The organism is Blautia sp. AF34-10, assembly GCF_003477865.1.
Taxonomy (GTDB): Bacteria; Bacillota; Clostridia; order Lachnospirales; family Lachnospiraceae; genus Fusicatenibacter; species Fusicatenibacter saccharivorans.
In genome coordinates this window covers 1-55,193 of the sequence record NZ_QUED01000025.1, presented here as the reverse complement: position 1 = coordinate 55,193, position 55,193 = coordinate 1, and the positions used below count along the sequence as shown (strand labels likewise).

Sequence of the window (55,193 nt, the reverse complement as noted above, 5' to 3'; positions counted from 1 at the left end):
CGATAAACAGACGGAAAATCAAACGGACAACCTCGGCGGCTTCCTCGTCGATTATCCAAAAATCCTTGTTGTCCGGGTCTTTGACATAGCCGTAAGGGGCTTCGGTGACAATCGGCTTTCCACTCATGCCTTTGGTCTTAATGCCTGTTTTCACTTTCTTGCTGATGTCCTTTGCGTACCACTCCGACATGATGTTGATAAAGGGCGCAAACTCCAATGTATCGGGCTTCTCGCTGTCAATGCCGTTGTTGACCGCGATAAAGCGCACATTGTTCCGTCTGAATATCTCCATCGCGTTGCCGACTTGGAGATAGTCGCGCCCCCAGCGGGTGAGGTCTTTCATAATGCAGACACCGATTTTCCCGTTTTCCACATCGTCCATCATGCGGGAGTAGGCGGAACGGTCAAAAAACCTGCCGCTTTCGTCGTCGTCAATGTAGTGCCGGATATTGGTTAGGTGCTGCCCTCTGGCATAGTTCTCCAAAAATATTTTTTGGTTCTGTATGCTGTTGCTCTCGCCGCCGTCCCTGTCCTCGTCGCCTACGGAAAGGCGGGAGTAAAGGGCTGTAATTTTGCTATAATCAGTCATGTGCATAACCTCCTGTGCGTCCATGTATGTGTCATTTACACTTAAAATTATGCACTCCAGCGGGCACTGCCGTATTCTATGCCGTGGCGATATTTCTTCGCGTTCTTACCCTTCATGTGGACCGCCACGCGGAGGATCAACGCACCGGCGATACCCACAAGGAGGTCAACGGGGTTGAAGTTCAACCCCAGGGAGGAAAACGCTGCTGTGAAACCGTCCCCGATGGAGAATATCTTTGCGGAAAGGTCCGCGCCGGGCGCCAGCCGGACCGCCTGGGACAGCTTATCGAAGGGATACACGAACAGGAGGTACGGGAGGTCCAAGAGGATCAGCTTCTTCAGGTTCATAACTCCACGCCCCTTTCCTTTACCTTGACCTTCTCCCGGTCAAGTGCTCTGTGTTCCACCTTCTGCGCCGCCTGTTCCTTTGCCTGGGCCAGCCGCTCCCGGATGGAGGGTTTTTCATCCTGGCCCATCTTCCGGCTTGCGAACTCCTGGAAGGCCGCCGTGATGGCATCGGCATCCCGGCTTTTGAAAAAGACCAGGTAGCGGGGCTGCTCGGCGGTGGTGTCCTTCTTCAAGGCGAAATCCACATGGTATTTTTTCGCCACATGGGTAAAAGCCTTGATATTCTTGTCGCTGATCTCAATATTGGCAAGCCCGGCGTTCTGCCGGCAAGTTGCTTTAGGGTCTGTTTGCCCCGGTGCATTTTCGGGGCCTTGTTTTTCTGCGCCTCCAGGAACTTTTGCAGGGCTTTTTCAAGCACCTGCTCGCTCATTTTTGCGCCGTCGATGATAAGGCAACAGATTTGCCGGTCACTTCTTCCTGCATTTAGCCTCGCCCCCTTTGCCCGTCCCCGTACATATCATGCTGCACCAGGGAAGAATAATAATTGCCGATGGTGACAGGGGCGTTATACAGAGCCGCCAGGAGATACTTCTTGATGTTGCGGACATAGGTGGTGTTGTCTCTCATGCAATCCATGACATACTGCACATGGGAACTGTCCAGCTTCATAAAGCGGGATTTTACAACCTCCGCCGGATAATCGTCACCGGCTACACGGATCGTCTTTCTGGCAGAACAGACGGTATCCACGATCAGCTCCGCGATCTCGTCAAGCTGCTCACGGTCGATATGACTGTCCTGGATCAGATACTCATACCCGATGTTCTCAAAAATGACCTCCCTGTATGCTTCTCTGGCTCCCATCCCATCCATTCCCATCCTTGCTCCTGCTGGGGGTAAGCCCGTAAGGGGCTGGGGATTTGATTGGATAGGATTTGATATCTCTGTACTTGATAAATCTTTTTTTGATATCTGGTTACTTGATATATCTATATTTAATTGTGCGGGATTTTCCTGTTCAGGTTTTCCCAAGACAGGGTTATCCAAGACTGGATTTGCCTGAACTGGATTTTCCCGTTCAGGTTTTTCCCGTTTAGGTTCGGGTGGTCTGGCTGCTCCAAGATGGTGTACTCAATGGCCCCAAGCTGTCCGTTTGCGTTGCGAACACGCTCCCGGACCACATACCCGTGATCCTCCAGCTCCCGCACCCCGGCACAAATGCTGTCCACGCCATCCTTGCAGATACGGGCGAGGCCTTTTGTGGTGTAGTCCCATTCCTCCGGCAGCGACAGCATAAGGGAGAGCAGGCCCTTCGCTTTTAGGGAAAGGTCTGTGTTACGTAGATGGTGGTTTGACATAACCGTGTAATCACGGGTCTTTTCTATGCGGAAAACCGCCATACCTGATACCTCCTTCCTCATGGTTTGAAAAGTGTTGATTTTCGGCGTTTCGTCCGTCTGTATTCCTCCGATATCCTCCGCATGGGAAAACATCCATGCCCCTTGCGGCGCGTAGCTCACAGGGGAAAGAACAGAGGATTTTCCACTCTTTTTGATAAAGTTTTCGGGATACCTCTACAACTCACGGTCTTTTTGGTCATACCGAAGGTTTCCGGCTATGACCTTCGCATGGTTCTTGATCTTGATAAACCCTTTATCCTGGTTCTCCAAGGCCTTGCCGTACCCGGCTTCGGTCAGGAACAGTCTCATTTTGTCTCCCTTATAGCCCATAGGGGACTCATGGGAAAGAACATCAAAGACGATCATGTGTCGGGTATCGGGATCGAACCGCTCCAGGGCCATGATATCGTGACCGGCCATCTTCTGAGCGCCGGATTGCTGTCTGGCTTCTGCCAGCATTTCCCCAATCGTTCTTGCCTTGCCGGGGAGACGGTAATTCTGCTGAACCTCCCGGATCACATCCATGCACTCCTTGTCGGAGAGAGGGCGGAGCTTTTTCAAAAGGCTTTCCGCCGTATCCTTCATGGCCTGGTTTGGTGCATAGCGCCAGGTCATATAAATCTCATTCAGAGCAGCCACCTGATTGGTACTTTCAATCTGATAGACCATTCTCTTTTCATCTTCATTCAAATTCATTATCCTGCTCCTTTCAAAATAGGTATAAAAAAAGCCACAGGATCACCCATGGCGTGTATATGGAAAAAGGGATGCTGTATCATCAAAAAACAGCATCCCTTTTGCTTTCTATGTTAAGTTTTTCTCTATCGCGTGGAGGCAAATAACTCAAATTTCAAAAGTAGTAAACTGGTAGTAAATTCTTGCTTCATTTTCACGAAAACCCTGTAAAATCAATGCTTTTGGAGTTTAGACGATATCCTGCCGTGGCAAATGAAATACACAGTTATCATACTCCTAAAATTCCTTCCTTTTGCGCATTATCCCAGCAGATTTGTTCTGTCCGGTCTTACATCATCTTCATCCCGGAAGAAAAACTCGCTGTAATTGTCCGTGTCAAAAATCTCCAGCAGTTCTCTCATATTCCAGATCAGATTGGCAGTCGGAACATCTTTCCGGTCGAGCCAGAAGACGCGGCCTTCCTCGGATGATTTTAATTCTCCTTCGAACTGATCTGTTTTGTACAGCAGAACAAGATATCTCGTGCCGTCCTTCTCGATCCAGTCCTTTACGCCGCACAGCTTTGGATTCTTTATGGTCAGCCCTGTCTCTTCTTTCATTTCACGAATGACCGAATCCTGCAGCGATTCATTTTTCTCTACATGGCCGCCTGGGAAAACCAGGCCGCCCGAATAAGATGTGCCGCACTTTTCCTCCACCAGAATTCGTGTTTCATCGCAGATGAGGCACATGCTTGTCAATTCTACTTGTGATTTACGATTCAAAATGATTTCCTCCTATGTCATATACAGGCTTCATTATAACAAAGGAATCCCATTTTTGACATAGCTTTTTATATAAAATCTCACACTCTCCACTCAATCACATCTTCTGTTCTCTTCCGCAGTCTGGCCTCGGGTGCTTCATCCGCATAGCCGACGGCAAGAACTGCGTACAGCTCACCGCCCGCCCAGTCGCTCAGTTCTTTCTGGGCAAAAAAGGAATTGCAGATCCACAGACTGCCAAGGCCCTGTGCGGCAGCCTCCAGCGTCATATTCTCAATCGCTGCGCCGATAGACTGGGAATTGCAGATTTCGGATACACGCTCGTCCATGGAAAGTGCTTTTCTAAAAGAACTTGCTTCCTGAAATATTTTCCTGATGCTGAGATTCCGGTGACGCAGGTAAAATCTGACCGGAGTGCCTGTCTCAGAATCGGAGCATTCATTGTTGTGAACTTCCAGTTCCTTAACAATAAATTGTTTAATCCTCTTAATGTCCATGTATAGCAGATTTGTTTGTACAGTTTTTCAAATTTGCTCATTTATAGCTATACATTTAAAAGTTTTGCACTTGTTTTTTATCTCACCAAGAAAATTGTAAGAGGGTCAGACCCCAATGTCTCTCACACGATTTCTTTTATACTCTGCGGGATGCTTTTAATCCTCGATTGCTGCCTTACGGGCATTGATTGCCTTTATCACATCCATATCAAACTTTGGTTTACGTTCATAGGTATACAGACCGTTTAACTCCTGCTCCACATCATACAGCTGGGTATAGCAGAAGGCAAACATATGGGGATTGTCCAAAAGGGCATCGGTCAGTCCCTTATATCGGTTCAGGAATTCCTCCTTGGTAGCAGGACCTGCACCATAGCCCCAGCCATCCTTTTCAACACCTTCCTCGTCCCACTTGATACCGCCATACTCACTGATGAAGGTAGGGATACCCTTTACAGGTGTCTGCCTGTAGCCATGATTATCTTCCAAATCACCTCCCTGTTTAAAGGACTCGTAGGTTGCTGCAAACTTTGCCGGATCCTGCTCATAATTGTGTAAGTCATAGATGTCCGTCACCACATGATAATTTCCGCTGGTATCAATGCAGGGTCTGGTGGTATCATACAGCTTTGTCATCTTATACACATTGGCCAGTAAGCTGTCATCCTGCCTTCTTCCCTCATAATCCCATGTCTCATTAAACGGACACCAGCCGATGATGGCGGGATGGTTGAAGTCTCTCTCCAAGGCTTCCATCCACTCAGGCAGGAAATATTTTAATGCTGCTGGATTGCTGTAATCCAGTCCCCAACAGCCCTGCTCGCCCCATACCAGATAGCCTGCTTTATCGCAGTGATACAAGAACAGAGGCTCAAATACCTTCTGATGGAGTCTTGCGCCGTTGAAGCCTGCAGCCATGGACAGTTCCACATCCTTGACAAGTGCTTCCTCTGTAGGCGCTGTGTAAATGCCATCCGGATAGAAGCCCTGATCCAGCACCAGTCTTTGGAACACGCTCTTATCGTTGATGAGGAATTTCTCTCCATCCAGTCTTACCTCACGCATACCAAAGTAGCTTTCTACCTTATCTTCTCCATAGGTTAATGTAAGGTCATACAGTCTGCCATGACCCGGCTCCCACTTTTCCAGACGGGACAAAGGAAGTGTCATGGTAACGGTGCCGCCCTCTGACTTTGCGCTTACGCTGCCACAGGGCTCTCCCCCATAAAAGGCCTTTGCTTCCAGTGTACCCTGCCCCTTTACTACCGCCTTAATTCCCAGAGTTGCCTCTGCCAGGTTTGGATAATATTGCACTTTTTCAATGTAGCTTTCCGGTACCCACTCAAGCCATACCGTCTGCCAGATACCTGTCGTTCTGGTATAATCACAACCTCTGGAGTAGAAGAAATGACTCTGCTTTCCCTTGGGCTGCTTTCCGCCTCTCACATCATCTGCTGCAAAAAGCGTAATGTCATTTTCTCCTTCCTTTACAAGCTTTGTAATATCAAACGTAAAGGAAACATAACCGCCCTGGTGTCTGCCTGCCTCTACTCCATTGATCCATACTCTTGCATCATAGTCCACTGCGCCGAAGTGTAAGAGAAGATCTCCCTTCAGCTCCTCCCCTGTCAATGTGATGGTGCGGTGATACCATACGCTGGGGATAAAGTCCTTATAGCCGATTCCGCTCAGATCACTTTCCGGGCAGAAGGGCACCAGGATCTTCTTCTCCCAATCTGTCTTTCCTTCCTGCCATTTCTGATCTATGCCGCTGCATCCAAAGTCAAAGGAAAAATCCCATTCTCCATTCAGGTTTTTCCAATGCTCCCTCTTCATCTGGGGCTGGGGATGCTCCGGTCTGGGTATTTGTGTCATAATTTTGTCCTCCTGTGATCATTTATTTGGGTTGATTTCATTTTTATTTTATATGGTGAAAGCCATAGTTGACAGGCTTACTCCTTTTTACTACAATGCTGTTATTACATTATTGCAATTTGCTTTCAAAAAATGGAGGAACCACCATGCCTCAGGAAATTACACGCACACAGATTGAAAAATACACTGTCTACACCGGCCCTACCGCGGAAAGCTTTTCTCCCATCATGGCCGGTATCACTTACCCGGATCCTGCCTATGAGATCCTGGTTTATCGCAGACCCCTGTGTGTGTTTGAATACGTTTTAAGCGGCCGTGGACATATCGAGCGAAACGGCAGTATCCTCACTGTAAATGCCGGAGATGCCTATATCCTTACTGCCGGCACCTACCACCACTACTATTCAGACAAAGTTGATCCCTGGACCAAGATCTGGTTCAATGTCAGCGGCAGTCTGGTACAGCATCTTCTCTCCGATTACGGCTTAGACGGTGTCACCCTGATCCCCCGCTTCCATAACGAAACACCTCTGACCCGGATCCTTGATGCCTTTACCGCCGACCCTGTACACTCTGCTGACAAGCTGGCTGTACTGCTCCATCAATATATTCAGGAGCTTGCGGATTTTCTGGCAAACAAAGTTCCCATCAATCCTACTGCACTGGCGATCCGCAATTATATCGATATGCACTTAACAGAAAGTCTGTCCTTGGATCATCTGGCAGATACCGTTTCCCTATCCCGCTCCAGGCTCATCCACCTGTTCCAGGAGGTATATCATGTTGCTCCCTACCAGTATTACCTGTCCCAGAAGTGCAAGCTGGCCCAGTCCATGCTAAGCCGCACCACTCTTCCTGTTTCTGCCATCTCCACACAGCTTGGGTTCTTAGACCCTCACCACTTTTCTTCCTTTTTCAAGAAACAGTGCGGTCTGTCCCCGGCTTCTTACAGAAAACTCCACACAGCGCCTGGGAATTTTCCCACCTAAGTATTATTCTTTCTAAAAATGGAACCAAGGCAACGAAACTACTTTTTTAAGTACTTTCATTGCCTTGGATTATAGTGCATTTTCTTTCTGTTTACGATACAAAATACAGCTAAAAAGGTATGAATTATTGCTACTACATATTCGGTTTACGTTTACCATTTGGGCTTCGATTTGATTTGCAATCTCACCCACCTAATCGCCTGATCAAGTTTCTGTTCGTAGGCTCAAGAACTTTGCTACACCACTTCCTCCATCCATACCGTTACTGATACCGACTTGTGATTCGCTACACTTGGCGGTAAATACCCGTGACTGGACTTGCACCAGCAAGATTAGTGCCATGCTCGGCACACAAAATGACTGCCCCGCCTGCTCAAATGCAGCAGAACAGTCATCTGATCTTTTTATTCACTTTTTATGAAACAAATTTTCCAACGATCAGGCAGATTACAATCGTAATCACCATATCCGGCAGAGTGTTTCCCAGCGGCATGTCGATGTTCATCAGAATTCGGTATACCACAAATCCAATCACCCAGATGATCAGATTCGGAATATGTACGGCCAGGCTGCTCTTGTCCCGTTTCAGCAGGAAAAAGTCGGCAATCTGGATTGCGATCATCGGTGCAAAGACAGAGCCGATCAGATAGAGGAAATCTGTGATGTTATCCATCGGATATACAATCGCTGCGATGGTTCCAATGACGGTGACAACGATGGCCACATGCTTTCCATTCCATTTGCTTACGACGGTCTCGCTGGAAATTCCTGCGGAGTAGGCATCCAGAAATGTCGTTGTTACTGTTGAAAATACAATAATCAGAAGGCCCGCAATGCCAAGGCCTACCTTCAGCATGATCTGCGCGATGTCATATTCTCCGGTGATGATCGCTGCTCCCATTCCAATCACATACATCCAGCAGCTGACGATTCCATAGACAACCGCGCTGATGGCCGTTGCTTTGACCGGTTCTTTTGCTTCTCTTGTGTAATCGCTGATCAGCGGCAGCCAGGATAACGGCATCGCAACCGCAAGTTCTACTGCTGCACCGAATGTCATACTGTCATCCGATGGTGCTCCTGCTCCGCCTCCGGCAAAGATGACCTTGCTCAGGATCAGGCTAAGCAGAAATAATGCTGCCATGGCAACCGTGTTGATTTTACCAAGATTCGTGATTCCGATCACAATCCAGAGAATAATCAAAACTCCGATCACAAGGCACCAGATCCATCTGCCCGTATGCATTACGCCGTCTGCGGCGAGCGCTCCGTCATAGATCATGATGGCGGTCCAGCCAACGAGCTGCAATACATTCAGGACAGCAAAAAGGATGCTTCCCTTCTGTCCAAAACTCATTTTTACGGTTTCCATGGCACTTTTTCTGACCCTTCCGCCGATCACGCCCGCCAGAAACAGCATCAGGCATCCGATGATATGGCCGATAAGAATCGCTGCCAGACCTTTTCCCATGCCGAGCGGTGCAAGGTATGTTCCGGTCAGGATTTCGGCAATCGAGACACCTGCCCCAAACCAGATCAGGCCATTCTCGAACAGGCCGGTACGTTTTTCGTTCATTTTCATGTTCCTCTCTTTGCTTAAATTTTCATACCGGAAACCATTTTAGCACAGAAGGGAAAATGCGGCAATGAATTTACTCTATCCGTTCATCTGACTCCCAATCTTTCTCCAATCATCCCAGCTTTTCAGACCATTCTGCTTCCTTAAAGCCGATCAGCACGGTATCACCATCGATCAGCAGCGGGCGTTTCACCAGCATACCATTCGTGGCAAGAAGCTGCAGCTGTTCCTCTTCGCTCATGGCAGGAAGTTTGTCCTTCAGTTTCATTTCTTTATAAAGAAGGCCGCTGGTATTAAAGAACTTTTTAAGTGGAAAGCCGCTCTTAGAATACCATTCCTTTAACTCACCGCAGGTTGGATTCACATCCACGATGTTGCGCTCGGTATATTCTATTTTCTGTGCATCTAACCATTTTTTCGCTTTCTGGCAGGTTGAGCATTTTGGGTAACATATAAATAACATTTCTCCATCTCCAATCAAATATAATTTATCCATAATCCTGTATCTTTTGCCGGAATCATTTCAGCACAGGAACGGAGGATCGGCAATTATTTTCCTTCTTCCAAGATCAATTCCAGCACCTTCATCAGCTTCGGAATCCAGCCCATCTATCTTATATAGACGAGCTGTTTGAGCTCTTTTGGTCTTTCCTTTTTCACAATTATGCAATAATAATCTATAACTTTGCACATACCAAATCATACAAAGCACTCATAAGTTCTTCCCCGTTCCGGCATTCTGCGACCATCGAAATAACCGCATTCTTGTCCGGAAGGATCATGGAAATCTGAGAATATTTTCCATCCGCCCGGTAGGAATTATATTCTCCTCTCCAGAAAAGATAACCATAATTGTCTGTATCGGATGCTTCTGTACTTTCTTCTATCCATTTTTCGGATAAAATCTGTTTTCCATTCCATTTTCCCTTATTCAGGTAAAACAATCCGAATTTATGAAGTTCAGAAAGTGTAAGGAACAATCCACCTGCGCCAAAGCTGTTTCCAAGAGGATCCGTCTCCCATGTCGGCCGCTTGATTCCAAGATGTTTAAAAAGCCTTGGTGTAAGATAAGAGACCAGATCGCATCCGGAACGTCTCTGTACAAGAATGCCTGCCAGGTAGGGACCAACATTATTATATACAAAATGTGTACCTGGCTTATATTGAAACGGAATCGCCAAAGACATTTTTACCCAGTCATCCTCCTGGTATAATGGCCGCTGTTCTCCCATAAGGCTGCCCTGTTCCTGTCCTAAACACATCGTAAGCAGGTCTCGAACCGTTGCCATTTTCAGATTATCATCGATCACATCGGGTAAATCTTCGGGAAAGGCATCCGTCAGTTTTTCATCTAAAGACAGTAATCCTTCCTGGACAGCAAAACCAACTGCACAGGATGTGAAGCTCTTCGTTGCAGAATAGATATTTCTACGGCATTCGGGTTCGCTGTACCATTCATTTATGAGGTCGCCATCTTTTGTGACCTTTATTCCAAGGACGTGAAAGGTTTTTGCAGCTCCTATAAAATCAGATATGTCCATAGCTAGGTTCCTCCTTTATTTTTACTATAATAATTTGTAGTATCTTTGCCATGTTGTCTTTCTGAAATTTTTATAAACCTATGTATATTTCCTCCTCATCAACCACTTCTGATCAATGCATTTCACCTCACCATCAAACCGAATATGAAGATGAACTCCGCCAGATCTCAGATTAATCTTTTCTATGATTCCATCTCCGAATTTCGGATGTGTGATATTGTCTCCAATTTTATATTGAACAACTTCATCCTTCTGCTTCTGTGCTTTCTGCTGGCGCTGATACGTATCTCGAATCGGCACTGTCTTATCATGAATCCGGCTTTTTAATACTTTATCATAGTTATGATCCAACAGCGCCTCTCCTGCCTTATAATAAGGTGTCGGTGCTGCACCTATAAGAGAACAACAATATTTCCACGCACTTCCATGTGTTCCAGCCTGCCATTTATACTTCTCAGGTATCCGCATATTGTACTGCATGTAATGCGCATATTCATGCTTGAATAAATCGATACGGTCCTCTTTTGACAACGGATTGTTGACTCCGTACGCAACAAAGAGCAGGGAAAAATGAAAATGTTCCTTTTCATGAGCACTCTGCCTTGTATAGGATCCCAGAGAATCGGTCTCAAATCCAAATGTTACCGGTATTTTTGCTCCATTCAAATGAAATTTCCGGTCCAGTTCCTGATATAAATTCTGAATTAATGCTGTCAAAATTGGGATTTCTTTCTGCAGCCGCTGGCGTAAAAACTGGTTTTCTTGATCATAATAAGTCATTCTTTCATGTTTCCTCCCAGCTTTTCTATTGCCACTTCTTCCATATCTCCGGCTGATAACCGAGCGTAGAAAGTTTTCCATTTCTGACCACTGGTGTCTTAATTACAGATGGATTTTCCATCACTTTCTGAAGCTTATCCTCATCAGCAATGTATTTAATCAAAGCTAATAAATCCTTGTCTTTGCCATCCCAATTAATCATATTTTCCAGTCCACCATTTGCCTGAGCTACAGAATTAAATTCCCCTTTACTCATGCCTTTTTCCTTCATGTCTACGAACTGGTACTTGATGCCGCGCTCTTTGAAAAAACGCTCGGCTTTCTTTGTATCGTTGCATTTCTTTGTTCCAAATATTTGTATATTCATTGTAATATTCCCTTCTGGAGCCAAAATTGCCGTATGCCATAATCTTGCGTATTATCTTACATACTTTCTTCCTTGATTATACAAGATTTCAGTTCTTACTTTTTAATTCCGACCTTTTGAACCTTTATCTGCCTAGAATCAGCTTTACTGCATCAATCAGATCCTCACTAAATCCTTCGAGCTCATCCATCGTAATAACTCCATCTCCGACTAAATATGCAATATCCCAAATTGCCGTAGATTTCCGAAGTTCAATCAGAACTCCTGGATTTTTCTTGTCCTGCCTAATGCGCTTCTCAAGTGTCCAAAAATGATCTGATGCATTTCCCGTGTTCGCGGGGTCAGGTACCTGTTGCAGATGTCGTCTTGTATAGGATCCCAGAGAATCCGTGTCAAATCCAAAAGTTATCGGGATTTTTGCTCCGTTTAAATGAAACTTCCGGTCCAGTTCCTGATACAAATTCTGGATTAATGCCCTCAAAATCGGGATTTCTTTCTGCAATCGCTAGCGTAAAAACTGGTCTTCTCGATTATCATAAATCATTATTTTATGTTTCCTCCTGATGTAAGGTGCTGACCCCAATGCTATGAATCTTCTATGTTCTCGGTCACTTAATTATATATTTTGTTCCTCTGCCTTTTCCTTCAACTGCAACCACACCCTTTTCTCCCATGGTTTTAAGTAAATGTGTTGTTTTTGATTTTCCAAATGGGACATATGGTGCAATTTCACTTATTGATTTTAACATCGTCTTACTTAATAATTTGTAAATTACTTTTTCATCCTCAGTCAAATTAACATTCGTTTCAAATAGCGGCAGCACAATTTTTATAGCATTTTCTGATACCTCAAAATCTGGTTTTATCAGACTCTCTGCATACAGTTGTTTTATTCGTGTAATTCCCGTTCCAAATATCTCTACAAATCCCAATCTGTAAAACACATTTGCAAGATTTCTATTCCTTAAAACAGAAAGTTTACCTGATAAATATTCTTCGGCTGTTATTCCAGCTGGCAATCCACCAGGAGATACAACCTCTATTCTATCATCAAACATAGAAACTCTGATGTGTGAATCAATATCCCATACCCTATGAATTAAAGCATTTGCAATTGCTTCTCTGAAAGCTGCTTGTGGTATTTTCTCCATCGTTTTTCTATCAGCGCCCTGTATGACTTCATATTGGTAATAGTCTTTAAATACAGCAAGTGTTTTTTCATATACATCTAAAACTGATACATTTTCAAAGGTTACTCTTTTTTGAATAATACTGATGTTCTCACCGAACTTAACAAGATCAATTCCGGAAAAATGATTTTTATCTGCCAAAAGTCCTGCTGCATTATTAAAACCATTTGCATTGTCATACAGATTCAGTGTCTTTAAAGTATCCTGATTGAAACTTTCAATCTGAATATTTTCTTTTAGTTTATGCTGTAAAAAATCAAAAGATAGCTCCTGATCTTTACACTGTAATTCTTCAAAGCTAATATTTTTTTCCTTCTAATACAAGCCTTGAAAATTCAAGTGTGTCTACCTCTATCGTTGCTGTATCATTTCGTTTGTATGCTTTCGATTTATATAAATATGGCTTCTGAAGACCACTTTTTACAGTAAGTTTTATCGTTTGATCATTATTCTGTAGTTCAAGCATATAATTTGGCTGAGGCGAAATACTGTCATTGATTTTATTTTCGATATCCAGGCAAGCCTGCTTTACATCTGGCAAGCCTTTTACATTTCCATCATCATCTACGCCAAAAAGAATCATTCCGCCATTATAATTCGAAAAGGCACTGACTGTTTTCAAAAAAATATTCGTAATCGTTTCCTTGAATTCCAATATTCTTGTTTCACGCATAGCAATCATTTCCTTTCCCAGTCTTAATGGTTATATTATATGTTTAAATACGCGAAAAATCAATCGTAAATTTTTACGATTGATTTTTCAATTGATTTTGAGTGTGTTTTTCTGTTATTCTTCTTCATTTCAATTCACGTCTTCACGGGAGACGACCAATGCCGCTTCACTTTATAGTAAGTGTTCTACCGGTTGCGATTTTTCTGGGCTGGTATAATTTATTTATGTTTTTTTAGATTTTTTTATTTTCTCTTTCGAGTCCCAGACATCCTGACAAATGCTTTCATCATTATTTTTATTTTTTTCTTTCCTGAAACCTGGAACTTTAAATATGCTTTATAAGTTTTTTCCAATATTTTCAAGTTCTTTTATAGAATCCTTATTTTTTGCAAGTTCATCACTGGCTGTTGCATAATATGATTTTTGGAAAATCATATCCCATGAAAGATATTTCGCCATGCAGTCGAACTGTTTGTCAATTAACTCATACTGGATACTGTCCACCGGGGATCCTCCCACAACGATTGTTCCAACTTTTTTATTTTTCAGCTGCAAACCGCGGCAGTAGCACTTATCAATGATAAGTTTCAACTGCGCAGACATTCCCCACCAATATACCGGAGTAGCAAAAAGAATCACATCTGCAGCAGTAATTTTATCAATCGTGGGATTTGTATCATCCTGATCAATACATCCTTTATAACATTGACAGACCCCACATCCCTTACAAGGTGCTATATGAAGTCTGTCTGGTTGGATGATTTCAATCTCATTCTTTTCTGATGCCCCTTTTATAAATGCGTCAATCGCCGTCAGCGTGTTTCCCCTTCTGGCACTTCCGTTAATAATCACAATTTTCATGTATGTTTCCTCCAGCTTCTGATTTCATGAAATCATTATACCTTTTTTCGCTTATCCTGTCATCACATTTCATCAGATCAGAACCTGTCAAAACCTTTCTCCTTCGCGATTGTCGCACGTGTGCGGCGCTTTGGACGATATGGGCGATACAGGTCTTCTACTGCCACAAGCGTTTCCGCTGCCAGAATCTGTTTCTTTAATTCTTCTGTCAGTCTCTGATTAATATCCATTCTTTTTAGTTCTTTCCACTTTCATAGGCGTTCTGCACCCGTTCGGTCAGCACTTTTCCACCGTTTGCATACCATTCTATCACAAAAGTATCAAAGTAATCCACTGGTTTCTCCCCACTAATGATCTGAAGAAATGCTTCCTGTTCCAGTTCCTGTAATTCTTGCGGAATTTCTGCATTTACATTTTCCAGAGGCAATGTCGATGTACTTGTTATTCCTGCCTTCTGCAGTTCCCCCACAGCCTGAATTCTTGACGCATACGCCGCCCATCCATTCGCGGTTGTCAGCTGTCCATTCAAGTAAGATTTACATGTATTAAAATAAGACTTTTCCAAACCGCTAAGCTCTGATACATCAAGCGTCTTATCCAGTGCTGCCTGAATATGTTCTGTCGTACGGTAAAGTGCATCCTCATAATCCACATTAATATTCAGTGGCCGGGCCGTCGGATCTACATTAATAGAAAAATAATCATTCACTTCTCTTGCCGCACTATCATTTGCATATCTAGACTGATCAAAAATCGCACTCACATACTTTGCTACAATTTCCGGATGCTCATATCCTTTACGCACCACCACATACATCCACTGGTCATACGATTCAAAAACTGATATCTTCTGCGTCTCATTTACCTGTTCTTTGTCTAAAAGATACGGTTTCCACTCTGCATTTGAATCGACATTATATGCTGCACTCAACGGGTTATTCGGAGCCCACCAGCGTCCATAGATAGCACCGCAATGTCCGGTTTTTAACAGATCATCTATGTTTTCCGTCTTTCGTAGCAGGAATCTCTGGTCGAGTATCTCATCCTCATATAGATTGTGAAGTTTCAAAAGCGCTTCTTTTGTTTCCTGTGTTACTGACCCATAAACTACATTTCCATTTTTATCCAGGATCCAGTGACATGGCATTGCACCGGCATGTATAAAAGTTGCATCCACTCCATAAGTCTGATCCGCACCGGCAACCACGTCTGTACTACAGGCAAGGCCGATTGTCTGACCGTCTCCTGCTGCATCCTGTTCTACAAATGCCCGGATCACTTCCAACGCTTCTCCTACTGTTTCCGGTTCCTTTAATCCCAACTTCTCAATCCAGTCTTTCCGCAGCCAAAGAAGCGGAGTTCCATCGTCAATCACCGTATTCGGAAATGCATATAGCTTTCCATCCACGGTTGCAGACTGTAAAAGAGAATCTCCATAACTTTCACACATTTCTTTGATCGTATCTGTCGTACACTCTTCATACGTTTCTGTAAGTTCTTCGATCAGGCCTGCTTCAATCAGGCGGAGCAGGTTATCTCTTCCCTTCACAACAAGCACGTCTGGAATATCACGATCTTCAATCGCTACATTGACCGCCTCTTCATAAGTATTGCCATCCTGCAATTCAAAGACATCTTCATTCTGAATATTAAGTATTTTCTTCAAATATCTCGTATATGCATTATTTTCGTACGTATCTCCTACAGGAAGATTCGAATTATTCGCCCCTGCAATCTTGCCAAGTGTATAGGTAACAGTCTCAGGATATTTCCCAAGTGGTGTATGCATCGCTTTATACATCAGCTTTCTTTTCACTTCAACTGCATTGCTTGCACCAGACTCACTTTGAGATGCTTCTAACTGTTCCATCTGTCTTTGACTTTCCTTCGTCTCAAAATAGGTTCCGCACCAAAGCATCAGCAATAAAATTAATGCAAGCTGGGCTGAGAGAATTCGCTTTTTCATATCGTTTTTCATAACACCTTCGCCTCCGTGTTCTTCGGAATTCGGATAAAGACCCGCGTTCCTTTTCCTGGAGTACTTTCTATCTTCATCTCACCTTTTTCTCCATAAAGGACATGGATTCTGTCACAGACATTTCGCACACCATAACCGGAGGACTGATATGTCAGAATCTGATCCGCCTTCTCCTGCGTCATTCCCGCACCATTGTCCCTGATTTCAAAGAAAATGTGCTCAGCCTCTTCACGAATCGTCAGCCACAACGTCGGATTCTCATTATCTGACACATCAATTCCATGATCGATTGCATTTTCTGCAAGTGGCTGCAGGATCAACTTCGGTATCAGATAATCATTAAGACCATCCGAAATCTGTTCAACCACACGGAACTCATTATCATGCATAACAAGTTGGATTTTGAGATATGCACGGATGTTATCAATTTCTTTTGCCACTGTAGTCATTGTTTCACCACGATTCAGGCTTGTCCGATAATAAGTAGACAGTGCCAATGTCACATGACTGATTTCATCCTCCCCCGCTTCAATTGCTTTCCAGTTGATGATTGAAAGCGAATTATAAAGGAAATGTGGATTGATCTGTGCCTGCAGTGCTCTCATCTCACTGTTCTGAAGCTGGATCTTACTTTCATATACTTCTGAGATCAAATGGTTCATCTGATCCATCATGCGCCGAAATGACCGGATCAGCACACCCACCTCGTCTTTGGATTTACTCTGCACGGTAACTTTACGAAGTCCCATATTAATCAGGTTCATATTTTCAGTCAATAACTCCAACTGCGATACCATACGGAGGGAAAAAACATATCCCAGAAAACTCAGAAGAAGAACACTGATCAAAATAATCGGAATATTTTTGAGCAAAAGCTTATGGATTGCGTTTTCACTTACTGCCTTTGGACGATAGATATAGAAATTCCATCCTGTATCCTTCATTGTCCGCCGTACCAGATAATAATTCTCACTGATACCTTTCAGACTCTCAATATCCTTCGGACGATATTTCTTATCCATAGAACACTCGGCATAGACAATATTTCCATTATCATCCTGAATCATGCCTCCTGTATTATCTGTGAGCTGGCTCATGAATGGTTCAAGAACTTTTTCATAATCCAGACGCATCTCCAACACCGCTTTGATCGTATCATTGTCATAGAATTTCCGACTGGCAATGATTGATTTATTCACACCGCGAGTGATGCTCCACTGCATTAATGTTCCCTCATTCAACCTGGAATACCACTGTTGATTCTCCGCTTCCGACATTGGAAGAAGTGTATCTCCATGCGGCACTTCTATATTGTCAGAATATAATGTAATGCTCTGGATCTCTTTGTGATAGATCGTCGGCATCTGCAACAGTGGATCAGCCACCTTCACATATTTCAAATACTTCTCATAATCCGACTCTGTCTCCACATCAAAAATATTCCTGAGATTTTGAGAATAAGACAGATAATCAACCAGGTTCTTATAGATCTGAGACTGATTCTCAATCGAACTCACTGACTGTTCCAACATTTTCTCCAGATTGTACTGTTCCTTCTCTCGCAATTGATTCATCATGCCATACTGCATGGAAAAAGCAAGGAATCCTACCGGAACCAGTCCTGCAATCAGCATCAAAACAGACAGTTTTTACGAAATTTCAGATTTTCAAATCGATGGATCAACTTCCGTATTTGTTTTTTCATCCGCCGCTATTCCTTTCCTGCATGCTTCCGGTGTATCTCCGAAAAACTCTCTGAAACTTCTGCAGAAGTATGAGTTATTGGAAAATCCTACTTCTTTCGCAATTTGGGAGATTTTCATATTCGTTGTCTCTAAAAGCTCTTTTGCTTTATTCATTCGCACTTCACGGATAAAACGGTTCAGTGTCATCCCTGTTTCTTCTTTAAATACAGCACTTAAATATCCCGGTGACAGAAAAACCATTGCGGAAAGTGTCTCTGCTCCCAGATCCTTTTCCTTATAATGGTGATAAATATATCCCTTCACGGTTGTAACTTCTGATCGGAACCCATCTTCCTGCTCTTGCATGCAATGTTCATATTCCTGAAGTACTTCTTCTACTATAGCAATCACATCATTAAGGTTTCTGCAGCGATATAATCGATCCACTCTCTTTGAAAGCATCTTTTCATCCAGCCCTTCCATCTGGTCGAGCAATTCTTTCATAATTCCAGAAAATACAAACTTTACATACATATCCGAAAATTGCTTATGCGCACGATATTTTTCTTCCAGTCTCTGAAAATCCTGACGGAGATGTGGCAGATCTTTATATTGAATATCTTTCGTAATCTGTTCCATGATTTCAGAATCTTCTGCCGGATCAGCTTTCTTCTCTTCCTGCTTCTCCCCGTGGAAAAACAGATGCTGACGTGGCTGATAGAACTGCTCTTCTAACATTCCTTCCAGCACCTTAAATTCCTCTGCCAGATTTTTTCCATCTTCGATTTCCTCACTGACTGCAAAATAACATTCACTGTCAAACTGTTGCGCAAAAAAACGATACATTTTCTCTACGATTCCATGATAATCTGCATATTTTTCCGTGAACAAAAAGATGGATTCGTTCGAATTCAGATTCACATAATGAAACTCTCTCTGCACCTCTTCCTTCAGGCTCATCAGGAAATGTTCCTCTTCCGTTTCGAAGAATCCATTTGAGGCACTGACAAGAACCATACGGGTAAATTGGGACAGATCATCTTCCATTCCATCTGTAAGTTTCTTAAACTGAACAAAATCTTCCTCTTTTCCCCCATACAGATATTTCAGTAAAAAGTATTTTTTCAGATAATCTTCTTTCTTTTCCTGCTGCTCTTTTTTCTCTATCTTAGAAGAAATATTTTCCATCACTCGTTGAAAAGTCTTATGGAATTCCTCCGGATCAACCGGCTTCAGAACATAGTCCACAACTCCATACCGCAATGCTTCTCTTGCATAAGAGAAATCATTATATCCGCTGAAGATCACGATTTCCATATCCGGATGATCTTCTCTCACTGCTTTCGTCAGCTCCAGTCCATTCATATAAGGCATCTTTACATCCGAAAATAAAATATCCACATGGTTTGATTCTAATACTCCCAGTGCATCCTTTCCATTCGTTGCTTCTAGGATCTGGAATTCTCCTTCCTCCCTCTTTAACAGAAAGCGGATTCCCCTTCGCTCCAGTTTTTCATCATCCACGATCAATATTGTAATCATTTCCCCACTCCTCCCACACGTTCACTTTACATTTTCACTATTCCTTTTATAACGTCCGAAAACAGCAGGGAATGTTCACTCACTCTCTGCTGTCTTTTTTTTAATTTTTTATAATTCTATTTTAATTCATTTTTTAGACAATGTCCACACTAGCCTTTAACCGCTCCGGCTACAACGCCTTCGATAATATATCTCTGGCAGAACAGGTAGAAGATGATAATCGGCACAATTGCAAGAACCAGAGTTCCCATCATTGCTCCCATATCTACAGAACCGTATCCACCTTTCAGATACTGAACTGCCATCGGCACTGTCTTATATTTTCTCTGATCCAGTACGAGTGATGGAAGCAGGTAGTCGTTCCAAATCCACATTGCCTGAAGAATTGTAACTGTTACGCAAGTCGGCTTTGCAATCGGAAGTACAATTCTGAAGAATGTCTGGGTTGGTGTACATCCATCAATCATTGCAGCCTCTTCAATCTCCAATGGAATGGATTTCATGAACCCGGTAAACATAAAGACGGAAAGTCCTGCACCAAATCCAAGATAGATCACAACCAGTCCCCACGGATTTCCCATATGAAGCATATTTGCGATCTTGGATAATGTAAACATTTCCATCTGGAATGGCACGATCATTGCAAACAGGCAAAGCATGTAAAAGATCTTTGTAAATTTTGTCTTCACGCGGCAGATATACCATGCACACATGGAGCAACATAAGATAATCACTGCTACAGATAAGATTGTGATAAATAAACTCCATCCAAATGCCTGAATCAGCCCTGTCTGCTTAATACCACGGGTATAGTTCTCTAATCCGACATACATCTTTCCGGTCGGTATCTCGAACGGTGCTTTACTGATATAGACTTTTTTCTTAAAGGAGTTGATAAATACCAGTATGATCGGATACAGATACAGCAGGCTGAGTAGTGTAAAAATAACGGTTAATAATGTACCATGTTTTACTTTTTTATTCATTACTGCTGCACCTCCTTTGATGTTGTCAGTTTATTCTGGATCAATGCAATCACTCCTACGATAATAAAGAAGATAACTGCTTTCGCCTGTCCTACACCTTCCCAGCCAGTTCTTCCATAGAATGTATAATAGATATTCAGGGCAAGCATTTCTGACATCTTATCCGGTCCACCGTTTGTCAATGCAAGGTTCTGGTCAAAAAGTTTAAATCCGTTTGTAAGTGTCAGGAAGGTACAGATTGTAATGGATGGCATAACCATCGGAATTGTAACATATCTTAAAAGCTGTACTTTATTCGCTCCATCAATCTGTGCTGCCTCGATCAGCTCTCCAGGAATATTCTGGATTCCTGAGATGTAGATGATCATCATGTATCCAACCTGCTGCCAGAGCATCAGGATAACCAATCCCCAGAAACCATATTTTGAAGAATATGTAAGTGTTTTCTGGAAATGTGCCAGAATACCATTTAATAACAGCTGCCATACATATCCAAGTACAATACCACCGATCAGGTTCGGCATAAAAAATACAGTACGGAAAATATTGGTTCCCTTAATATTCTTTGTCAAAAGCATTGCTACCGCAAATGCAAAAATGTTGATCAATAATACTGTCACAATTGTAAATAATGCGGTAAACCAAAGAGAGTGAAGAAAATCTCCGTCTCCAAGGATCTTTGCATAGTTGCTAAGTCCAATAAATTTAGCGTCTGTCACCGTTGTGAACTTGCAGAACGAAAGATATACGCCTAACACAAACGGTGCAAGGAAACCTATCGTGAATGCAATCAGCGTCGGTAATACAAATACCGGAAAATATCTCTTTATTGCTTTTTGCATGTTCTTCTCCTCCTGTCTTTCTTTTCTGTAAAAAGCCTTTCTGCGCCTTTGCTTTTCACAATTCTAATTACATAATTTCAGCCTGCCCCGGTATGCTCGTTGGCAGGCTGTTTGATCTTCTTCTCTATTTCACAGCCTTTTTATCTGCCTATCCTGTGAAAAGTCTTTTTTATTCGTTTGCTGCTGCGTATTCTTCAGCCCATCCATCAACAAATGCTGTCTGTACACTATCCCATGCGCCTGTACCCTGTGCATAGTTCAGAAGAGCTCCACCAAGATTGTTTTTCCAGTTCTCAGATGGCATTGTTGTAAAGTTCCAGCTTACTGGTGTCTTTCCTGCCTCTGTATACTCAGCATTTGCTTTTACAAGCGGGTTGTCCGGAAGGTAATCTGAGAATGTTGTGAACGGTGTTACAAATCCCATCTCGTTAGCCAGCATGTCACGACCTTCATCGCTCTCAACTACCCATTTCATAAAATCAAGTGTTGCCTGAATGTCTTCTTCTGAAGCGTTCTTATTTACACACCAGTAGTTCTCAGATCCTGTACAAAGTCCCTGATTTTCTTCTCCATCAACTCCGATGTAGATTGGAAGCATTCCCATATCTTCATCTGCTACTTCATTATCTTTGATATCATTGTAAGCCCATGTACCATTCTGATAGAATACTGCTTCGCCAAGTGCAAATTCACTTGCTGCGTCATCTCCTGTCTTAGAAGAAATCATAGATGGCTCACATGTAGAGTTGTTCAGATACAGATCCCAGATCTGTTTGTAGTTGTCAAGGTATGTTCCTTTGATTGCATCTGTGCTGTCAATTCCGTCTGCCTTATACTCATAGTAGATTGGAAGATTTGCAAGGTGTGTCTTGAATCTCCAGTCAGAGGAAGAATCCATTCCTGCTGAAGTAAAAGCTCCTTCTACTCCAAGATCATCTTTGTGTGCCTGAATCTCTTCTGCAACTGTCTTAAGTGCCTGGAAGTTATTCAGATCATCAATTGATTTGATACTTGCATCCGGCAATTCGAAGTATTTGTTCAGAAGAGCTTTGTTGTAGATCAGACCATAAGTCTCAATAACATAAGCGATTCCATCTACTGCGTCGCCATCTTTTAATATATAATCGTCAGACTCGACATCTTTATAAACATCGCTGTCTGAAAGGTCATAGCAATAATTTTTCCATGTAGCAAGTCCAACCGGTCCGTTTACCTGGAACAATGTTGGTGCCTCATCTTTTGCCATCTCTGATTTCAACTGTGACTCGTAAGTTCCTGATGCTGCTGTCTGTACATCAACCTGAACACCCGTCTCATCTGTATACTCTTTTGCAAGTTCTACCCACTGGTCAGCCTGCTCTGGTTTAAAGTTCAGATAATAAACTTTTCCGGATGACTTATCTCCTTTCGCTGTTTCATCTCCGCTTGATGTGGCTCCACATCCTGCAAGCATTCCTCCTGCCATTGAAGCTGCAAGTACAAGTGCAAGAATCTTTTTCTTCTTCATAATTGAATCCTCCTTTTATGATTACTTTTCTTTGTTTTTCTTGATGATGTTATTATAAGAAAAAGTTCCAAAATAAGATATAATAAAATTCCAAGAAACATAACACTATTTCAAGATTATTGTAATTTTTGAAGATTTTGTGTATGATACAAGAGTTCGCCAAGAACCAAAAATGAAGTTTGAAACAAATAAGTAGAGAACAGCCACGAAATAGAGGGCATAGCAAACAAACCACCGGATTAGCTGGTTTTGAAAATTGAATATATAAACGCAACACCTAATTAGGAGACCGGCGAAGGCTCATCTTTAATGAGATACCCTCGTTGCCTTAGAAGATTAAGTGCCTGTGAAGTTGTAAGAACTTTTTCTTTTTTCACAGGACGTGATTCAAGAAAACCATCGGATGTATAAGGTTTTAAATCTGTGAGTATGTGCCAGATAGCGGTCAGGATCATACGGCAGCGTGCAATAATGGCTTTCTTGTGGCCACGACGTGTTTTGATACGCTTATAGCGGGTGGTAAATTCAAAATGTTTCTTCGATTTGATTAAAGCATTTGCAATCTGTACCAGAACTGGTTTAAAATAAGAACCAGTACAGGAAATCCGAGTGGATTTGATTTTACGGTCGCTCTTATCATTTCGGGGACAACATCCAGCCCAGGAGACGAGGTGTTTTTCTGTGAGGAAGACAGGCATATCACCACCAATCTCTGAAAGCACCTGAATTGCAGTCATTGGATTCTTATCGAATCCAGGAACCGTTCTTATTAAGTTTAAAGCAGCCTCGTATTTATCACTGAGACGAAGGATTTCCTGTTCTACTTCTGAAATGTGCTTTTGAAGTTCGTCTATGTGATCAAGGCACTGTCTGAGCTTTACATCCTGTTCTTTCGAGATATTACCATCAACGGCCGCCTGAATTTCTTCTATTGGAGTTTTACAGCGGCTGTCAACAAAGGGTGACACATCAAATTTTTCCCCAGGGTGCTGCAAAATCTGTTCCGTAATGGAACGGGAAGATTTCCCGAATACATCAGAAAAGACATCATCAAGCTTCAGATTGGAAACAGTAAGACAATTTTGGGCACGATTCTTCTCACCGGTAATCATACAGGTGAGTTTGAAACGGTATCTTACGAGATCCCTGAGTTCTCTGATGTCAGCAGGTGGAATAAAAGAAGGTTTCACCATGCCGCACATGTATAGATCACAGATCCATTTGGCATCTTTGCGGTCGGTCTTGTTTCCTTTCATGGGTTTGGTGTATTTCGGATGGGATAGAGTAACCCGGATTTTGTGTTGCTCTAAGATATTGAAAACAGGGATCCAATACTTGCCGGTAGATTCCATACAGACATCGTTACAGTTGTATTTAGCAAGCCAGACACACAGCTGATGCAAACCTTTAGAAAAGGAAGAAAAGCGAGCCTGCTTATACTCTGTACGATTATTGGAATCCGTGATACCGATACAGGCATAAATCCATGTTTTGTGGACATCAAGTCCACAGCAGTTAAATTTAAAAATTTTAAAAGACAAGTAACTACCTCCTGATAGCATAATGATAAAACGGACAGTGACTGGTCATCCGGCGAGATCGAGTCGACTTCGGAAGAGATAAGTTTCCGGGCTACAGTTATGCGCCACTCATTGATGCCTTAACGGATGACCGACAACATATAAATATGCGAGGTTGCCGCTATACAGCCCCGCCACTCACCTCCACGTGTTCTGTAGTGTGTCAGTCTTATGGAACCATCATATCAGAAGGGAACAAAAATAGAAAGTGAAGGTAACCAACACGTTTCATGGCGCATTGGTGGCTTTCGCAGAAAGACGGGAAATAAATATGGATAAATCCATGTTCATAATAATTCTTTCTCCATAGTCAGATAGTGCAGCTAACCTAAACCAAAACAAAAAACTTCATAAACAACGTCATGGCGAAGCCCCCTTCGCTCTTTTGTTATGTCATTTTTTATTTCCAGCCCATTATACACTATTTCTGACGATTTGAGAAATTTCCTATAAAGCAAAAAAGGCTCGGTGGGTGCAACACCGAGCTTTCGTTTTTCTATTAGAAACTATCTGACAAATCAGAGCTTTAGCAGGTTGCAAGAAATAGATCGGCTTTAGGTTCTGCAACCGAACGGTTAATATAAACAAGATTGAATTCACCAGTGATCTCCATGTCCTCCACTCTAAATGTTGCCAAGTCATTTCGGCAGTGGCTAATTGGTTCATATGCAAAAGTAATCAAATGATCCATTGCAACCAAGTCGCAAATAATAGAAAAATTACTGATGGACGAATGCCGACTGAAGCTGTCCAGTGAATAACCTCTTGCGGCCACGGCTTGTTCCTGAAGCATGTGTGTTCCGGAACCTTTCTCACGCACAAGCAGGCTTTCCTGAAGAACTTCCTCAAGAGAAACGGTTCTGCCTGCAAAAGAATGACGGCGGCTGCATATGCCCAAAAAGCTCTCTTTTTTATAGAGGCGGTGCGGATACTTTTCTTTATCGAACACGCCTTCAATTATTGCAAAGTCCACAGGCATCTGCGGTGGCTCTGCCATTGCCGCTATCGCCCCCACCATCGACGCGGACGACAACGACGTTGCCTACGCCATGTCCGCCACCTTCCTATTTGACATGGCGATGATCGTGCTGTTTCCCATCATGGGCCGGGCACTGGGTATGACGGATCAGGCCTTTGGCATCTGGCAGGTACGGCGGTGAGCGGCACCAAGACTGCCAGCAAGTTCCTGATGGTCTGCGCACTGGCTGCCATCGGATTGAATACCTCCTTCGCCAGCATGAAGAAGGCTGGCATCCGCCCCATGATTCACGGTTTCATCATTTCTGCGCTGGTTGTAATTGTGGCGCTGCTAGTGGAGATGGGCATGGGAATCGTGTAAGAAAGCTACAAGACAATTGAGCAAAGCCACAGTTCAAAACAAAACTGTGGCTTTTGTCTTTGGATTGAGGAATGGCGTTACGTATTTGCTCGAATTACGCAGCTGATGGATGATGCAATTCTGAATTTCCGTCTTGGGAAATACAGCCCCAATCGCCGCAGAGAATCCCGTCAGGTTATCCGTGCAGGCAATGAAAATGTCCTCCACGCCTCGTTTTTTAGCCCGTTGAGTACCGTTGCCCAGTACTTGGCACTTTCGTTTTCTCCTACCCACATCCCCAACACGTCTTTTTTAAGGGCACAACGCACATATCCTTGCTCACTCTTTTTTCATTTTCTTGTTACGGTCTTTCGGGGCAACAGCCCCATCAAATCGCTTGTAAAGCGATTGTGCTTTCGAAAAAAGCATGATACGATATTGCCATAAGCAGTGATGTTGCAACACATAGCTACAATCTACAATAGTGAAAGGAGACGATCTCACCAATGCGATGCTCCCTTGTTTCCAACAAAATAATCCAAGCCCGTGAACGTTTGGGACTCACACAGCAGCAGTTAGCGGAAAAGCTTTGTGTAACCAACAAAGCCGTTTCCAAGTGGGAATGTGGCGTCACACTTCCTGACATCTCGCTTTTGGTGCCTCTATGCCGTGTTCTGGGTCTGACGGTGCAGGAACTGCTGGATGAATACGACGGCAAATTCGGTAATACCCCCGGCTGCCAGACCACGGAAGATCCTGCGCAGGACACGCTGTTTGCGGCGCAGCAGCACAGCCATTACCTGTATATCGATCTCAAAACCACCTCTACGGTGTCGCCCCATTTGTTTGGCCACAACCTGGAGCATACCAGAGCCAGCATCATGGATGGTCTCAGCGCCAGATGATCCGCAACCGGAAGTTTGCCGGCGCTGCGGCGCGCAACGGCGTAGCGCTGGACTGGGAAGGCATCGGCGAATGCGTGTACTTTGCCAATGAACACCGCCTTCCCGGTAGCAACGCAAACGAAGCTTATGTATGTCATTACGCGCACAACGGCATGTGGCGGCGTAACGAATGTCAGTCCAGATGATTCAGAACCCAATTCCGAATCAGGTGAGCGGTATCCGTCAAAAAGAGCTCTTCCTTCAAAAGGACAGGAGCTATCCGTTTGCCGTCGTTGTCAAAGTACAGCAGCCGCTGGATGTGCGCGTCGCGCTCACCAACGCCGATGGTACGCAGATTTATGCGGAAACCGTTTTTCCTGTTCAGCCCGTTCTAGCGAAGGAGGATGCACAGGAAGAGGTGGATGAATGGCAGCGCTTTGAGACGATTCTGACCCCCGGCGTCGACGATGCGCATGCCGTGATAAGCATTACCTACACGGAGCAGGCACAACTGCTCATCGGCGCAGTTTCCATGATGCCGGACAATCATTTCCATACCATGCGCAGGGACACCGTGGAAAAGCTCAAGGAAATCGGCGTGCGTCTGCTGCGCTGGCCGGGTGGCAACTTTGCCGGCGAATATCGCTGGCAGGATATGTTCCTGCATCCCGACAGGCGCGCTCCCATGGAGGGCTACATGGAAAATGAAACGCAGCCCTTTACACACGGCTATGACATGCATGAAATAGACACCGACGATTTTATTGCACTGTGCCGTGAGATCGGCGCGGAGCCCTTCCTCACCATCAATGCCGCCTGGGATTCCCCCGAAGTATGCGCCGCCTGGGTGGAATACTGCAACGGCCCTGCCGAGAGCAAATACGGCAGGCTGCGTGCCCAGCGCGGTCATCAGGAGCCCTACAATGTCAAATGGTGGTCGCTGGGCAACGAAATGGGTTATGGCCACATGGAGGGCGCAAATACGCCGGATGGATACGCATCGCTGGTGGAAACGCATGCGCGTGCCATGCTGAAGGTTACGCCGGATCTGAAATTTGTTTCTTCCGGCCCCTATCCGAATCAGGAGTGGTAGATGTTTCCATCAAGAAGCTGGCTCCCATTGCGCCATACGTTTCTCTGCATACGTACAATTCAGTCCATTGGGACTTCACCTCTCCGGAGGGCATGGAGCGCTGCTATAACGAAATGATCCGCATGCCCATCCACAATCTAGGAATCCTGCGCAGGCTGCATGACATGCTCCCGGAAAAGACATTCATCTCCTACGATGAATGGAATCTGTGGAAAACATGGTGCCGCAATCCTTCCTCCATGGAGGGCATCTTCACTGCGCAGATGCTGCACATGTTCATGCATGAAAGCGAAAAACAGCGCATGCCCATGGCCTGCTACTTTGAGCCGGTTAACGAAGGCGCCATGCAGGTGCATCCGGATCATACCGAGCTGACGGCAACCGGTCAGGCCTTTGCGCTGCTCTCCCGGCATGCCGGCGGAAAGCTGTGTACGGTAGATGGTGTAGAAGACTTTGAAGTCGTTGCCACCATCGATGATCATCATGTGCTGACCCTGACGATGCTCAACCTGAACTGGCAGGAGGAAACTACTTACTCTCTGAATAAATGCGGAACAATTCTGGAAAACAAGGTACTTCAGGCCGAAAATCTGTTGCCTGGTACCCCGTTTACGGAAAATCCCCTGATGATTCATGTCAAGGATGATATTATCAAGGCGAAGCTTCCACCCCGCAGCGTTGCCTGTATCAGTATTTCACTCGTCGAATAACATACACGGAATGCAAAAAAAAATAAAATGAAAACAGCAAGTCGCTCACAGCATGAAAGGAGTAATTTTATGAAAAATGGAAAGTTGACGGTTGCCATCGTGGGCATGGGTTTCGGCAGCTGCTTCCTGCCCATCTATCTGAAGCATCCGGATGTGGAGCATGTCATTATGGTGGATACCAATCCGGACCAGCTGAAGGCGCTGGCAGATATGTACCTGCTGGACGAAAGCTACTACACCACCGACTTTGAAGCGGTATTGCAGAACCCGGATGTGGATGCGGTCCATCTGGTCATTCCGCCCGCGCTGCATGCGCCCATGTCGGTTCAGGTGCTCAACGCAGGCAAGCACTGCGCCTGCACCATCCCCATGGGTATGTCCATGAAGGAGCTGGAAGACGTTATCAAGGCGCGGAAGGCTTCCGGCAAACACTATATGTTCATGGAAACTTCCGTCTACACCCGCGAGTATCTGTATGCGAAGGAGCTGTACGAATCCGGCGCAATGGGCAAGCTGCAGTATATGCGCTGCGCCCACTATCAGGATATGGAGGGCTGGCCCTCTTACTGGGACGGCTTCCCGCCCCTGGCACATCCCACCCATGCCATCGGCCCCTGTTTTGCTCTGGCAGGGCAGCGTCCGGTCAGCGTCTTCGGCAGAGGCTCCGGCAAGGTCCGTCCGGAACTGGAAAAGCAGTACGGCTGCCCCTTCGCCTTTGAGTCTGCTCTGGTGGCCTTGGAGGATGGCGAGACGACCGTTGAAATGGAGCGCTTCCTGTACCATGTCGCCCGTGGCTACAGCGAATGCTTTAATATCTATGGTGAAAACAAGTCCTTTGAGTGGGATCAGCTCAACGGCGACAAACATGTGATGTTCAGCCGGGATCTGGTTTGGGAGAACGAGAACCGCGGCGGCAAGATTGATGAGGAATACGTTCAGGTCCCCGATTATGCCCATCTGCTTCCGGACGTCATTGGCCGGTTTACCTACGAAGTGGCCTATGACGAGGTCAATCCCCATCTGTCCTTCAAGCAGGGCGGCGGTCATGGCGGTTCCCATCCGCATCTGGTCCATGAGTTCGTTACCAGCATTCTGGAAGACAGAACTCCCTTCCCCTCCGATATCGATGCGGCCTACTGGACCGGCGTTGGTCTCCTGGCCCACGAAAGCGCCATGGAAGGCGGCACCGTAAAGTCGCTGCCCAAGTACGAAGAGCTGTAACGGGAGCCGGTAAAAACGCAGTCTCCCCAAAAAAGCCGAACCAATCGTTCTGCCTCAAATTGTCCATACAGCCAAGAGGGCTTGCCTTGATTTTGCCCAGCAATGCATCTTCAGCAAAGACCGCGGTCAAGGCTTCTCCCACAATAAAAAAGTGTCTGCGACACTCTCAACTCCCCTAACCCCTCATTCATGAGGGGAAGGGGTTTTCTTATCTCCTTCTTTATTGTAAAATTCTATTATGAATATATTACAATCCATCTTTACCGATTATTATGAACTCCATCCTCGTCCTGCTGTCATTGAAAATGTCAACAAGATGATTCATTGTGGTGACCCTTCTTACGGTGGTGCCATGTATGGCTGTCCTCACTGTGGAAATCTTAAATTTGTTCCCTTTCGCTGTAAAAGCCGTTTTTGCCCTTCCTGCGGAAACAAATACAACCAGCTTCGTTCTTTTCATATGTCCTGTAAGCTTGTTTCTTGCGTTCATCGCCATTGTGTTTTCACTATCCCAGCGGAACTTCGCGTTTATTTTCTCGAAGACAGGACTCTCTTAGATTGTTTATTTCATTCTGTTCGTGATGTTGTTTTACGCATGTTTTCCAAAATGAATAAAACCGAAAACTTTACTCCTGGGCTTATCTGTATTCTTCACACTTTTGGGCGTGATTTAAAATGGAATCCTCATATCCACGCTCTCATCTCCGAGGGTGGGGCTGGTAACATCACTCCTTGGCGTCCTGTCAAACACTTTGATTACAGTTTCCTTCGTAATGCTTTCCGCAAAGTCCTGCTTGAACGACTTACCTCCCGCATTGGTCCGACTTTTCGCAAAGTCAAAAATGAAATGTACACGAAACACGCTGACGGCTTTTATGTCCGTGCAAAGCCAAATCTTTGCACTCCTGATATCACCATTAAATACATCAGCCGATACCTCGGCAGACCTGTTATTGCCACATCGCGTATTGATACTTATGACGGCAAAAATGTAACCTTTCATTACACCAGACACGAAGACAATAAAACTGTTACTGAAACCATTCCTGCTTTGAACTTCATTCAAAAACTCATTGTCCACATCTCCGAAAAACATTTTAAAATGCTTCGCTACTATGGGATATATGCCAAACATCATAAGCAGGAAATGAAGCTCCGTAAATGTATTTCTGCCGAAAAACAATGTTTCCTACATTCTAGTTAGCAACCACCTGTTCAACTGGTGGTTTATTATTAGCCCTCCAAAGGGCTATTGTTACTGCTCGCCCCAAAGGGCGGTATCGCAAGCACTTTTGCTGGCCCGCTATAAAGCGGTACTACTCGAATCTTCTCGTCTCGATTCTTCTGCTTGCTCTTTTATATACTTTTGAACTGCTTCATCTGTTATATTGCCAATCGTTTCAACATAATATCCTCTAGCCCAAAACGCTTTATCCCATTTACTTTGCAACTCAGGATGCCTGTCATAAATCATTAATGTGCTTTTTCCTTTCAGATACCCCATAAAATCTGATACTCTGAGTTTTGGTGGAATTGCTACGCTTAAATGTACATGATCTATACATACCGCTCCTGCAATTATCTCTACATTTTTATACTGGCATAAAGTTGCTATTATCTCTCGGACATCTCTGCGTATTCTCCCATACAATACCTTCTTTCGGTATTTAGGAATAAACACAATGTGATACTGGCATTTCCAACGAGTATGTGATAAACTTTTATTGTCCATTTGGACCGCCTCCTTTGATTTTGAGTTTGGCTTGCGACACCATTCTCATTCTATCACAGTCCAGTTTTTACCATGCTTTATAACGTCTCCTGATACGCCCGATCAATCAGCTTCTTTGCCTTCTGAAAGTCTTCTGCCGTCTTGATTGACACTTCTAGCTCCCCCGTTCCGTAATGTCCAATCCCGCGGGTATCTCTTGTGAATCCTTCTTCCAGTTCAACAGTGTCCGGGTCGAGTTTCATTCGGAGCAGGATCTGTTTGTTATAAATTTCAATGCAGAAAATGTTCTGCACTTTCTTATAGGCCAAATACAGCTTCAATTGGTTTGGAACAAGATCGTCTCCCAGCGATTCGATGTAGTCACAAAGCGCCGTATATAATGTTTTGAAATGGCTGCTTGCTGATGACAGCTTCTCTAAATGTGTTTTCTGTGTGTATGTACTACTTGTTGTTGAAATGGTTGATGTTTCCGTTACTGGCTTTGCCACCGGTGTGTTCAGATGTTCAAACAGCAACAGATCTTCCCCATATTTCCGATATTTCACCAACTTGATATTCCTCTGCATCTGATTCACTGCATGCACGTCGTATTTCGTAAAATCATTTGCAATACAAATCACACAAGGCACCGACCAATCAATCTGGTCTGCTACTTCCATACCCAATTTTTCAATCACAAGCAGTTTGAAATCCGCTTTGTGATCCAGAAGCCAATCCAGATAGAATAATCCCTGATTAATTACGTTCTCGCTCGAGCTTCTCTTATACTCAAAAATCACTGGGCTATTATTTTCATCAATTCCGATGCTGTCCATTCTTCCGGATGTGATCATATATTCACTTTTCAGAAAACGAACGCCGAAAAATGTCTCCATGTTCTGCTCTATCGTTGTTTGCAGTTGTTTCTCCAATACTACCGTGGAAGAGGTGCGCTCTTTCACAACCGTTCCGACCTCAAAAAGTTTTATTTCCGACACTGCAGTTTCTCCTTCCCTGTCGCAAGATATATGTTCATTATATCGTACCTTCTTACAAAATACTATTGTAAAACATTCTTTCCTCAGGCATTCCCATCAAAAAAGGCCGCAGCTCCGCAAAGCTGTGACCTTTTCCCAATATTACCAATATGCTATTTCCGATACACCGTCTTCCCCCGTGCAACGACTTCCTGAATCTCCAGTCCCTGATCCAGTACGCAAAGATCCGCATCATATCCTTCCCGGACCTTGCCTTTTCCTTTCAGTGACAGGATCTCTGCCGGGTTTGCCGTAATCGTCGAAATTGCGGTTTCCAGCGGAATTCCCGCTTTCTCCACGCATTCTTTTACTTCTTTCAGCAAACAGCTCGACTGGCCCATGCCCATCCGCAGGAATTCTCCCTTCTCATTAAAGATCGGCAGACTGCCCTGACCGTCGGATGAGATGGTGATGTGTTTCGGATTCACGCCTGCATCCAGCATGCGGCGGATTCCTTTGCACACGCGGACTTCATCACAGACAGTTTCCCAGTAATCGATCTCTTCATTTCCGGTGAAATCGACCGCACCGCCCTTTACGGCGTATTCAATTGCCTTCTGGAACAGCTTCTCGTTCCGGTTGACATGGGTCGGGAGGAACTGGCTGGCCGGGATTTCGGTTTCGCTGATGACGCGTTCGATCAGCTCCATACATCTTGCACCGTCGCCAAGGTGGACATTGATCACTCCCGCTTTCCCGGAAAGAACACCGCCGAGGCGCGTGTCTGCTGCCAGTCGGGCGAATTCTTCGAAGGTCGGCTGTGAGGATCGGTGGTCCGAGATGGCGATTTCGCCGGTTCCGATGATTTCTTCGATCATCATGATATCTTTCGTAATTCCATCCGTCAGTGTACGCACCGGAACCTGATAGCTACCGGTGTAGCACCAGGCGGACATGCCCTGCTCCCGGAGACCTTTTGTTTTTGCCACGAGCGCGCACATGTCACGGCCAATGCCGTCAGTTCCGAGGCAGCCGACAACGGTTGTCACACCGAACTTGTTCAGGCCTTCCATCGTCGCCTCCGGGGTGCGGTTGGCAAAGCCGCCCTCGCCGCCTCCGCCGAGCACGTGAACATGGCAGTCGACAAAGCCAGGTGTCAGGACTAGTCCGGTTCCGTCTACGGTCTCCGCGCCAGAGAGCAGGCCGTCTGCCGTTATCGTGCCGGCATCTGCGATCTTGACAATTTTATCATACACAGTAAGAACGTCTTTTCTTCCGAGGTGTTCCGGCGCATAGACGTCTATGTTCTGAAATAATATCATTTTCTCTCACTCCTCTTAAAATCCAATCGCAACCGCAATCAAAATCGTAATGACTGCTCCGATCATCAGTATCCCTAAGAATTTCCACATGAATTTGATCCAGTTCGACCACTCGATTTTTGCAATCGCCAGGGAGCCGATCAGGCAGCCGGAGGTCGGGACGATCAGGTTTGTGAAGGCATCACCGAGCTGGAACGCAAGGACGGATGTCTGGCGGGATACGCCGAGAAGGTCCGCGAGCGGTGCCATGATCGGCATGGTGATCGCCGCCTGGCCGGAGCCGGATACGACGAAGAAGTTGAAGACCGACTGGAACACGTACATCAGCACGGCTGCGGCTGCACCGGAAAGACCGGCCAGTGCCTGTGAGATGCCGTACATAATGGTGTTGATAACGGTCGGTGTGGTCGGATCAGAACCGCCGAGCACCTGCATGATGCCCTGTGCCATCGCAACAACGAGTGCTGCGCCGATCAGGTCTTTTGCGCCGTCTTTGAAGGAAACGGCAATGTCGTTCACTTTCATGTCATTCAGATGGAAAATGACACCGATCACACCTGCCACAATTCCCATGATGAAGAACTGGGTTGCGATTTCGGCCATGTAATAGCCTTTTGCCATAACGCCCCAGATGACCCAGACAACGGTAACGGCCAGTGTTACCAGAACTAAGATATGGCCGATGCCGAAGGAATGGCCCTCGTCGATGCCTGTTTTTTCGTTCTGATCACGGAAATACTGGTCGCTTTCGTAAGCAACGGAGATTTCCGGGGTCTTTTTGACTTTTGCTGCATAGAACATGGTCATGCCGCAGCCAAGAGCGGTGAATACGACCCACATCACCATACGGAAACCTGCGCCGGAGAAGACGTCAACGCCGGCGATTCCCTGTGCGATTCCGACGGAAAACGGGTTCATCCAGGAAGATCCAAAGCCGATCTGTGTTGCCACGTACGTAACAAGCACGGCAATGACGGTGTCGTATCCGACAGCGACAAACAGCGGGCAGAGGATCATGGTGAACGGAAGGGCCTCTTCTCCCATTCCGAACACGGCTCCGCCGAGGGAAAACAGGACGAAAAGGACCGGGATCAGCAGTTTTTCGGCTCCTTTTGCTTTACGGATCAGGCCGATCAGACCGGCTTCAACGGCTCCGGTGCGGATCATGATACCGAAAGCGCCGCCGACTACCATCAGAAATGCGATGATTTCGATGGCGGAGCTGCTGATAATTCCGTTATACATATAATTGAAAAATCCGGTTCCGCCGTCGCCGCTGAACAGTGCAACACCTTCTGTGACCGGTTTTCCTGCAGCATCGGTCAGATACTGGAAGCTTCCGTCTTTGATGACGGTACGGGTCTTTTCTACCCCGTTCATCAGGTACGTGACATCCTCCGTCTCGTAATAGCCTTTCGGGACGAGGAAAGTCATGACGGCCGCGATAACCACCACAAAAAAGATGATAATGTAGGTATCCGGCACGTTAAATCCCCTGTTGAATGATTTCAGGCCTTCGCCTTTCTTTTTGCTCATATTTTGAGATTTCCTCCATTTGATATTCTATTCTCGTTTTTAACACGCATGGATTAGTGTACCATAGATCATAGAGGAAAGTCACTGAAAAAATCAAAAAAGTAACAGAAAAATTTTCCATTCGGATTTTTCTGCCGGCTGTGTGCAATGTCATGCATAACATGATTGTATAGAAAGACAAACAATTCCTTTTTGGGTTTCCTGCTCCCCGTCTCTTATGCTATACTTGGAAAGTTGTTCTAACAGTAATACAAATCTAATACAGAAAGCGAGCTTTTCAAATGAATTCGTTCAAACCAATGCTACTCACTTCTCTGAAGTCCTATGACCGCGCGCAGTTTGCCAAAGATGTGACTGCCGGTATCATCGTTGCGATCATTGCACTTCCTCTTTCTATCGCACTGGCTCTTGCTTCCGGCGCTTCATCTGCCGGTTTTTGACATGAAACTGATTCAGTCGGCGATTCCAAATGCGTTTACGATCGCGGTGCTTGCGGCGATTGAGTCGCTTCTCTCCTGTGTTGTTGCGGACGGCATGATCAACAGCAAGCATCGTTCGGATACAGAGCTGATTGCACAGGGTGCTGGAAATATTGCTTCTGCGCTTTTCGGCGGTATTCCGGCTACGGGAGCGATTGCCAGAACGGCGGCAAATATCAAAAACGGCGGACGCACGCCGACAGCTGGGTCTATGTAGACGATGATTCCCCGGCGGTGGATGAACATCTGCAGAAGCTGCCGCTGGAAATCCGTGTATACGAGATCACAGGACCGCTCTTCTTTGGCGCGTCGGATGCGATTGAGCACATCGTGGTAAAGGATTTCACAAAATGTCTCGTTCTCCGGATGCGGAGCGTACCGGCGATCGACAGTACAGCCATGAATGCACTCCAGAATCTGACGAAGCTCTGCGAATCGAAAGGGATCACCATCGTCTTCTCTCATGTGAATGAGCAGCCGATGAAGGTGATGAAAAAATCCGGCTTTGTGGAGCTTGTCGGAGAAGAAAATTTCTGTTCGAATATTTCGGATGCATTAAAGCATGCGGAGGAGCTGATTTCGAGATAATGTGAAACTGCAGCTGCCGCAGCATCTGGTCTGTATCACCTGTGATCCTTTCTCCTTTATGCCGGATAGCTTCTACACATAAAAAAGGCTGCCGTGCTGAGTACTGACCTATGCTTTTCCGTTCATCACGCAGTTAATCTTTTTCTCATCGTAAAACATCAGTATCAGTCCGCCTGCGCCGCAGAATACAGCTGCACCGAACGCCGCATTGATCCAGCTGTTTTCATTCACCGGTGACCAGAACACCAGCACGGTGGAAAGTGCCAGCGGCAGGGACGCGCCTTTTAAGAACGGGATCCGCCGTCCGTTTTTTGAAGTGCACCGGTCTGACCAGGACGCAATCATCGGATCAGTGAATGCATCAAAAATTCTTCCGAAGGCTGTGATCCCTCCAATGATGGTAAAAACCCCGAAAATCACCAGCCCCTGCGGTATGAATACCGTCTGTCCCTGGCTGATTGCGGTTTCATCCGGCTGATAAAAGTACACCAGCCAGTTCGATATGATACCAGACAGCAGCGCCCATCCAAACTGGCCTGCTGCGAACTGCCATATCTTTGCCGTTGTTAATTTTTTCATTTTGCTTCCCCCTGTTTTGTCTTCTCCTGTTTTTATACCGTCCAAATTTTTACATTTTTTCCAGAAAAGGCGATTCCAAGTTTGATGACTTCCGTAACCCCTTCCTGCCGCATTTCTGTATCGTATCGCTGTGTTTCAATCTGGTTTAATGCTTCTTTCGCTAATTTTTTCAGTGTGTCTTCTGTAATCCCCTTTTTCCATTTTAGTTCCATCAGAATGCCAGGATACCGGAGTTCTCGCGGGAACAGGCTGATATCGTACCGTCCCTCTCCGAATTCCCGGTTGGATGTGATTTTATACTGTTGATCCAGCAATGCAATCAGTCCCAGTACCAGTCCATGGTAAAAACCTTCTGCGCCCGCATCGTAAAAACTGATCGACTTGTCCATATATTCTGCAATCGCACTCTGCAGCTTTTTCACGTCATTCGTATACAAACTTTCCGCAATCTGATCTGCTGTTGTCCTCGTTACTGCTCCAATCTGCAGCAGATAGGATACAATCTCGGCTTTGTAAACTGCCGCAATCTCCCGGTTGGGGATAGATACCTCGCACAGATAAGCGCCGTCTGTCTGCAATTCTTTTTTGGGTGTCTTCAGATATCCGGCGACCAGAAGCAGACTATAAATACTTGCGGGCTCTTCCAGCAGTGACCGGTACACTACATTTTGATCAATTCTCGCAACCACTCGCTCTCCCTGCAGCAATGCATACAATTTCTCTATGACATCCTCTGTCGCTGTCTTCAGAACTTCTTCCAGAATTTCATTCTTTCCGGTGTTTACCCAATATGCCTTTGGAATACACCCCTGTGCAATATAGTTGACCACGGACCAGGGATTGTAAATTTCTTCTGCGCCAAAAAGATATCCGTCATACCAGGTTTTAAGCTCTGCTTCTTTTTCGAGAGCACCGTAATCCCGCAGCATTTTATGGACTTCTGCACGGGTAAATCCAAAGTATTTATCATATGTCTCATCCAGAATGGAATTTACCGTCAGATTATTCAAACCACTGAATATACTTTCCTGTGCAATCCGCAGAATTCCAGTTAAAAAACCGTACGACAGATGCCGGTTGTCTTTGAATGCGCCGGAAAAGAAATTCCGCATAAATCCAACAATTTCTTCATAAAACTTTTTCGAATAGCCTTCCTGAATCGGTGCATCATATTCATCGATCATAATGATCGGTGCTTTTCCATAATGTTCATGAAGCATTTTGGAAAGTTTCTGCAGAGACGAGGAGAGCTCTACTTCATTCGCCTGACCTGCCAGTATTTTCCGAAAATAATCCTTCTCGTATGGTTCCAGTTTCTCACTCATCCCCAATTCCTTATGTCTGCCGAACTCTTCCTGTACCAGCTCTGCAATTTTTGCAAAAGTCAGTTCCCAGGACGCAAATTTTATATCTTTAAACGTCAGAAAAATAACCGGATATTTTCCCTGATGCTCTCGGTATTCTTCTCCACATTTCCAGATTTCTTTGTCCCGGAAATACTGGCTGGTATCTGTATCGGAAATTTCAAAGAAAACGCGAAGCATATCCATATTCAACGTCTTTCCAAATTGTCTCGGCCGCGTAAACAGTGATACCAGTGGTTTTCGATCCAGAAATTCTTTGATCATTCCTGTCTTGTCCACATAATAATATTCCGACTGTGCCCGTACGTAATCCGATATTCCGATCGGGAGTGGCTTTCTTGCTTCTTTTTCCTCTTTTTTTACATACTTTCCTGACAGTACTCTGCCGTCTGCAGGTTTTTCTGCTCCATCTGGAATCCGCCAGCTCTTTCCTTCTTTTACGACACCTGGAATTTTACCTGTTTTACAGAAAGTTGTTACGGTACGCTCTGTAACGCCCCACTGTTTTGCCATTTCTTTACAGCTTTTCATCTGTATCCTCCTTTCCGGCATTCTTCTTTCTGATTATTCTATATTATTTTCGGAAATATATCAATTAATGTTTTATATTTTTCCGAATATTGTCATCATTTTTCATCTCTGCCTTCGCTTTTCTCGCAATCCCCTGTGTGCCGTTCAGGATGCTCGCGCGAGTGACTTTGTCGTTGCCGTATTTCTGGCGGATCGCGTCGAGGGCGGCATCGAGTTTACGGCTTTTCTCCTTCTTTTCGGGATCTTCGAAGAGGGAGAGCTGTTCGAAATCGTCTTCGGTAAGACCGGTCACGGCGACGCCGATCAGGCGGAGGGGCTCGCCTTTCCAGGATTCGCGGAAGAGCTGTTTGGCGCAGCGGTAGATTTCATCTGTCACATCGGTCGCATTGGGGAGTTTGGTCTGGTGTGAACGGTTTCGAAACTCGAGAGTGCGAAACGTTACGGAAACGGAGGTGCATTTTTTCTTTTTCCGACGCATGCGGGCGGCTACGATGTCGCACTGGGCGAGAAGGATCGGATTCACCTGTTCGATGGAGATGATGTCCTCGTTGAAGGTCGTCTCGGCGCTGAAGCCTTTGGCCTCGTCGGGCTGCGCTTTTACAGGGGAATCATCGATGCCGCGGGCGTACTGGTAGAGCTGATGGCCGTTTTTCCTGCCGATCAGCGTCTGAATATCCGCTTCGCGCGCATGCGCCAAGTCTCCGATTGTGCGGATTCCGGCCTCGATCAGTTTCTTTTCGGATGCTTTTCCGAGGAACAACAGCTCGCGTACCGGAAGCGGCCACATTTTTTCGGGGATTTCTTCTGGGAACAGAGTGTGTACTTTGTTTGGTTTTTCGAAATCAGATGCCATTTTGGCCAGGAGTTTATTTGTGGAGATTCCAATATTGACGGTAAATCCAAGCTCCTCGTAAATCCGGTCCTTGATTTCGTGCGCCGCCGCAATCGGGTCCGGATACAGAAGGGAAGTTCCCGTCATATCGAGGAATACCTCATCGATCGAAAAGGATTCCATGACCGGGGTGTAGGAGGCGCAGATTTTCTTGAAGGCACGGGAACACCTGACGTAGAGGTCGAAATCACTCGGGACAATGACCATGTTCGGACATTTCCGCAGTGCCATTGCCACAGGTTCACCGGTCTGGACACCGCATTTTTTCGCCGGGATCGACTTTGCCACAACGATTCCTGTCCGCTTCGTCGGATCGCCGCCGATACAGGCAGGAATGTCCCGCAGATCCGGCAGTCCCTCTTTGATCCGCCGCACCGACTCCCAGGATAAAAAGGCGCTGTTGACATCTACGTGAAAAATCAGGCGTTCTGTTGTCGTCTTCGTTTGTTCTTCTCTCATTTTTTTAACCCTCTTTCAAATTCTGCTGCTCTCTATGTAAAAAACAGCAGACCTGCTTTTGCCAGAAAGAAAAGAAGAAGGATCTGCGCCGCCAGCATCAGCGGGACTCCAATCGTGAATTTCTTTTTTCTTGTCTTGTGATGAAACAGGTGCATGCCCAGCAAGGCTCCCACCGAGCCGCCGGCTGCCGCAAGCCCGAGCAAGGTGGAAACGCGGATTCTCCATTTTCCCCGCACCGCACTTCGTTTGTCGATTCCATAGACTGCTATGGTAATGATATTAATACAAATCAGGTAACTCCACAATACTGTCTGTAAGATCGAATGTTCCATTTTTTACGCACCAGCCTTTCTTTTTTCAAAAAAGGCAGCGTTTTTCTCCGCTGCCTTTTTCAAACTCTTTTCAAAATTACTTTTTCTCCAGAAATATTTTTCTGGTCACAAAATTGTATACCATAACAATCGCCGTCGCGAATACTTTCGCGATTGTGTAGATCAGGTTATGGCCTATGTTCTGCTGCAGTGCAACATTACCGCCGTAGATCGGGCCTACGACGATCCAGATCAGGAAACTGTTGAGCAGCATGCCGATCAGGGAAAGGACAACGAAGGTGATGAACTCGACTTTTTTGTTCATGTCTTCTTTCCGCTCAAAGACAAATTTGAAGCTTAAAATGTAATTTGCAATGACCGATACGGTAAATCCGGCAACGGAACCGATGAGGGATGCCGCTTCAAAGTAAGAGCTGGAAGTCAGCGCCATCACAAGATTCAGGACAATAAGACCGGTCACGTAATCGATGCCGAAGCTGATAACGCCGACGATACCGAATTTCACAATCTGTGCAAATAATTTCTTCATGTTTTTCCTCTTGTTTCTTCTATTATTTTCGAGTCAACGACTCTATGAGAATACCATATCACGGCAGTTTTTTCAAGTTTCCGTATTGTTTTTCCTCATGTCAAAGACGCGGATTTCACATACAAACATGAAATCCGGCGTCTTTGAATTTCTCTAAATCTCCCGTTTTTCCATAAATCTTACACTGATCCCATACGAAATCAGCACAACTGCGATGCTTACCGCAAAAATTTCCGCCTGTCCAGGAACGGTTCCCGTGATGGTGCCAAGCAGCTCCGCGACCGTAAACTGTCCGTTGAAGCCCGACTCTGCCAGCGATACACCGATTTTCTGCCGGTCCTGCAGTGTGATCTCTGTGATCGGTTTTCCAAAGAGTTCGATCGTTCCGCTCTCCGCTTTTACAAGGCCGAGCATCAGGCGGATCGCCGTGCTCTTTCCTGCTCCGTTTTTTCCGATGAGTCCGGTGATTCTTCCCTCCGGAACTTCGTCCGTTTTGAGCCCGGTGAAGAAAAAGAGGTGAAAAAGCTCGATTTTGACCAGCGGATTTCCGCATCCATCCACAACCATCATCACTGATGCGGTTTTTGTCCGTACCTTCGGAAGAATGGGCCGACCTCTTTTCGCGGGCAGGCTCATTCCGTATCTTATGATTTTCAGGAGACTTTTTATGTCCGAACTTAATTTTTATCTTCTTCAGATCAACGATGCTTTATTTCCAATCGGTGCGTATTCACACTCGCAGGGACTCGAGACGTAAATCTCTTTCTCTCACGATCGGAGCACGCAGATACCCTTCTGGAGGAAATCCGGGAATTTCTTGCCTCCGATCTGGAAATTGACGGCGGCGCAACTATACTTTCCTGCGGTGATCTTGCAGTTCGTATTTTCGGTCTACGCGCGCAAAGGCTGCAGCAAATGGCGGAAAAAATAAAGTCTGCATATGACAAATTTTTATAACTGTCTATTCAAGTCGTTCACTTTTCCCTTCGTCAAATTTCGCAGAAAAAATGTCAAAATAAGGATATGACAACCTCTTCAGAATGTGATAAAATAACTTTCGTTTTAAGCGAAGATAAAACTTATTTTACCATCATTTCGAGGAGGTTTTCTCATGGAAAAAGACATGACAAAGGGAAGTCCGCTTCCAGTCATTCTGCAGTTTACGCTGCCGCTGATTATCGGAAACATTTTCCAGCAGCTCTACAACATGGCAGACACGATTATCGTTGGCCGATATGTCGGAGCGGATGCACTGGCTGCAGTTGGTTCTACGGGAACGATTATGTTCCTGGTGCTTGGATTTGCGCAGGGCATCACAGCAGGCTTTACGGTTCTGACATCGCAACGGTTCGGTGCAAAGGATACGCGCGGAGTAAAGCGAAGTGTGGCAAACGGCATTCTACTGGCTCTCCTTTTCACGGTTGTCCTGACGTTCTTCAGCATGATCTCCATGCGGCCGCTGCTGCATCTCATGAACACACCGGAAAATATTTTTCAGGACGCTTATTCCTATATTATGATTATCTGCGGTGGCCTGATCGCTACGATTTTTTACAATCTGCTTTCCTCCTATCTGCGTGCAGTAGGAAACAGCCAGACTCCGCTGATGTTCCTGATTTTTTCGGCTGTATTAAATGTTCTTCTGGATCTGCTTCTCATCATTCGTTTTAAAATGGGCGTTGCGGGAGCCGGATATGCAACCGTTTTCTCTCAGGGAATTTCTGCTGTGCTCTGTCTTTTTTATATTTATCGCTCCATGCCGGATATGTGGCCGGAAAAACACCACTGGAAGCTTCATGCGGCAGATTCCCGCCATCAGCTCTCGATGGGCATTCCGATGGCACTCCAGTTTGCCATCACCGCATCCGGTACAATGATTATGCAGGCTGCCATTAACCTGTTCGGCTCGGAGGCGGTTGCCGCTTTTACGGCGGCCTGTAAGCTGCAGAATCTGGTCACACAGGGCTTTTCCGCAATGGGACAGACGATGGCAACCTACAGCGGGCAAAATTTCGGAAAGGGCGATATTCCACGGATTAAAAAGGGAGTTCGCGCTGCACTTCTGACTTCCATCACGTATTCGATCGCAGCCGCTGCTCTCGTCTTCCTTCTTCTGAAGCCATGTCTTTCCCTCTTCTTCTCGGGTGATGTCGATATGGCCGCCATGATGCCATGGGCAAAGACTTATTCCTATATGTGTGCTCTTTTTTATGTACCGCTCTGCACCATCTTTATTTTCCGAAATGCAATGCAGGGTTGCGGCTACGGCTTTCTGCCTATGATGGGCGGTGTTTCTGAACTCTTTGCGCGCCTTATTGTAGCTGTGATTGCCATAAAAGTCATCAGCTATCCGCTCGCCTGCTTCTGTGACCCGGCAGCCTGGGTGACGGCAGCTGTCTTTACCGGTGTTTCGTATCTGTTTGTCATGAAGGATATCGACAAAAAGTATGATTCAAAGACATCGACGGCTCCGATCAGCTGACATTTTTCATACCAAACGCAAAACTGCGCGGAATGCACGATTCTGAAATGCATTCCACGCAGTTTTTTGTATTTACAGGATTACAGATTCAGTTTTGCTTTCTGCAGACTTACACAGGAACGATGATATGTGAGTGTCATCGTCAGATAAATGACGCCCACGACAATGACTGCGAGAATACCGGTATGGAACACCAGATGCAGGATCATCGTCGCACACAGCAGGATCTGAATCATCTTTCCCAGCGCCATATAGCCTTATAGGCACTCTGATATACCATCTCTTTTTCTGCCTCATCGCAACTTGCCATCCAGTCTTTCTGGAAGTTTTTTGAGTTCATATCGCCTCTCTTCTCCGGGTGAGCTGCCTGAACCATTTTTACATAACGCATCTGATAATAGCCATAGAGAAAGAAGTTGATACAAAACAGAGCACAGGTTGCCAGGAATCCGGCGAGCTCTTTTCCCGATGCTTCTTCCAGCCAGGAACGGGAAAAGGTAAATGTCAGCACGATGATATCGCAGACCTGCGAAATCACATTGCAGCTCATCAGCATCGCGCCGTATTTCTCTTCTTCATAGCTTAAGACTTCGTACTGTTCATCCTCTGCTTCTTCGAGATGCTTCATCGTATCTTTTAATTTCCGGCTGTAAAATTCCATCAGGACAATGCTTACAACGAAAATTACCGCAATGATCGGCAGTGCCAGCGGGCGGACCAGATCGCTCAGATCACTCATGCCATTTTTCACTCCGAACATCATAAAAATTCCGACAAAAAAACCGCAGACTCCGCCGATTCCCATATAAATCAGCATCCGTTTCATCAACTTTCCGTAGGAATTTGGTTTGTTCCCCTGTTTTTCTTTCATGGTTCATCCTCCTCATATTGAAAAATATCTTCTACTTTTACTTCACAGATTTTTGCAAGTTTTAACGCCAGTGTCACCGACGGTGAATAATCTCCCCGCTCGATCAGGCTGATGGTCTGTCTCGATACTCCCGCCATTTTTCCAAGGTCGGTCTGGTTGATGCCGAGCTTCGAACGGTACTCTTTTAACTGATTGTACAGCGGCATCGCAGCATCTCCTTTCTTGTCACGTTTTTTAGATGAGCTCTCTTTTTGACAACTTTTCTTGTCATCCACTACTCTACCATTGACAACTTTATTTGTCAATACTTTTGACAAGTTTTTTTGTCATTTCAAACTCCCGGTTGATTTGTAGGCCGAAATGTACTAAACTAGAGATATCTATTTTCGTAACTATTCAAGCCGCAGAAAGGACAGAATCTATGGAACAGAAAGACAGCCGGTTTGCCGTATTGATCGATGCGGACAATGTTTCCCCGAAATACATCAAATATATCCTGGACGAGGTTTCCGACCAGGGTGTTGCCACGTACAAACGGATCTACGGGGACTGGACCGATATCTCGAAAAAGAGCTGGAAAGAGCAGCTTTTGCGCTACTCGATCAATCCGATCCAGCAGTACAGCAATACGAACGGAAAAAATTCAACTGACTCCGCGATGATCATCGATGCCATGGATATCCTCTACTCCGGAAATGTGGAGGGCTTCTGCCTGGTTTCTTCGGACTCTGATTTTACCAAGCTGGCGCAGCGTCTGCGTGAATCCGGCATGTTTGTGCTCGGCATGGGCGAGCAGAAAACCCCTTCTTCCTTCCGCGTTGCGTGCGATGCCTTTAAAATTCTCGAAATCATTTCCCAGAACGAGGACGATATCTCCCCTGCGATTACCGCTGTCTCGGAAAATCCGGCGCGCTACGGCACTTCTCAGGACGAAACCCCTTCCATTACAAGCAAGGCAGAAATCGAGCGGACGGTTTCCCGTGTACTGACAGAGAACAATGATCACGGAAAAAATACGACACTTAGTGAGATCGGCAGTATCCTGCAGAAGAAATTCTCAGAGTTTGACGTTCGAAATTACGGTTATTCCAAACTTTCCACGTTTCTAGAAAGCATGAACGATATCGAAGTGCTGAAAACCGGTCATAATTACCTCGTAAAGGAACGCCAGAACACCGTATCGCGCCAGCAGATCGAAAAATGTATCACGGATCTGATCTGCTCCAACGGAGGCCATATCGACAACCTCAGCATTATTCACGATGCCCTGCGGAACCGTTTCCCGGGCTTCGATGTGAAGCAGTATGGGTATAGCAGGATTTCAAGTTTTATCAACAGTTTCAAAAAATTCAAAATCACAAACAATACGGTACAGATGAAACAATAGCATTCAAAACATAAACCAGATTCGCCGGATCCGGATCGTGTTTGATATACCATGTACATGTTTGGTGTGCCCGCAACAAAAAGCCCCCGGAAATGTCAGATTTTCTGACACCCGGAGGCTCTTTTTATTTCGTCTGTTGTTATCTTTTTCCGGTACTTCCGATTCCGCCGCGGTCCTCGCCGTTTAAGTGGTCAACTTCTTCAAAGCCGATGGTCGGCTGGTGTTTCTCGATGCGGAACTGGCAGATGCGGTCATTCACATGAATCACGGTGTCGCGCAGGGCATACGCCGGCATGTAGAACCAGTCGTTCGGTCCGCAGTAGCTCTCGTCGATGATACCGCAGTGGTTCGTCTGGATAATACCGAAGTTCTTGAAGGTGCTGCTTCTCGGCACAATATGCGCCTCGTAGCCCTCCGGCAGCTGCATGGCAACGCCGAGGTGGATCAGTTTGAATTCTCCGGCCTTTAACTCTACTTCTTCTGCCGCGCGCAGGTCGATCCAGTCAGACTTTCCGTCGATATAGCGCAGGCGCTCAATTTCATCGTTTAAATACTGAATTTTAATGGTTTCCATAAAGCGTCTCCTTTTCTTTTTGCGTGACTACTTTTCGCCGAACAGTACGACTTCGCCGCGTGCTCTCGTCTTTTTCACATCAATGACTCTCTGATTCGGGCTGCCCTTCCATTCCAAGGTAACGTCCCTCTGGGCAAGAATAAAGCGACCGTCCACAACCACGTCCGTGTAATCCATCAGTTCCAGATCACAGACGGATTCCCACTCATATCCGGTATAAACCCAGATATCTTTTTTCGGATATCTTTCCTTGATCTCTTTTGCCAGAGCCGTCACATCCGCCCGGTTTGCCTCATACAGCGGATCTCCGCCGGAGAAGGTGATGCCGGAAATGTAGTCCTTGTCCAGCTGTTCAAAAATTTCTGCCTTTGCCGCGTCATCAAACGGGATGCCGCCATTTGGATCCCAGGTAATCGGATTCTGACATCCCTTGCAGTGATGACCGCATCCGGCGACCCAGAGCACGACGCGCAGGCCGTCTCCGTTCAGCATATCGTCTTTCGTTATATTATGGTATCTCATAGCTTTCACTCCTATTGGACATAAGAAAACACAGAAAAACGAACCGTTTTACAGATCCCTTTTTCTGTGTTCCCCGCTCTTTATCGTCTGGCAGATCTATTTATTTCGCGTCTGCCGGAACATCCTTGATACTGAAGCTTACACGGCCCATTTTATCTTTGCCCATGCAGACTACTTTTACAACATCGCCAAGGCTGACAACGTCTTCTACTTTCTCAACACGCTGTTTGGCGAGCTTGGAGATGTGTACCAGACCTTCTTTTCCAGGTGCGAACTCAAGGAAAGCACCGAAGTCTTTGATGCTGACAACTTTTCCGGTCAGGATCTGTCCCTCGGTAAAGTCGCTTGCGATGATCTCGATATATTTCTTTGCCTGATCCATCATAGCCTGCTCGGTTCCGCAGATGGAAACTGCACCGTCGTCTGTGATGTCGATCTTTACGCCGGTCTCATCGATGATGGCGTTGATGGTCTTTCCTCTCTGGCCGACAACTTCACCGATCTTCTGCGGGTCGATCATCATCTGGATGATCTTCGGAGCGAACTCGCCGACCGTCTTACGCGGCTCTGCGATCGCTTTCTCCATAACCTCGGTCAGGATGTACTCTCTTGCCTGTTTCGTTCTGGCAATCGCCTCTTCTACGATCTGACGGGTCAGTCCATGGATCTTGATATCCATCTGGATTGCAGTGATTCCGTCGTGGGTACCAGCTACCTTAAAGTCCATGTCACCGAAGAAGTCTTCGAGACCCTGGATATCGGTCAGTACGAGGTAATCATCATCGGTCTCGCCTGTTACCAGACCGCAGGAGATACCTGCAACCGGTTTTTTGATCGGTACACCGGCAGCCATCAGAGACATGGTGGATGCACAGATACTTGCCTGGGAAGTAGAACCGTTAGACTCGAGGTCTCGGATACGGTACGGATTGCGTACGGGAACTCTTCCTCGGTCGGAAGTACCGGAACCAGGGCACGTTCTGCCAGAGCACCATGGCCGATCTCACGGCGTCCCGGTCCGCGGGACGGTTTTGTCTCACCTACAGAGTAGGATGGGAAGTTGTACTGATGCATGTAACGTTTGGAGGTCTCGAACTCATCCAGTCCGTCCAGCTTCTGTGCTTCGGAAAGCGGAGCCAGTGTTGTTACGTTGCAGATCTGAGTCTGTCCACGGGTGAACATAGCGGAACCATGAACACGCGGGATAATGTCAATCTCTGCTGCCAGAGGACGGATTTCTGTGATCGCACGGCCGTCCGGACGTTTGTGGTCTTTTAAGATCATCTTACGAACGGTCTTTTTCTGATACTGGTAAACAGCCTCGCCTAATACTGCCAGCCACTCTTCGTTGTCGGCAAATGCCTCCTCGAGTTTCTCGGTGATGACGCGGATGTTTTCTTCTCTTGTCTGTTTATCATCGCTGAAAACAGCCTCTTCCATCTCTGCCGGAGGAACGATCTCTTTGATCGCTGCAAACAGCTCTTCCGGAATAGCGCAGCTCTCATAAGCGTGTTTCGGTTTTCCAACCTCTGCTACGATACTGTCGATGAATTTGATGATTTCCTGGTTTACTTCGTGTGCTTTGTAGATGGCGTCAATCATTTTTGCTTCCGGAATCTCTTTTGCTCCGGCTTCGATCATGATGACTTTCTCTCTGGTGGAAGCTACGGTCAGTTTCAGGTCGGATACGGCTTTCTGTGCGAGAGTCGGGTTTACGATGAACTCGCCGTCGATCATACCGATCTGAGTCATGGCACACGGACCGTCAAACGGGATGTCGGAAATGCAGGTTGCGATTGCGGAACCCAGCATTGCGACTACTTCCGGATCACACTCCGGATCTACGGACATTACCATGTTGTTTAATGTAACATCGTTGCGGTAATCTTTTGGGAACAGCGGACGCATCGGACGGTCAATGACACGGCTGGTCAGAATTGCGTGCTCGCTTGCTTTTCCTTCTCTTTTGTTGAATCCGCCCGGGATTTTTCCAACGGCGTACATCTTCTCTTCGTACTCAACGCTTAATGGGAAGAAGTCGATGCCGTCACGCGGTTTCTCAGATGCAGTTGCTGTAGAAAGAACTACAGTATCGCCATAATGCATAAATGCTGCGCCGTTTGCCTGTTTTGCTACACGGCCTACGTCTACGGTCAGGGTTCTGCCTGCCAGTTCCATAGAAAAACTCTTGTACATAAATAATCTCCTTTTTTTCTTCTGAGCAGAATTTCCGAAACAACTGAAAAGCACACCGGAATACGGACAGGATACAGCTTTTCAATGTGTTTTTCAGTGGTCTCGGATAAAATTCCTGCACCTCCAGAACCTGCCACTGGCAGCTTCTTACGGATGCAATGCAGCTCAGAATGGCTCCATGTCGTTTGCGTCTTTGATCTTACAAGCAAAGAAACGGGCGGAAAATGTATCCCGCCCGTTGTTCCAAGCTGATTATTTTCTGATTCCTAACTTCTCGATTAAAGCACGGTATCTTTCAATATCAGTTTTCTTTAAGTAGTCAAGCAGACCACGTCTCTGACCAACCATTTTCAGAAGACCTCTTCTGGAGTGATGATCTTTGTGGTGAACTTTCAGATGCTCAGTGAGCTCCTCGATTCTTGCGGTAAGAACAGCTACCTGTACTTCCGGTGATCCTGTATCTCCCTCAGTTCTTGCATACTCTTTGATGATTGCCTGTTTTTTTTCTTTCGAAATCATTTTAAATTCCTCCTGTTATTTTGATTGCACCGCTGACTAAGAAGTGGTCGGAGTGTCCTGCCTCTGAATCAGGGTCCGGGGATCTTTTTTGTCCCGCATACTCGATTAGTATAGCATACGCTTTTCGAATTGTAAATACTAAAATCAGATGTTTTCGCGATGAATTTTCACGTAGTTACAGTTCTCCGAACTGTAACTTTCGCAGCTCTCATTTTAAGTTTTGCTTCGCAAAAGGAGAGCTGCTCACACCTGAATCACTTTCTTACGCAGCGAAACAGCGAGTGTTTCACTGCTGAGCAAACTTTTTTTCTACATATTTTTTTCCTGCCGCAACATCATGATCGAGCTGGTTTTTCAGCGCGTCGATCGAAGCAAATTTCTGCTCCGGGCGCAGGAATTTTAACAGAGAAACCTCCGCCTGTTTTCCATAGAGATCCTCGCTGCAGTCAAAAAGATTCGTCTCCACGCCGGTAAATTTTTCCTGTACCGTCGGCTTAACACCGATGTTTGTGATACCGTAATAAATTTTTCCTTCGATTTTCACCTCGGAAACGTAGACGCCGAACGGCGGAAGCAGCTTTTCTGCCGGCGGGATCTGATTGATGGTCGGCACGCCGATCGTTCTGCCGAGTGCATGACCGTGGACAATCTCGCCGTGAACCGCGTAATCGTAGCCGAGCAGACCGCTCACGGCTTCCATATTGCCCTGTTCCAGCTCTTCCCGTGCCCAGGTGCTGCTGATCTCGCGGCCGTTTTCCTCTGCTTTTTCGATGATCTCGGTTTCAAAACCAAGGGACGGGCCCATTTCTTTCAGCATTTCGGCTGTGCCGCTTCTCTTGTAGCCAAAACCGAAATCCTTTCCCACAACAACTTTTTTCGCGTGCAGCTTATCCACCAGAATCTCTTTGATAAAGGCTTCCGGCGTCATGTGCATCACTTCATCCACAAACGGGCATTCCACAAGGCAGTCCATGCCAAGCTGTTCGAGGCGGGCTCTTCTCTCCTCATTCGTCAGCAGCTGATGCGGCTTGACATGCTGCACTTTCGACTGCGGCGGCACGTCAAACGTAAACACAACCGTTTCCAGTCCTTCCGTTCTGCCGATTGCAAGGACACGGCGGATCAGAATCATATGCCCCCGGTGGAGGCCGTCAAATTTCCCCAGGGTTACAACGCTGTCCCCTCTGCTGTCAAAATCCAGTGTTTTTGTTAGATATCTCATGTTCTCTCCAGAAATAACTTGACCGGTCTGGTTAAGTTTTGTGATGGTCTGTATTGATAAATACCGACAAACGTTCCGTCATCGAGATAAAGGCGGAACTCCTCGTCTTCTGCGAAGTCCCCGCCGGAAGCAGTTTCCCCGATTTCGCGGATCTGCGCCGGTTTCAGCGGATTTCCGTTTTCCGCAAGCTTTTTCGCATGATCGTCCGCTGTCGCAAAGCTGCGCAGCGCGGCAAACATTTCATCGACCGGCACGAGGATCTCCGAAAGGCGGCCCTCACCGACAATCGCTGCGATCTCGTCAAGCGTGTGCGCTCCGTTTCGGTCAAACTGGCCGACTCTCATGCGGATCAGCTGCTCCATACATCCGTGGCAGCCCAGTTTTTCGCCGATATCGTGGCACAGGGTACGGATATACGTTCCCTTCGAACACGTTACCTCCATGCGCACCAGCGGAAGCTTCACTTCCAGAATGCTGATCTCGTAAAAGTGCACCGTGCGGGCCTTCCTCTCGATCACGATGCCTTCCCGCGCCAGCTCGTAGAGTTTCTTTCCATTCACCTTCAGCGCGGAATACATCGGCGGCACCTGCTGATGCTCCCCGACAAACGAGGCGATGCAGTCCCGCACCTCTTCTTCCGTCACGGTCACCGGCGCTTCTGCTGTCACGGTTCCGCTCATGTCCTGCGTATCCGTTGCGATTCCAAGGTGAAGCAGCGCTTCATACGTCTTCGTTTCATCGGTCAGCATATCGCAGAGACGCGTTCCCTTTCCAAGGCAGACTGGAAGCACGCCCGTCGCATCCGGGTCTAGGGTTCCGGTGTGGCCGATTTTTTTCTGGTGCAGGATGCCGCGCAGCTTCGCAACCACGTCATGCGACGTAAATCCCGCCTCTTTCCATACGTTCAGAACTCCGTTTATCATGTTGTTTTGTCTCCCTCTTTTTCACAAGAAAACCGGGCGTGGATGTATTTTCTGCGCCCGGCTGTTTCCTGTTTATGCTTCTTCCTCTGTCGTCTCTTCTTCCTCTTCTGCAAGAAGCTGTTTTTCGATATACAGAGTCAGATTGTTGATTACATCATACGGAGAACCTGACATCGTGCAGCCAGCCGCACGGATATGGCCGCCGCCGCCGAATACGGCTGCGATTTTGCTCACATCAACCAGCTCGTCGGAGCGGAGGCTTACTTTGAAGACCTGCGGCTCCAGCTCATACAGGAAGATCGCTACGTGAACGCCTTCTGTATTTTTTAACTGGCTGACAATGCCGTCCATATCTCCCGTTGTCAGGCCATAGAAGTCCATGACCTTCTTCCGCACGATACCGACAATACACTGCTTGTCGAGAAGCATGATGCTCTCTGTCAGCGTGCGTCCCATAATCTGGTTCTGTACGTATGTTTTCTTGAAGAATGCATCCTCGATGATTCTGGTAAACGGAACTCCCTTTTCCATCAGAGCGGCCGCAACCCGCATCGTGTGCGGAGAGGTGCTGCTGTACTGGAATACGCCGGAATCGGTCACAATACCAGTGTACAGCGCCTCGGCGCACGGCTCGGAGATCTTTTCTTCCTCCAGAAGTCCGAACAGCACCTCGCAGGCAGAGCTTGCATCCGGCTCTACGTGATTGATTTCGCAATATTCTGTATTCGTCACATGGTGATCGATGCAGATCGTCTTTCCCGCTTTTGCAAGAAGCGGTACGGCAACGCCGATGCGGTCCTCGCTGGATACATCCAGAAGGACCACAAGGTCGTACGCTTTCTCTTCACAGCTTGTCTTTACCTCAGAAAAGCCCGGAAGATAGGAATATTCCGGCCGTGGATCCTCAAGATAGACATCTGCCTGAATCTCCGGCCGATTGTCGCGAAGATACTGGTATAATCCCAGGCAGGAACCGATGCAGTCACCGTCCGGACGAACGTGTCCGGCGATGGCCATGCAGGAGACTCCGTTTAGAATTTCATCAATTTTCTTCATTTTCCTCATCCTTTTTGTCTTCTTTGTGTGTTACTTCATCAATCAGTTTCGACATCGTAACGCCATATTCAATCGACTCATCCAGGACAAAGGTCAGCTCCGGTGTATTGCGGAGGTTAATGGTCTTGGCCAGCATACGGCGGATGAAGCCCTCCGCGCTCTTTAAGCCGCGGATGGTTTCTTTCTTCGCCTCATCATCGCCAAACACACTGATATATACTTTACACGTCTTCAGATCCGGCGCTACCTCTGCCGCTGTGACAGAGGTCATCATTCCGATGCGCGGATCCTTGATCTCGTTCCGGATGATGTTGGAAAGCTCTTTCTGTACTTCCCCGTTGATCCTGGTGTTTTTAATACTGTTTTTTCTCAACTTAATTCCTCATTTCTATCTCGGCACTTCTACCATGATATAAGCCTCGACCTGATCGAACTCCTGAAGATCGTTGAATCCTTCAAATACAAGACCGCACTCATAGCCGGAGCGCACTTCTTTGACATCGTCTTTGAAACGTTTGAGGGATGCCAGATTTCCTTCGAAGATCTGGTTTCCTTCGCGGCTGATTCGAACTTTGCAGCCTCTCTGGAACGTTCCGTCCAGTACATAGCTTCCGGCGATCGTTCCGACACCGGATGCCTTGAAGAGCTGACGTACCTCGGCATGGCCGATAACTTTCTCTTCGTAAACCGGCTCAAGCATACCCTTCATGGCTGCCTCAACATCCTCAATTGCCTGGTAGATGACACGGTACAGACGGATGTCTACGCCGTTCTGCTCTGCCATGGATTTTGCGTTCGCATCCGGGCGTACGTTAAATCCGATAATGATGGCGGAAGATGCGGTTGCCAGCATAACGTCGGACTCGTTGATCGCACCGACACCGCCGTGGATGACGCGTACGGCAACTTCCTCGTTGGAGAGTTTGACAAGACTCTGTTTTACTGCCTCGACAGATCCCTGTACATCGGCTTTGACAACAAGTGCCAGTTCTTTTAAGTTACCCTCCTGAATCTGGTTGAACAGATCATCCAGGGACATCTTCGCTTTTGTCTCCTCAAGCAGGTTCTTCTTGTTCTCTGCCACGAAGGTTGCTGCGAAGTTCTTTGCTTCTTTATCGTTATCGGTCTGAACGAGGATCTCTCCTGCGTTCGGAACATCGGAAAGTCCGAGAATCTCAACCGGAGTAGACGGGCCTGCCTCTTTGACGCGGCGTCCCTTATCATCCATCATCGCACGGACTTTACCGGAGCATGCGCCTGCTGCGATGTAATCGCCGACATGCAGGGTACCTTTCTGTACCAGAATGGTAGCAACCGGTCCTTTTCCTTTATCCAGCTCAGCCTCGATGACAAGACCTCTTGCTTTCCGGTTCGGGTTTGCTTTCAGCTCGAGCACTTCGGAAGTCAGAAGGATCATCTCAAGCAGATCGTCGATACCTTCGTTGTTCTTTGCAGATACCGGAACGAATACGGTGCTTCCGCCCCAGTCCTCCGGAATCAGTTCGTACTCGGAGAGCTCCTGTTTTACACGCTCTACGTTTGCGCCTGGTTTATCGATCTTATTGATCGCAACGATGATCTCAACGCCGGCTGCTTTTGCATGGTTGATTGCCTCAACGGTCTGCGGCATCACACCGTCGTCTGCTGCGACAACGAGAATGGCGATATCCGTTGCATTGGCTCCACGCATACGCATAGCGGTGAATGCCTCATGTCCCGGGGTATCGAGGAACGTAATCTTCTGTTTGTTGATCGAAACGGTGTATGCACCGATGTGCTGGGTAATACCGCCAGCCTCGCGGTCGGTGACATGGGTGTTCCGGATGCAGTCCAGAAGAGATGTTTTACCGTGGTCAACGTGTCCCATAACGCAGACTACCGGCGGACGCGGAACCATGTCTTTTTCATCCTCTTCGTCCTCTTTTAAGAGCTCTTCGATCACATCGACTTTCTCTTCCGGCTCAGCGATGATGTTATAATCAAGCGCGATTTCCTGTGCTTTTTCGAAATCGATCTCATGGTTTACGGTAACCATCGTTCCTTCCATGAACAGTTTCTTTACGATGACTGCCGGCTGCATTTTCATCTTCTCAGCCAGCTCGCGGATGGTCATTTTCTCCGGCAGGGTAATCTCCTTTACCTCGTCCTTCGGAGCTTCCTGTTTCGGTTTGTTGACTGGTTTCTGGAGCGCTTTCGGGAGTCTGGACTGCTGATGATGTCCCTGGTTCGGACGGTTTCCGCCTCTTCCTCTGTCTTCACTGAATTTATTTTCTCTTAAAGAATCTTTGTTTTTGTCTTTTTCTTTTCTTCCTGTATCACGGCCTGGCTTCTTGATGCCAAGGCTCATTGTATCGCCTGCAGAGCTCTTATGCTCGGTTCTGCGGCGGTCTCCTCCCGGACGGCGGTTCTGATTCTGGGAATCATCATCCTTTCCTGCGAACGGTCTTCCGCCATTATTTCCCGGTCTGCCTCCGTTTGGACGTGCGGAACGCTCACCGAATGGTCTTCCGCTTCTCTCACCGTTTCCACTTCTTCCGCCGTTATTGCGGTCTCCTCCCGGACGGTCTCCGCTGCGGTTCGGGCGGTCTCCATTGTTTCCGCCGAAGCGGCGTTCTCCCTGCGGACGGTCTCCGCTGCGGTTCGGGCGG

The 55,193-nt window shown here is 46.2% G+C and carries 51 protein-coding genes and 9 pseudogenes; 12 read left to right on the top strand and 48 right to left on the bottom strand.

Annotated elements, in window-relative coordinates:
- The 8 genes and pseudogenes from DWZ60_RS14040 to DWZ60_RS14005 form a co-directional block, all read right to left on the bottom strand.
- Window positions 1-589: recombinase family protein (locus DWZ60_RS14040; RefSeq protein WP_330422351.1), on the bottom strand; the 589-nt coding region annotated here is incomplete at its 3' end.
- Window positions 590-645: 56 nt separating this feature from the next.
- Window positions 646-936 (bottom strand): annotated as a pseudogene (locus tag DWZ60_RS14035) (VirD4-like conjugal transfer protein, CD1115 family); the annotation flags it as partial.
- Window positions 933-1,419, bottom strand: a pseudogene (locus tag DWZ60_RS14030) (PcfB family protein). The pseudogenes DWZ60_RS14035 and DWZ60_RS14030, both read right to left, overlap by 4 nt.
- Window positions 1,420-2,336: pseudogene (locus DWZ60_RS14025) on the bottom strand (DUF6017 domain-containing protein). It abuts the pseudogene before it with no gap.
- A 174-nt stretch (window positions 2,337-2,510) separates the two neighbouring features.
- Window positions 2,511-3,032: a DUF5720 family protein gene (locus DWZ60_RS14020; protein ID WP_119221890.1), complete on the bottom strand. Its 522-nt coding sequence runs from the start codon at window positions 3,030-3,032 to the stop codon at window positions 2,511-2,513.
- A gap of 299 nt (window positions 3,033-3,331) precedes the next feature.
- On the bottom strand, window positions 3,332-3,796 hold the full coding sequence (locus DWZ60_RS14015; protein WP_243038338.1) for an 8-oxo-dGTP diphosphatase: 465 nt from the start codon (window positions 3,794-3,796) through the stop codon (window positions 3,332-3,334).
- An 80-nt stretch (window positions 3,797-3,876) separates the two neighbouring features.
- Window positions 3,877-4,125 carry a nitroreductase family protein gene (locus DWZ60_RS21295; RefSeq protein WP_442857761.1) on the bottom strand — a complete coding sequence of 83 codons (249 nt, stop codon included), beginning with the start codon at window positions 4,123-4,125 and terminating at the stop codon, window positions 3,877-3,879.
- Between the two features lie 324 nt (window positions 4,126-4,449).
- Window positions 4,450-6,168 carry a glycoside hydrolase family 2 protein gene (locus tag DWZ60_RS14005; protein WP_118750304.1) on the bottom strand — a complete coding sequence of 573 codons (1,719 nt, stop codon included), beginning with the start codon at window positions 6,166-6,168 and terminating at the stop codon, window positions 4,450-4,452.
- Window positions 6,169-6,314: 146 nt separating this feature from the next.
- Between DWZ60_RS14005 and DWZ60_RS14000 the strand changes: the two genes are divergently transcribed.
- Window positions 6,315-7,157, top strand: coding sequence for an AraC family transcriptional regulator (locus DWZ60_RS14000; protein ID WP_055228666.1), 843 nt, complete (start codon window positions 6,315-6,317; stop codon window positions 7,155-7,157).
- 415 nt (window positions 7,158-7,572) lie between these two features.
- On the opposite strand, the gene cytX is transcribed toward DWZ60_RS14000, so the two are convergent.
- The 18 genes from cytX to DWZ60_RS13910 all read right to left on the bottom strand — a co-directional run bounded on the left by cytX (window position 7,573) and on the right by DWZ60_RS13910 (window position 25,265).
- On the bottom strand, window positions 7,573-8,733 hold the full coding sequence (gene cytX, locus DWZ60_RS13995; protein WP_119221896.1) for a putative hydroxymethylpyrimidine transporter CytX: 1,161 nt from the start codon (window positions 8,731-8,733) through the stop codon (window positions 7,573-7,575).
- A 115-nt stretch (window positions 8,734-8,848) separates the two neighbouring features.
- Window positions 8,849-9,199: an arsenate reductase family protein gene (locus tag DWZ60_RS13990; RefSeq protein WP_022462799.1), complete on the bottom strand. Its 351-nt coding sequence runs from the start codon at window positions 9,197-9,199 to the stop codon at window positions 8,849-8,851.
- Window positions 9,200-9,413: 214 nt separating this feature from the next.
- A complete protein-coding gene (locus DWZ60_RS13985; protein ID WP_119221888.1) occupies window positions 9,414-10,277 on the bottom strand; it encodes a serine hydrolase domain-containing protein in 864 nt (287 codons plus the stop codon).
- Between the two features lie 78 nt (window positions 10,278-10,355).
- Window positions 10,356-11,057, bottom strand: a complete 702-nt coding sequence (locus DWZ60_RS13980) for a hypothetical protein (protein WP_118720585.1) — start codon at window positions 11,055-11,057, stop codon at window positions 10,356-10,358.
- A 25-nt stretch (window positions 11,058-11,082) separates the two neighbouring features.
- Entirely contained in the window at window positions 11,083-11,424 is a 342-nt protein-coding gene (locus DWZ60_RS13975) for an arsenate reductase family protein (RefSeq protein ID WP_055222169.1), read from the bottom strand.
- A 124-nt stretch (window positions 11,425-11,548) separates the two neighbouring features.
- Window positions 11,549-11,905: a hypothetical protein gene (locus DWZ60_RS13970; RefSeq protein ID WP_330422350.1), complete on the bottom strand. Its 357-nt coding sequence runs from the start codon at window positions 11,903-11,905 to the stop codon at window positions 11,549-11,551.
- A 127-nt stretch (window positions 11,906-12,032) separates the two neighbouring features.
- On the bottom strand, window positions 12,033-12,755 hold the full coding sequence (locus DWZ60_RS21290) for an ATP-binding protein (protein ID WP_243038337.1): 723 nt from the start codon (window positions 12,753-12,755) through the stop codon (window positions 12,033-12,035).
- A gap of 157 nt (window positions 12,756-12,912) precedes the next feature.
- Window positions 12,913-13,287, bottom strand: a complete 375-nt coding sequence (locus DWZ60_RS21285) for an ATP-binding protein (protein ID WP_243038336.1) — start codon at window positions 13,285-13,287, stop codon at window positions 12,913-12,915.
- Between the two features lie 336 nt (window positions 13,288-13,623).
- Window positions 13,624-14,148: a flavodoxin family protein gene (locus DWZ60_RS13955; protein ID WP_117510850.1), complete on the bottom strand. Its 525-nt coding sequence runs from the start codon at window positions 14,146-14,148 to the stop codon at window positions 13,624-13,626.
- A 77-nt stretch (window positions 14,149-14,225) separates the two neighbouring features.
- On the bottom strand, window positions 14,226-14,378 hold the full coding sequence (locus tag DWZ60_RS13950; RefSeq protein WP_330410166.1) for a Tex-like N-terminal domain-containing protein: 153 nt from the start codon (window positions 14,376-14,378) through the stop codon (window positions 14,226-14,228).
- A 5-nt stretch (window positions 14,379-14,383) separates the two neighbouring features.
- Window positions 14,384-16,126, bottom strand: coding sequence for an extracellular solute-binding protein (locus tag DWZ60_RS13945; protein WP_119221886.1), 1,743 nt, complete (start codon window positions 16,124-16,126; stop codon window positions 14,384-14,386).
- On the bottom strand, window positions 16,123-17,760 hold the full coding sequence (locus DWZ60_RS13940; protein WP_243038339.1) for a cache domain-containing sensor histidine kinase: 1,638 nt from the start codon (window positions 17,758-17,760) through the stop codon (window positions 16,123-16,125). Before DWZ60_RS13940 ends, DWZ60_RS13945 begins: the two co-directional genes overlap by 4 nt.
- 33 nt (window positions 17,761-17,793) lie before the next feature.
- Window positions 17,794-19,353 (bottom strand): response regulator transcription factor, encoded by a 1,560-nt coding sequence (locus DWZ60_RS13935; protein ID WP_117802723.1) that lies wholly within the window; start codon window positions 19,351-19,353, stop codon window positions 17,794-17,796.
- A 149-nt stretch (window positions 19,354-19,502) separates the two neighbouring features.
- Window positions 19,503-20,339, bottom strand: coding sequence for a carbohydrate ABC transporter permease (locus tag DWZ60_RS13930; protein ID WP_022462031.1), 837 nt, complete (start codon window positions 20,337-20,339; stop codon window positions 19,503-19,505).
- On the bottom strand, window positions 20,339-21,181 hold the full coding sequence (locus tag DWZ60_RS13925) for a carbohydrate ABC transporter permease (RefSeq protein WP_055228669.1): 843 nt from the start codon (window positions 21,179-21,181) through the stop codon (window positions 20,339-20,341). The genes DWZ60_RS13930 and DWZ60_RS13925 overlap by 1 nt, the downstream gene beginning before the upstream one ends.
- A 169-nt stretch (window positions 21,182-21,350) precedes the next feature.
- Window positions 21,351-22,688 carry an ABC transporter substrate-binding protein gene (locus DWZ60_RS13920; protein ID WP_055222161.1) on the bottom strand — a complete coding sequence of 446 codons (1,338 nt, stop codon included), beginning with the start codon at window positions 22,686-22,688 and terminating at the stop codon, window positions 21,351-21,353.
- A gap of 281 nt (window positions 22,689-22,969) precedes the next feature.
- Entirely contained in the window at window positions 22,970-24,229 is a 1,260-nt protein-coding gene (locus DWZ60_RS13915; RefSeq protein ID WP_119221885.1) for an IS110 family transposase, read from the bottom strand.
- A 565-nt stretch (window positions 24,230-24,794) separates the two neighbouring features.
- Window positions 24,795-25,265 (bottom strand): LysR substrate-binding domain-containing protein, encoded by a 471-nt coding sequence (locus DWZ60_RS13910; RefSeq protein WP_158565833.1) that lies wholly within the window; start codon window positions 25,263-25,265, stop codon window positions 24,795-24,797.
- Between DWZ60_RS13910 and DWZ60_RS21280 the strand changes: the two genes are divergently transcribed.
- Together DWZ60_RS21280 and DWZ60_RS18330 are read left to right on the top strand one after the other, a co-directional pair.
- Window positions 25,225-25,428: a putative sulfate exporter family transporter gene (locus DWZ60_RS21280; protein WP_442857800.1), complete on the top strand. Its 204-nt coding sequence runs from the start codon at window positions 25,225-25,227 to the stop codon at window positions 25,426-25,428. The genes DWZ60_RS13910 and DWZ60_RS21280 overlap by 41 nt on opposite strands.
- Window positions 25,425-25,607, top strand: coding sequence for a putative sulfate exporter family transporter (locus DWZ60_RS18330; RefSeq protein WP_243036651.1), 183 nt, complete (start codon window positions 25,425-25,427; stop codon window positions 25,605-25,607). Before DWZ60_RS21280 ends, DWZ60_RS18330 begins: the two co-directional genes overlap by 4 nt.
- Before the next feature lie 78 nt (window positions 25,608-25,685).
- On the opposite strand, the pseudogene DWZ60_RS13900 reads toward DWZ60_RS18330, so the two are convergent.
- A pseudogene (locus tag DWZ60_RS13900) lies at window positions 25,686-25,897 on the bottom strand (transposase); the annotation flags it as partial.
- Window positions 25,898-26,092: 195 nt separating this feature from the next.
- On the opposite strand from DWZ60_RS13900, the gene DWZ60_RS13895 reads away from it, so the two are divergent.
- The 5 genes and pseudogenes from DWZ60_RS13895 to DWZ60_RS21275 all read left to right on the top strand — a co-directional run.
- Window positions 26,093-26,491 carry a helix-turn-helix transcriptional regulator gene (locus DWZ60_RS13895; protein ID WP_119198579.1) on the top strand — a complete coding sequence of 133 codons (399 nt, stop codon included), beginning with the start codon at window positions 26,093-26,095 and terminating at the stop codon, window positions 26,489-26,491.
- A gap of 181 nt (window positions 26,492-26,672) precedes the next feature.
- Window positions 26,673-27,563, top strand: a complete 891-nt coding sequence (locus DWZ60_RS13885) for a hypothetical protein (protein WP_147397755.1) — start codon at window positions 26,673-26,675, stop codon at window positions 27,561-27,563.
- Between the two features lie 92 nt (window positions 27,564-27,655).
- Complete coding sequence (locus DWZ60_RS13880; RefSeq protein WP_119198581.1) at window positions 27,656-28,273, top strand: hypothetical protein; 618 nt, start codon at window positions 27,656-27,658, stop codon at window positions 28,271-28,273.
- Window positions 28,274-28,342: 69 nt separating this feature from the next.
- The gene (locus DWZ60_RS13875) at window positions 28,343-29,494 is read left to right on the top strand and encodes a Gfo/Idh/MocA family protein (protein WP_119221883.1); all 1,152 of its coding nucleotides are present in this window, start codon (window positions 28,343-28,345) and stop codon (window positions 29,492-29,494) included.
- Between the two features lie 238 nt (window positions 29,495-29,732).
- Window positions 29,733-30,686 (top strand): annotated as a pseudogene (locus DWZ60_RS21275) (IS91 family transposase); the annotation flags it as partial.
- 111 nt (window positions 30,687-30,797) lie between these two features.
- Here the strand turns inward: DWZ60_RS21275 and tnpA are convergent.
- The 4 genes from tnpA to yfcC form a co-directional block, all read right to left on the bottom strand.
- Window positions 30,798-31,226, bottom strand: coding sequence for an IS200/IS605 family transposase (gene tnpA, locus DWZ60_RS13865; RefSeq protein WP_055226077.1), 429 nt, complete (start codon window positions 31,224-31,226; stop codon window positions 30,798-30,800).
- A 77-nt stretch (window positions 31,227-31,303) separates the two neighbouring features.
- Entirely contained in the window at window positions 31,304-32,203 is a 900-nt protein-coding gene (locus tag DWZ60_RS13860) for an endonuclease NucS domain-containing protein (RefSeq protein WP_117509176.1), read from the bottom strand.
- Between the two features lie 152 nt (window positions 32,204-32,355).
- A complete protein-coding gene (iadA, locus tag DWZ60_RS13855) occupies window positions 32,356-33,504 on the bottom strand; it encodes a beta-aspartyl-peptidase (RefSeq protein ID WP_118666439.1) in 1,149 nt (382 codons plus the stop codon).
- Between the two features lie 15 nt (window positions 33,505-33,519).
- Complete coding sequence (gene yfcC, locus DWZ60_RS13850) at window positions 33,520-35,040, bottom strand: putative basic amino acid antiporter YfcC (protein WP_022462924.1); 1,521 nt, start codon at window positions 35,038-35,040, stop codon at window positions 33,520-33,522.
- Window positions 35,041-35,321: 281 nt separating this feature from the next.
- Between yfcC and DWZ60_RS20335 the strand changes: the two genes are divergently transcribed.
- On the top strand, window positions 35,322-35,480 hold the full coding sequence (locus DWZ60_RS20335) for a hypothetical protein (RefSeq protein ID WP_330410090.1): 159 nt from the start codon (window positions 35,322-35,324) through the stop codon (window positions 35,478-35,480).
- Window positions 35,452-36,107, top strand: a pseudogene (locus DWZ60_RS21270) (SulP family inorganic anion transporter); the annotation flags it as partial. The gene DWZ60_RS20335 and the pseudogene DWZ60_RS21270, both read left to right, overlap by 29 nt.
- Before the next feature lie 198 nt (window positions 36,108-36,305).
- Here the strand turns inward: DWZ60_RS21270 and DWZ60_RS13840 are convergent.
- The 6 genes and pseudogenes from DWZ60_RS13840 to DWZ60_RS13815 form a co-directional block, all read right to left on the bottom strand.
- A pseudogene (locus DWZ60_RS13840) lies at window positions 36,306-36,686 on the bottom strand (MFS transporter); the annotation flags it as partial.
- A 32-nt stretch (window positions 36,687-36,718) separates the two neighbouring features.
- On the bottom strand, window positions 36,719-38,581 hold the full coding sequence (locus DWZ60_RS13835) for an AAA family ATPase (RefSeq protein ID WP_119221881.1): 1,863 nt from the start codon (window positions 38,579-38,581) through the stop codon (window positions 36,719-36,721).
- Between the two features lie 64 nt (window positions 38,582-38,645).
- On the bottom strand, window positions 38,646-39,932 hold the full coding sequence (locus tag DWZ60_RS13830; RefSeq protein WP_119221879.1) for a DNA polymerase Y family protein: 1,287 nt from the start codon (window positions 39,930-39,932) through the stop codon (window positions 38,646-38,648).
- Window positions 39,933-39,964: 32 nt separating this feature from the next.
- Window positions 39,965-40,264, bottom strand: coding sequence for a DUF1294 domain-containing protein (locus DWZ60_RS13825; protein ID WP_119221877.1), 300 nt, complete (start codon window positions 40,262-40,264; stop codon window positions 39,965-39,967).
- 76 nt (window positions 40,265-40,340) lie between these two features.
- Entirely contained in the window at window positions 40,341-40,793 is a 453-nt protein-coding gene (locus DWZ60_RS13820) for a GtrA family protein (protein WP_119221875.1), read from the bottom strand.
- 153 nt (window positions 40,794-40,946) lie between these two features.
- Window positions 40,947-41,429 carry an ATP-binding cassette domain-containing protein gene (locus DWZ60_RS13815; RefSeq protein WP_274601029.1) on the bottom strand — a complete coding sequence of 161 codons (483 nt, stop codon included), beginning with the start codon at window positions 41,427-41,429 and terminating at the stop codon, window positions 40,947-40,949.
- 475 nt (window positions 41,430-41,904) lie between these two features.
- Between DWZ60_RS13815 and DWZ60_RS13805 the strand changes: the two genes are divergently transcribed.
- On the top strand, window positions 41,905-43,275 hold the full coding sequence (locus DWZ60_RS13805) for an MATE family efflux transporter (RefSeq protein ID WP_055265454.1): 1,371 nt from the start codon (window positions 41,905-41,907) through the stop codon (window positions 43,273-43,275).
- A gap of 80 nt (window positions 43,276-43,355) precedes the next feature.
- Here the strand turns inward: DWZ60_RS13805 and DWZ60_RS13795 are convergent.
- Window positions 43,356-44,080, bottom strand: a pseudogene (locus tag DWZ60_RS13795) (DUF3169 family protein).
- A 62-nt stretch (window positions 44,081-44,142) separates the two neighbouring features.
- Window positions 44,143-44,352 carry a helix-turn-helix transcriptional regulator gene (locus DWZ60_RS13790; RefSeq protein WP_055228608.1) on the bottom strand — a complete coding sequence of 70 codons (210 nt, stop codon included), beginning with the start codon at window positions 44,350-44,352 and terminating at the stop codon, window positions 44,143-44,145.
- Between the two features lie 215 nt (window positions 44,353-44,567).
- Between DWZ60_RS13790 and DWZ60_RS13785 the strand changes: the two genes are divergently transcribed.
- Complete coding sequence (locus DWZ60_RS13785) at window positions 44,568-45,533, top strand: NYN domain-containing protein (RefSeq protein WP_117814396.1); 966 nt, start codon at window positions 44,568-44,570, stop codon at window positions 45,531-45,533.
- Between the two features lie 139 nt (window positions 45,534-45,672).
- Here DWZ60_RS13785 and DWZ60_RS13780 read toward each other — a convergent pair whose 3' ends face one another.
- From DWZ60_RS13780 to infB, 9 genes and pseudogenes are all read right to left on the bottom strand, one after another.
- Window positions 45,673-46,107: a dUTP diphosphatase gene (locus DWZ60_RS13780; RefSeq protein WP_022462938.1), complete on the bottom strand. Its 435-nt coding sequence runs from the start codon at window positions 46,105-46,107 to the stop codon at window positions 45,673-45,675.
- A 27-nt stretch (window positions 46,108-46,134) separates the two neighbouring features.
- A complete protein-coding gene (nrdG, locus tag DWZ60_RS13775) occupies window positions 46,135-46,629 on the bottom strand; it encodes an anaerobic ribonucleoside-triphosphate reductase activating protein (RefSeq protein WP_055228610.1) in 495 nt (164 codons plus the stop codon).
- Between the two features lie 100 nt (window positions 46,630-46,729).
- Window positions 46,730-48,825, bottom strand: a pseudogene (locus DWZ60_RS20925) (polyribonucleotide nucleotidyltransferase).
- 252 nt (window positions 48,826-49,077) lie between these two features.
- The gene (gene rpsO / locus DWZ60_RS13765; protein WP_022462935.1) at window positions 49,078-49,344 is read right to left on the bottom strand and encodes a 30S ribosomal protein S15; all 267 of its coding nucleotides are present in this window, start codon (window positions 49,342-49,344) and stop codon (window positions 49,078-49,080) included.
- A 286-nt stretch (window positions 49,345-49,630) separates the two neighbouring features.
- A complete protein-coding gene (locus tag DWZ60_RS13760; protein ID WP_119221873.1) occupies window positions 49,631-50,566 on the bottom strand; it encodes a bifunctional riboflavin kinase/FAD synthetase in 936 nt (311 codons plus the stop codon).
- A complete protein-coding gene (gene truB / locus DWZ60_RS13755) occupies window positions 50,563-51,489 on the bottom strand; it encodes a tRNA pseudouridine(55) synthase TruB (RefSeq protein WP_119221871.1) in 927 nt (308 codons plus the stop codon). Before truB ends, DWZ60_RS13760 begins: the two co-directional genes overlap by 4 nt.
- 72 nt (window positions 51,490-51,561) lie before the next feature.
- Window positions 51,562-52,545, bottom strand: coding sequence for a DHH family phosphoesterase (locus tag DWZ60_RS13750; RefSeq protein ID WP_119221869.1), 984 nt, complete (start codon window positions 52,543-52,545; stop codon window positions 51,562-51,564).
- Window positions 52,532-52,918 (bottom strand): 30S ribosome-binding factor RbfA, encoded by a 387-nt coding sequence (rbfA, locus tag DWZ60_RS13745; protein ID WP_022462931.1) that lies wholly within the window; start codon window positions 52,916-52,918, stop codon window positions 52,532-52,534. The genes DWZ60_RS13750 and rbfA overlap by 14 nt, the downstream gene beginning before the upstream one ends.
- Window positions 52,919-52,933: 15 nt before the next feature.
- A partial coding sequence (infB, locus tag DWZ60_RS13740; RefSeq protein WP_119221867.1) for a translation initiation factor IF-2 occupies window positions 52,934-55,193 on the bottom strand: 2,260 nt, incomplete at its 5' end.

Excerpts from the sequence above, each read along its gene's own strand:
- DWZ60_RS14020 (WP_119221890.1), bottom strand. The coding sequence starts at position 3,032 with ATGAATTTGAATGAAGATGAAAAGAGAATGGTCTATCAGATTGAAAGT.
- DWZ60_RS21295 (WP_442857761.1), bottom strand. The coding sequence starts at position 4,125 with ATGGACGAGCGTGTATCCGAAATCTGCAATTCCCAGTCTATCGGCGCA.
- DWZ60_RS14005 (WP_118750304.1), bottom strand. The coding sequence starts at position 6,168 with ATGACACAAATACCCAGACCGGAGCATCCCCAGCCCCAGATGAAGAGG.
- DWZ60_RS14000 (WP_055228666.1), top strand. The coding sequence starts at position 6,315 with ATGCCTCAGGAAATTACACGCACACAGATTGAAAAATACACTGTCTAC.
- cytX (WP_119221896.1), bottom strand. The coding sequence starts at position 8,733 with ATGAACGAAAAACGTACCGGCCTGTTCGAGAATGGCCTGATCTGGTTT.
- DWZ60_RS13990 (WP_022462799.1), bottom strand. The coding sequence starts at position 9,199 with ATGTTATTTATATGTTACCCAAAATGCTCAACCTGCCAGAAAGCGAAA.
- DWZ60_RS13985 (WP_119221888.1), bottom strand. The coding sequence starts at position 10,277 with ATGGACATATCTGATTTTATAGGAGCTGCAAAAACCTTTCACGTCCTT.
- DWZ60_RS13980 (WP_118720585.1), bottom strand. The coding sequence starts at position 11,057 with ATGACTTATTATGATCAAGAAAACCAGTTTTTACGCCAGCGGCTGCAG.
- DWZ60_RS13975 (WP_055222169.1), bottom strand. The coding sequence starts at position 11,424 with ATGAATATACAAATATTTGGAACAAAGAAATGCAACGATACAAAGAAA.
- DWZ60_RS21285 (WP_243038336.1), bottom strand. The coding sequence starts at position 13,287 with ATGCGTGAAACAAGAATATTGGAATTCAAGGAAACGATTACGAATATT.
- DWZ60_RS13955 (WP_117510850.1), bottom strand. The coding sequence starts at position 14,148 with ATGAAAATTGTGATTATTAACGGAAGTGCCAGAAGGGGAAACACGCTG.
- DWZ60_RS13950 (WP_330410166.1), bottom strand. The coding sequence starts at position 14,378 with ATGGATATTAATCAGAGACTGACAGAAGAATTAAAGAAACAGATTCTG.
- DWZ60_RS13945 (WP_119221886.1), bottom strand. The coding sequence starts at position 16,126 with ATGAAAAACGATATGAAAAAGCGAATTCTCTCAGCCCAGCTTGCATTA.
- DWZ60_RS13940 (WP_243038339.1), bottom strand. The coding sequence starts at position 17,760 with ATGCTGATTGCAGGACTGGTTCCGGTAGGATTCCTTGCTTTTTCCATG.
- DWZ60_RS13935 (WP_117802723.1), bottom strand. The coding sequence starts at position 19,353 with ATGATTACAATATTGATCGTGGATGATGAAAAACTGGAGCGAAGGGGA.
- DWZ60_RS13930 (WP_022462031.1), bottom strand. The coding sequence starts at position 20,339 with ATGAATAAAAAAGTAAAACATGGTACATTATTAACCGTTATTTTTACA.
- DWZ60_RS13925 (WP_055228669.1), bottom strand. The coding sequence starts at position 21,181 with ATGCAAAAAGCAATAAAGAGATATTTTCCGGTATTTGTATTACCGACG.
- DWZ60_RS13920 (WP_055222161.1), bottom strand. The coding sequence starts at position 22,688 with ATGAAGAAGAAAAAGATTCTTGCACTTGTACTTGCAGCTTCAATGGCA.
- DWZ60_RS13910 (WP_158565833.1), bottom strand. The coding sequence starts at position 25,265 with ATGGCAGAGCCACCGCAGATGCCTGTGGACTTTGCAATAATTGAAGGC.
- DWZ60_RS13895 (WP_119198579.1), top strand. The coding sequence starts at position 26,093 with ATGCGATGCTCCCTTGTTTCCAACAAAATAATCCAAGCCCGTGAACGT.
- DWZ60_RS13885 (WP_147397755.1), top strand. The coding sequence starts at position 26,673 with ATGATTCAGAACCCAATTCCGAATCAGGTGAGCGGTATCCGTCAAAAA.
- DWZ60_RS13880 (WP_119198581.1), top strand. The coding sequence starts at position 27,656 with ATGGAGCGCTGCTATAACGAAATGATCCGCATGCCCATCCACAATCTA.
- DWZ60_RS13875 (WP_119221883.1), top strand. The coding sequence starts at position 28,343 with ATGAAAAATGGAAAGTTGACGGTTGCCATCGTGGGCATGGGTTTCGGC.
- tnpA (WP_055226077.1), bottom strand. The coding sequence starts at position 31,226 with ATGGACAATAAAAGTTTATCACATACTCGTTGGAAATGCCAGTATCAC.
- iadA (WP_118666439.1), bottom strand. The coding sequence starts at position 33,504 with ATGATATTATTTCAGAACATAGACGTCTATGCGCCGGAACACCTCGGA.
- yfcC (WP_022462924.1), bottom strand. The coding sequence starts at position 35,040 with ATGAGCAAAAAGAAAGGCGAAGGCCTGAAATCATTCAACAGGGGATTT.
- DWZ60_RS20335 (WP_330410090.1), top strand. The coding sequence starts at position 35,322 with ATGAATTCGTTCAAACCAATGCTACTCACTTCTCTGAAGTCCTATGAC.
- DWZ60_RS13835 (WP_119221881.1), bottom strand. The coding sequence starts at position 38,581 with ATGAAAAGCTGTAAAGAAATGGCAAAACAGTGGGGCGTTACAGAGCGT.
- DWZ60_RS13830 (WP_119221879.1), bottom strand. The coding sequence starts at position 39,932 with ATGAGAGAAGAACAAACGAAGACGACAACAGAACGCCTGATTTTTCAC.
- DWZ60_RS13825 (WP_119221877.1), bottom strand. The coding sequence starts at position 40,264 with ATGGAACATTCGATCTTACAGACAGTATTGTGGAGTTACCTGATTTGT.
- DWZ60_RS13820 (WP_119221875.1), bottom strand. The coding sequence starts at position 40,793 with ATGAAGAAATTATTTGCACAGATTGTGAAATTCGGTATCGTCGGCGTT.
- DWZ60_RS13815 (WP_274601029.1), bottom strand. The coding sequence starts at position 41,429 with ATGAGCCTGCCCGCGAAAAGAGGTCGGCCCATTCTTCCGAAGGTACGG.
- DWZ60_RS13805 (WP_055265454.1), top strand. The coding sequence starts at position 41,905 with ATGGAAAAAGACATGACAAAGGGAAGTCCGCTTCCAGTCATTCTGCAG.
- DWZ60_RS13790 (WP_055228608.1), bottom strand. The coding sequence starts at position 44,352 with ATGCCGCTGTACAATCAGTTAAAAGAGTACCGTTCGAAGCTCGGCATC.
- DWZ60_RS13785 (WP_117814396.1), top strand. The coding sequence starts at position 44,568 with ATGGAACAGAAAGACAGCCGGTTTGCCGTATTGATCGATGCGGACAAT.
- DWZ60_RS13780 (WP_022462938.1), bottom strand. The coding sequence starts at position 46,107 with ATGGAAACCATTAAAATTCAGTATTTAAACGATGAAATTGAGCGCCTG.
- nrdG (WP_055228610.1), bottom strand. The coding sequence starts at position 46,629 with ATGAGATACCATAATATAACGAAAGACGATATGCTGAACGGAGACGGC.
- rpsO (WP_022462935.1), bottom strand. The coding sequence starts at position 49,344 with ATGATTTCGAAAGAAAAAAAACAGGCAATCATCAAAGAGTATGCAAGA.
- DWZ60_RS13760 (WP_119221873.1), bottom strand. The coding sequence starts at position 50,566 with ATGAGATATCTAACAAAAACACTGGATTTTGACAGCAGAGGGGACAGC.
- truB (WP_119221871.1), bottom strand. The coding sequence starts at position 51,489 with ATGATAAACGGAGTTCTGAACGTATGGAAAGAGGCGGGATTTACGTCG.
- DWZ60_RS13750 (WP_119221869.1), bottom strand. The coding sequence starts at position 52,545 with ATGAAGAAAATTGATGAAATTCTAAACGGAGTCTCCTGCATGGCCATC.